This is a genomic window from Streptomyces sp. NPDC058469 (assembly GCF_042721125.1).
Taxonomy (GTDB): Bacteria; Actinomycetota; Actinomycetes; order Streptomycetales; family Streptomycetaceae; genus Streptomyces.
In genome coordinates, this window is sequence record NZ_JBHXME010000086.1 from 1 (window position 1) to 44,808 (window position 44,808).

Here is a 44,808-nt window from a genome sequence, read left to right on the forward strand (position 1 = left end):
TGCCGCCCCCAGGCCCCCGCTGTCGGCCTGGACGGCCTCGTGCTCAAAAGCCGGACGGGCTGATGGTGCCGGGCCGCGCTGACAAGTGACGCCCCTCCCAAGACTTTTCAGCCCGCCATGGACCCTCCAGTCCGCCGCAGACCTTCAGCCCCGCCATGGAACTTTCGGCCCGCCTCAGAACTTTTCAGCCTGGCATGGACCCTTCAGCTCGCCTCAGAACTTTTCAGCCCGGCATGAACCCTTCAGCTCGCCTCAGAACTTTTCAGCCCGGCATGAACCCTCAGCTCGCAACAGAACTTTTCAGCCCGCGATCGATACCGAAGGCTCGCCGGAGGCGACGCCGTCCGCCTCCATCTGTTCGGCGATCTTCATCGCTTCCTCGATGAGGGTCTCCACGATCTTCGACTCGGGGACGGTCTTGATGACCTCGCCCTTGACGAAGATCTGGCCCTTACCGTTGCCGGAGGCGACGCCGAGGTCGGCCTCGCGGGCCTCGCCCGGGCCGTTCACCACGCAGCCCATGACGGCCACGCGCAGCGGGACCTCCATGCCCTCCAGGCCCGCCGTGACCTCCTCGGCCAGCTTGTAGACGTCGACCTGGGCGCGGCCGCAGGAGGGGCAGGAGACGATCTCCAGGCGGCGGGGCCTGAGGTTCAGGGACTCCAGGATCTGGTTGCCGACCTTGACCTCCTCGACCGGCGGGGCGGAGAGGGAGACGCGGATGTCGGCGCCGATGCCCTGGGAGAGGAGGGCGCCGAAGGCCACGGCCGACTTGATCGTGCCCTGGAAGGCCGGGCCCGCCTCGGTGACGCCGAGGTGCAGCGGGTAGTCGCACTGGGCGGCGAGCTGGCGGTACGCCTCGACCATCACGACCGGGTCGTTGTGCTTGACCGAGATCTTGATCTCCCGGAAGTCGTGCTCCTCGAAGAGGGACGCCTCCCACAGGGCGGACTCGGCCAGTGCCTCGGGGGTCGCCTTGCCGTACTTCTTCAGCAGTCGGCTGTCCAGCGAACCCGCGTTCACGCCGATGCGGATCGGGGTGCCGTGGTCCTTCGCGGCCCGCGCGATCTCCTTGACCTTGTCGTCGAACTGCTTGATGTTGCCCGGGTTCACGCGGACCGCGGCGCAGCCGGCCTCGATCGCGGCGAAGACGTACTTCGGCTGGAAGTGGATGTCCGCGATGACCGGGATCTGCGACTTGCGGGCGATGGTCGCGAGGGCGTCGGCGTCGTCCTGTGTGGGGCAGGCCACGCGGACGATCTGGCAGCCGGACGCGGTGAGTTCGGCGATCTGCTGGAGCGTGGCGCCGATGTCCGACGTACGGGTCGTCGTCATGGACTGCACGGACACCGGCGCGTCGCCGCCGACCGCCACGGATCCGACCTGGATCTGCCGGCTCTTGCGGCGCTCGGCGAGCCTGGTCGGAACGGACGGAATGCCGAGAGAAATCGCAGTCATCTGCTGTGCAACCCCAAGTCGTGGATCAAGGCCCCGGTCCCGGAACAACGGGCTCCAGGGTTCGAGATTACGTCAACCGTGCGGGCCCGGGCACATCCCGCCGGTAAACCCACTCAATGGAGGACGGCCCCGCACAAGGAATGCGAGGCCGCCGCGAACCAGGAGTGACTAGGAGATTTTCACCGGGTTAACCACGTCCGCCACGAGCACCAACAAGGTGAAGCAGACGAAGATCCCGGCCACCACATAAGCCACCGGCATCAGCTTCGCCACGTCGAACGGGCCCGGGTCCGGGCGCTTGAGCACCTTCGCCAGGTTCCGTCGCAGCGCCTCCCACAGGGCGCCCGCGACATGCCCGCCGTCGAGCGGGAGCAGCGGGAGCATGTTGAAGAGGAACAGCGAGAGGTTGAAGCCGGCGACCAGCATGAGGGCCATGGCCAGTTGCTGGGTGGGCGGGATGTCCAGGGTGAAGATCTCGCCGCCCACGCGGGCCGCGCCGACCACGCCCATCGGGGAGTCGGCCTGGCGGGGGGCGCCGTCGAAGGCCGCGTTCCACAGGGCCGGGATCTTGCCGGGGAGGGCCGCGATGGAGTCGACGGCCTCGCCCATGCGGTCTCCCATCCAGGTGAGCGAGTCGCCGAAGTCCTGGCGGACGATGCCGGTGGCCGCGCTGAACCCGAGGAAGCCGGCGGTGACGTACTGGCCCTGGACGATCTGGCCGCTGGAGTCCTTCTTGGCGACCTGGTTGCTCGCGATCTTCGCGTGCAGGGTGAGGTCCTGGCCCTTGCGCTCGACGACGATCGGGACCGTCTTGCCGGGGGTGGCGCGGATCAGGTCGGACAGCTTGTTCCAGTCGGTCGTCTTCGCACCGTTGAACGAGACGATCTTGTCGCCCGCCTTCAGGCCCGCTGCCGCCGCCGGGGAGGCCGGGTCCGTCTTCTTGCAGGTGTCACGGTTCTGGCTCTGCGCGATGACGCACTCGGAGACCGAGCTGACCGTGTTGGTCTGCTGCGAGATGCCGAAGCCCATCAGGACGGTGAGGAAGAGCGCCACCGCGAGGATCAGGTTCATGAAGGGGCCCGCGAACATCACGATGACCCGTTTCCAGGGCTTGCGTGTGTAGAACAGGCGGGACTCGTCGCCGGGTTCCAGCTCCTCGAAGGCCGCCGAGCGGGCGTCCTCGATCATGCTGCGCCAGGGCGAGGTGGAGCGGGACTCTATCCTGCCGTCGGGTCCTGGCGGGAACATGCCGATCATGCGGATGTAGCCGCCGAACGGGATGGCCTTGAACCCGTACTCGGTGTCGCCCTTCCGCCGGGACCAGATGGTCGGGCCGAAGCCCACCATGTACTGGGGCACCCGGATGCCGAAGAGCTTCGCCGTGGACAGATGCCCCAGCTCGTGCCAGGCGATCGAGACCAGCAGGCCGACCGCGAAGACGACTATGCCGAGGATCATCATCAGGGCTGTCATGCACGCGCCTCCGCGTTCGCCGTGGTCGTCTGCGCTGTCAGTTCGCGGGCCCGGGCGCGTGCCCAGGTCTCCGCTTCGAGGACGTCCGGCACGGTCAGGGAAGTTCCCGTGGCCGGTGTCCCGTGTTCCTCGACCACCCGTGTCACCGTCTCCATGATTCCGTTGAACGGCAGCGCGCCCGCGCGGAACGCCTCCACGCACTCCTCGTTCGCCGCATTGAACACCGCCGGGGCCGTGCCCGCGAGCTGTCCCACATGGCGGGCCAGGCCGACCGACGGGAACGCGTCGTTGTCGAGCGGGAAGAACTCCCACGTCGACGCCTTGCTCCAGTCGAACGCGGGCGCCGCGTCCGGGACCCGCTCGGGCCAGCCGAGGCCGATGGCGATGGGCCCGCCCATGTCGGGGGGCGTCGCCTGGGCGAGTGTCGAGCCGTCCGTGAATTCCACCATCGAGTGGACATACGACTGCGGGTGCACGACCACCTCAATGCGATCGAAGGGAATGTCGTACAGCAGGTGCGCCTCGATCACTTCGAGCCCCTTGTTCACCAGGGTCGCGGAGTTGATCGTGATCACCGGCCCCATCGCCCAGGTGGGGTGCGCGAGGGCCTCTTCCACGGTCACCCGCCCCAGGTCCGCTTTGCTACGGCCGCGGAAGGGGCCGCCGGACGCGGTGACGACGAGCTTGCGGACATCCGCGCGGGTACCGGCCGCGAGGGCCTGGAAGAGCGCCGCGTGCTCGGAGTCCACCGGGATGATCTGGCCGGGCTTGGCGAGCGCCTTCACCAGCGGGCCGCCGACGATGAGCGACTCCTTGTTGGCGAGCGCGAGGACGCGGCCCGCCTCCAGGGCGGCGAGGGTGGGCGCGAGGCCGATGGACCCGGTGATGCCGTTCAGCACGGTGTGGCAGTCGGAGGCGGCGAGCTGCGTGGCCGCGTCCGGTCCGGCGAGGATCTCGGGGAGCGGCTCCCCCGCGCCGTACCGCGCGGCGAGCGCCTCGCGCAGTGCCGGTACGACGTCCTCGCGGGCGACCCCGACCGCCGACACCCTCAACTGGTACGCCTGCTCGGCGAGAAGCCCGACCCGGCCGCCGTTCGCGGACAGTGCGGTGACCCGGAAACGGTCCGGGTTGCGCAGCACCAGGTCGATGGCCTGGGTGCCGATGGACCCGGTGGACCCGAGGATCACCAGGGCCTTGGGACCGTCGCCCACGACGGGGTCGTAGACGAGATGTGGGTCGGCGAGGGGTGCTGGACTGTCGCTCATCCCTCCATTGTTGCCGCAACGGGTGCCCGGGTGGACAGCGGTTCCCTCGGGCGGGTGGCTTATCAGCTCTCGTCGGTGATTGAAGGGAAATCCCCCTTTGTGAATACGGCGTGAAGGTCTTGTGATAACACTTCAGTCCTACGCCGGTGGACGACCGGCCAGTGGACGACATCCTGGGGGGATTCTCCATGCGGATACGCGCTGCCCTGCCCGCGCTCGCGGGCGCCGCGATACTCACCGGCACCTTGCTCAGCACCCCGGCCGAGGCCGCCGGCGGGGTCACGATCTACCACGTCTGGTTCGACAGCCCGGGTTCGGACCACGGCTCCAACACGAGCCTCAACGCCGAGTGGGTGCAGATCAAGAACACCAGCAGGTCGGCGATCTCACTCAAGGGCTATGTCCTGAAGGACGTCTCGAACCACCGCTACACCTTCAAGAACATCAAGATCGGCGCCGGCAAGTACATCAAGGTGCACACCGGCACGGGCTCGGACACCGCGTCGAACACGTACCAGAACCGCGGCTGGTACGTCTGGAACAACACCAAGGACACGGCGACGCTGACGAAGTCCAACGGCAGCAAGATCGACACCTGTTCGTGGACGACGCGGAATCCGAGCGACAAGTACTGCTGAACGAGGGTCAGTTGACCGGGCGGTGGAGGTTGTCCGCCTTGGACGGGCCCGGGGTCGTGTCGGCGATCCAGGGTCCGTCGCCCGACGGGTCGACGATGCCCTCCTCCAGCCACGTGTACGCGCCGCCCATGACGCCCTTGACCACCTTGTGGTCGATCTCGTCGGTGTTGGTCCACAGCCGGCCGAAGAGTTCCTCGACTCGGATGCGGGACTGTTCGCAGAAGGCGTCGGCGAGTTGGTAGGCCTCGCGGCCGTGATCGCCCTGGGTGCGCAGGAGTTCGGCCCGTACGCAGACCGCGCTCATCGCGAAGAGTTCGGCGCCGATGTCGACGATCCGGCCCAGGAAGCCCTGCTTGGTCTCCATGCGGCCCTGCCAGCGGGACATGGCGTAGAAGGTCGAGCGGGCGAGTTTGCGCGCGCCGCGTTCGACGTAGCGAAGGTGCCGGGAGAGGTCGACGTCGTGGCGGAACTCGCCGTAGGTGCCCGGGAGTTGGCCGCTGCCCGCGACCAGCTTCGGGAGCCACTTGGCGTAGAAGACGCCCGCGTTGGCGCCCGCCTTCGCCTTGTCCTGCAGGGACTTGTCCGGGTCGATGAGGTCGCCGGCGACCTTGAGGTGGGCGTCGACGGCCTCGCGGGCGATCAGGAGGTGCATGATCTCCGTCGAGCCCTCGAAGATGCGGTTGATACGGAGGTCGCGCAGGACCTGTTCGGCGGGGACCGCCCGCTCGCCGCGGGCCGCGAGGGACTCGGCGGTCTCGAAGCCGCGGCCGCCGCGGATCTGGACCAGTTCGTCGGCCATCAGCCAGCCCATCTCGGAGGAGAAGAGCTTGGCCAGCGCGCCCTCGATGCGGATGTCGTTGCGGTCCTCGTCCGCCATCTGCGAGGACAGGTCGAGTACGGCCTCCAGGGCGAAGGTCGTCGCCGCGATGAAGGAGATCTTCGCGCCCACGGCCTCGTGCTCGGCGATCGGCCTGCCCCACTGCTCACGTGCCGCCGACCACTCGCGGGCGATCTTCAGGCACCACTTGCCGGCCGCGACGCAGGACGCGGGCAGCGAGAGGCGGCCGGTGTTGAGGGTGGTGAGCGCGATCTTCAGGCCCGCGCCCTCGGGGCCGATGCGGTTGGCCGCCGGGACCCTGACCTGGTGGAAGCGGGTGACGCCGTTCTCGATGCCGCGCAGGCCCATGAAGGCATTGCGGTTCTCGACGGTGATGCCGGGCGAGTCGGTCTCCACGACGAAGGCTGTGATGCCGCCCTTGTGGCCCTCGCTCTTCGGCACCCTGGCCATCACGACCAGGAGGTCGGCGATCACGCCGTTCGTGGTCCAGAGCTTCACCCCATCGAGGACGTACGCGTCCCCGTCCGGCACCGCGCTGGTCGCGAGCCGCGCCGGGTCGGAGCCGACGTCCGGTTCGGTGAGCAGGAAGGCGCTGATGTCGGTGCGGGCGCAGCGGGGCAGGAACTCCGCCTTCTGCTCGTCCGTGCCGAACAGCTTCAGCGGCTGCGGTACGCCGATCGACTGGTGGGCCGACAGCAGCACGCCGACCGCGGGGCAGGCGGAGCCCGCGAGGGCCAGCGCCTTGTTGTAGTACACCTGGGTGAGGCCGAGGCCGCCGTACTTGGTGTCGATCTTCATGCCGAGGGCGCCGATCTCCTTGAGGCCGCTGATGACCTCGTCGGGGATGCGCGCCTCGCGTTCGATCAGGGCGGCGTCGATCTGCGTCTCGCAGAAGACGCGCAGCTTCGCGAGGAACTCCTCGCCGCGCCGGGCGTCCTCGTCGGCCGGAAGGGGGTGGGGGTGGATCAGGTCGAGGCGGAAACGACCGAGGAACAGTTCCTTGGCGAAGCTGGGCTTGCGCCAGTCCTGTTCCCTGGCCGCTTCCGCCACCTGCCGGGCTTCCCGCTCGGTGACGGTGGGTTTGCTGGATGGAGCGGACATGAGGCTCACCTCGCCGCGAATCGGGCCCTCGGACCATGGCGGTTACCGACGGGTGCTACCCGATCGTATGTACCCGATCCACCGCGAAGCGGCCACCCCTCGCGCGTCCGTTCAGCCGATATCGACGGAGTACGACTTTGTGTCAAGGCGGCCGGAGCCCTTGAAGACCTCGGTGCCGGACTCGATGCCGGAGACGTACTTGTCGTCGCTCAGCAGCTTGCGCCGGACCAGGGCCTGGGTGAAGTCGTCGATGTTCAGGGTGGCCGTGGTGGTGTTGGTCTGCCGGACGAAGGAGTACACGTTCCAGCCGATGTTCCCCTGGTAGATGTCCCACATGGCGCCGTCGAGACTGACGCTGCCGAACTTGGTGCCGAGCGGGCCCGCGCCGCCCTGCCGGTCGAGCCAGATCATGATCTCGTCGGTGGGCTGGTCGGCCCAGTCGGCGGTGTTCTTGGAGTGCAGCCACAGGTCGTACGCGACGTCGAGCGTGCCGGGGTTGCTACTGAGCGAGAAGTCCCAGCCGGTCCTCACGCTCTTCCGGTCACCGACCCGGATCGGCAGCCCGGTGGTCGCCTTGTCGACCTTCCAGCCCCAGTGCCAGCCGAGGACGGTACTCGCGAACGACTTCACATCGGCGTCGGTGCCCTTGCCGTTGTTGGCCCAGCCGAAGGACGTACCCCACGAAATGGTGGACCCCGACCGGGAGTTGTCCCACACGCACTGGCTGCCGGTGGCCTTGTCTCGCCCCCACTGGTTGTTGTTGACGTAGTACTTGCCGAGCGTGACGGTGTCGTCGGCCGTGCACTTCTCGCTCGACTCACCCGCCTGGGCGACGGTGACACCGGCCACGGCCGTGAGCGCGACCGAGGCGGCGGCGAGCACCTTCGCCTTCTTCGAGAGGCGGGGTCTGCGGTGTTGCATGCAGGGGTCCTTCCGGGGGACGGTTCGTCTACGGCCCGTCAGCGGCCGCTACGACCTCTCAGTGGCCGCCGACCCGCCCGGAGGTTGCCTTCCCGGCGCGGGGAATCTCGCCGAGCCGGGGTTTCCCGAACAGTCGAGCCCGGCGTTTCGAGAAAGTGTCGAAGCGCTTCGACAACCTATGGACACCCACACCGCCTGAAGCTAATGTCGAACCACCCTCACTCGCCCTTGTCAGCAACGCGCACTGTCGAAGCGCTTCACAAAGCTTGGAGAGCTGGATGGTCACCCTCGCCGAGGTCGCCCAGCATGCCGGAGTCTCGGCGAGCACGGTGAGCTATGTCCTCAGCGGCAAGCGGTCCATCTCCGGAGCCACCCGGCAGCGGGTCGAGCAGAGCATCCGCGAGCTGGGCTACCACCCGAACGCGGGCGCCCGCGCCCTGGCCAGCAGCAGGTCGAACATCATCGCGCTGATGGTGCCGCTGCGCACGGACATGTACGTGCCGGTGATGATGGAGATCGCCATCGCCGTGGCGACCACCGCCCGCCTGCACGGCTACGACGTGCTGCTGCTCACCGGCGAGGAGGGTCCCGACGCGGTGCGCCGGGTCACCGGCAGCGGACTCGCCGACGCGATGATCCTGATGGACGTCGAACTCGACGACGAGCGGCTGCCGTTACTGCGCGGCACCGACCAGCCGTCCGTGCTGATCGGGCTGCCCGCCGACACCACCGGACTGACCTGCGTGGACCTCGACTTCGGGGCGACCGGCGCGCTGTGCGTCGAGCATCTCGCCAAGCTGGGCCACCAGGACATCGCTGTCATCGGCGAGGCGCCCGCCGTCTACGAGCGGCACACCGGTTTCGCCGAGCGCACCCTCGACGGACTCCGGTCCCGGGCAAGGGAGTTGGGCCTGCGGGTGCTGCACCGTCCGTGCGAGGGCGGGTACGACGCGATGACGATGACCCTGGCCCGGATCTTCGACGAACGCCCCGGCACCACGGGCTTCGTCGTGCAGAACGAGTCGGCGGTCGAGCCGCTGCTCGCCCTGCTGCGCCAGCAGGGCCGGGCCGTGCCGGAGGACGTGTCGGTGGTCGCGGTCTGCCCCGACCAGGTCGCCGTCCAGGCCTCGGTGCGGCTGACGTCCGTCGCCATCCCCGCGCAGGAGATGGGCCGTTACGCCGTGGAGCACCTGGTGGCCAAGCTGGATGGCCGCGGCAGTGACGAAGTCGTGCTGATCGCACCGGAGTTGACGGTGCGGGCGAGTACGGGGCCGGCACCCGCCGCGTCCTGACCCTTCCGACCTCAGAGCACCACCCCTGTGCCGCCGCCAGGGCACCGCCATGTCCGCGCACTCGTCTGCCCGCACACCTCTGTCCGCACTCCTCCGTCTGCTCTCCTCACAGGAGCCCTCTCGTGAATCAGCCTGCCGAAAACCAGATCAGCCAGGGCGCGGGTGCGGTAAGCCTCGCGCAGTCGTCGCCCACCGTCGGCACCTTCCGTGAGCGGGACGGCGCGCTGGAGTGGAGCGGCCGTCAGGAGACCCTGCGGATCGAACCGTGGGGCCCGGACGCGGTACGGGTCAGGGCCCGGCTCGGCGGTCCGCTGCTCGACGGGCTGCCGGGCGCGCTCCTGGACGAGGCGCCGCTCACCGAGGCCACCGTCAAGATCGAGGACGGTCAAGGGACCCTGACCGTGGGCAAGTTGACCGTCGAGGTCGACGCCGATGGCCTGATCCGCTTCCTGCGCACCGACGACTCCACCGAACTTCTGGCCGAGGCCCGCGCCCACTTCTGGTGGCCCGGCTCGCGCCTCTACACGGCGGTCGGCAACGGCCACCACCGCCTGGAGCAGCGCTTCGCCGCGTACGAGGACGAGAAGCTGTACGGCCTCGGCCAGCACCAGCACGGGAAGCTGGACCAGAAGGGCCTGGTACTCGACCTGGTCCAGCGCAACGCCGAGGTCGGCATCCCCGTGCTCGTCTCCAGCCGCGGCTACACCCTGCTGTGGAACAACCCGGCGATCGGCCGCGTGGAACTGGCCGGCAACGGCACGCGCTGGGTTGCCGATTCGGCCCGGCAGATCGACTACTGGATCACCGCGGGCGACCCGGCCGACGGCCAGCGCCGCTACAGCGCGGTGACGGGCCGTACGCCGATGCTGCCCAAGTGGGCGGCGGGCTTCTGGCAGTGCAAGCTGCGCTACCGCACCCAGGCCGAACTCCTCGCCGTGGCACGGGAGTACAAGCGCCGGGAACTGCCCCTCTCCGCCATCGTCTGCGACTTCTTCCACTGGACGCACCTGGGCGACTGGAAGTTCGACCCGGCCGAGTGGCCCGACCCGGCGGCGATGGTCCGTGAACTGGACGAGCTGGGCGTGAAGTTGGTGGTGAGCGTCTGGCCGTCGGTGTCCCCGCTCAGCGAGAACCACGGGGTACTGGAACAGCGCGGCTACCTCATCGGCACCCAGTACGGCCCGATGGCCCACGCCGACTGGCCGGACAAGGGGGTCGCGTCCACGGTCCAGGTGGCCTTCTACGACGCCACGAACCCCGAGGCCCGCGCGTTCCTGTGGTCGAAGATCCGCGACAACTACCTTGTGCCGTACGGCATCACGGCCTTCTGGCTGGACGCCTGCGAGCCCGAGCTGAAGCCCGGCTTCCAGGAGAACCTGCGCTACTGGGCGGGCCCGGGCCTGGAGGTCGGCAACCTCTACCCGGCCGAGAACTCCCGTACGTTCTCCGAGGGGTTGCGTGCCTCGGGCGCCGGGGACGACGAGATCATCACCCTCAACCGCTCGGCATGGGCGGGCAGTCAGCGCCACGGCGCCGCCCTCTGGTCGGGCGACATCGGCACCGACTTCCCGACCCTGCGCCGCCAGATCGCCGCGGGGCTCAACACCGCGCTGTCCGGCATCCCTTGGTGGAACACGGACATCGGCGGCTTCCACGGCGGCGACCCGGACGACCCGGCGTACCAGGAAGTCATGGTCCGCTGGTTCCAGTTCGGCGCGCTGTCCCCGCTGATGCGCCTGCACGGCTTCCGCGACCCGGGCATGCCGCTGGGCCCCGACATGACCGGCGGCCCCAACGAGGTCTGGTCGTACGGCGATCGGGCCCTCCCGATCCTGGAGAAGTACCTGCGGCTGCGCGAGCGCCTGAAGCCGTACGTCCTGGACGTGATGCGCGCCGCGCACGAGGAGGGGCTGCCGGTGATGCGGCCGCTGTTCCTGGAGTTCCCGGCGGATCCGGCGACCTGGTCGGTCGACGACGCGTACCTCTTCGGCCCGCACCTGCTGGTCGCCCCGGTGCTGACAGCGGGCGCCACGGTCCGTACGGCGTACCTCCCGGCGGGCGCGTGGTGGACGGACGCGTGGACGGGCGAGACGTACGAGGGCGGTACGGCGGTCACGGTCGACGCCCCGCTGGACCGGATTCCGCTGTTCCTGCGGGACGGGGCGACGTTGCCGGTCGCGGAGTAGCGGTCCCTGGAGGGGAGGTTGGCCTCCCCTCCAGGCCGTGACGCTTCCGTTGCGCGGAACTGTGGCCTCCGTCACAGCCGTGCCGATCTTGTTCTGCTGGACTCCTCCGATGGTCTTACGCAAGCTCGCCGGCGCGGCGGGCCTGGTCGCTCTCGCCCTGTACCTCTGGGGTCTGCTCAACCTCATGGGCGCGTTGCTGGAGGTAGGGGACGGTGGCACCGACTCCGCTCCCCTGCGGCCCTGTCGCACGGCCAACTGGCAGTACGACGAACGGGTGTTGAGTGTCACCGGCTACTCGGTGGACTTCGTCCCGCTTCGGTTCGTCTGCAAGACGAAGGACGGCGGCAGCTTCGTCTCCGACACGGTCCCCGGATACATCAACCCGGCGGTGGGCGCTCTCGCGCCGGCCGCCCTCGGCTGCTGGGTCGCCGCACTGGTCGTGGCGCCGCCCGGCCCTCGCGGAGTGCGGGGACCGGGCGGCTGAGCGGAGTGCCGTCGTACCGGGTGGGTCAACTACTGGTGACGCTCTCGCTGTTGGTGGTAAAGGCCAGGCCGCCGGACGAGGACGTGATCTCGAAGCCGAACTGCAGGTCCCCGATGGTCACGTTGCCGAACCAGCCCTTGGTGTCCTTGATCCACTTGAGGATCGGCAGGACGTTGACCGTGCCGGAGCTGGAGTTCGAGGTGCGTACGAACGAGAACACGTCGTTGGCGCCGTTGTTGCCCTTGTAGACGGTCCAGGTGTGACCGCCCAGCGTGAGGGTGCCCTGCGAGGTGCCGAGCGGGCCGACGGCGCCGGTCTTGTTCATCCAGAGCATGATCTCGTAGTCGTAGTTGGTGTCCCAGATGTCGTACGACGTGTTGTACGCGCCGGACGACGGGACCGAGACGTTGTAGCTGCTGGACAGCGAACCGAGCGAAGTGATCGACTTGTTGATCACCTTCTTGGCGTTGGGGTAGGCCTTGATGCCACCGGTGTTGGGGTGGTTCGCGTTGACGCCCCAGTTGGTACCGGAGTTGGCCCAGATGCACTGGCTGCCGGCGCCGGAGCCCCAGATGTCGTTGTAGAGCGTGTAGCCGTTCAGGGTCGTGGTGCCCCACTGGTCGCAGGAGCTCCAGACGGCGGCGGAGGCGGGGGCCGAGGCGAGGGCGACGGTGGCGCCGAGCGCGAGGGCGGGGGCGAGAACGGCCGTGATGGCACGGCCCAGCTTGCGTGTTGCCATGGTGTCCCTTCCATGGGTGGGGGGAGGTGCGAGTGGCTACCGCGCCCCCAGGGTGAGGACGCGGTCTTCTCCGGCGACGAGGTCGAGCGGCTCCGTGCCGGAGGAAGTCCGGAGTTCGACGCGGTGGGTACGGGACGGCCTGATCAGCGCCGTGGCGGAATGGGGCGCCCAGCTCAGATCGACCTCCGCCCCGAACCTCGTGCGTACGCCGGTGAGTTGACCGTGCGGATACGCCGCCGGCAGCGCGGGCAGCAGGACCAGCCGGTCCGGGGTGGACTGCACGAGCGCCTCGACGACCACGCCGGGCAGGGCGTGCGCGGCGTCCGCGTTGTAGACGTCGCGGTTCGGGTAGTGCGCGCTCATCAGCGAGGCGTGGAAGAAGTCGCCGTCGAGGACCTGGCCGAGGGCGTGCGCGACCCGTTCACTGTCCCGGAGCCGGGCGGCGACGAGCGCGTGGTGGAGGTGTCCGTGCGCGGAGTCGTTCTCGGCGCCCCGGAGTTGGAGAGCGCGGTGCGCGGCTGCGGCGAGCTGCGGGGTGTCGTACGGGTTGATCTCGTCGAGGGGCCAGACACCGTAGAGGTGACTGAGGTGGCGGTGGTCGTAGGTGTCCTCCAGCCCCGGCCATGCCCATTCGGCGAGGGCACCGTCCGCGTTGACACGGTGCGGCGGGATCCGGTCGGCGAGGGCACGCCAACGGAGGGCCTCCGGGGTGCCCGGGTGGTATGCGGCGGCCGTGTGGAGCGCGTGCCGGGCTGCGGAGAGGTCCATCGCCGCGTTGACCGCGCCCCAACTGGCGTTGGCGTTCGCGGGCCGGTTCTCGGGCGAGTAGGAGGGGACGACGACCAGGTTGCCCTCGGGGTCGCTGCGGGTGAGGAAGTCCTCGTAGAACAGGGCGACTTCGGCAAGTGCGGAGGCGGTACGCGGATCGCGCGCGCCGCGCGTCTCATCGTGGTCGACGAGCGGCTTGAGCAGCCAGTCCGCGCCCGCGGTCCACAGGTGCAGCGGGTACTCACGGCTGAAGTGGTAGGACAGCCCGGACTCCCCGTCGCTGTGCGCGGGCGCGACGACACCCCGGGCGCCGAAGACGGCACGGGCGTTCTCCCGCCAGTCGCCGAGTTGACGGTGGATCAGGGAATCCAGAGCGTCGGTGACTTCGGGGAGGGCGGCACTCACGGCGGAGGCGGTCTGGAGGTTGAGGTTCGCGTCGTTGGTGAACGCCCCTGACCAGGCCGTGTTCCAGTCGCCGGTCCACAGTCCGGTGAGCCGGGGCGGGAGCAGTCCGCTGGAGGAGAGGAGGTGGTACCGACCGGCGGCGAAGAGCCGTTCGAGGAGGGCAGGGCTGCGGGTGCGCTTCAGCAACTCGGTGCCCGGGAGAGCGCGTTCGGCGTCGTCGGCGTGCAGGTCGAGAGTGACACGGGCGTAGGCCGTGCGGTGCGGGGCGAGGTGACGGTCGAGGAGGAAGTCGTAGGAGAGCGGCCCCTCGTCGATCAACTCCCTTAGAGCACGGGTCTCTTCTACGACATCCAGCTCGCCGGTGTGGCGCCGGACTCGGGTGAGGAGGAGGACCTCGGTGGCCCCGGCGATCCGAACTCCGGCTGAGGCGAGCCGCGTTGTACCACCGGTGACCACGGCGAGGGTGACGCCGGTGTACGCGCGGTCGCTGTCGGGGTAGCGGACGCGGAGGGTGAGCAGGGCGCCGTCGGGAGTGAGGAGCGTGCCGTGGCCGACGCCCAACCCTGCTGGCGCACCCGGGAGTTGGTGGTCCTGGGCGAGGTCGAGGGTGAGTTCGGGGGCCGTGATGTGCTGGACGATGACGTCGTCGGCGCGGGAGACGAAGACGCGGCTGCGCCAGTCTGTGTGAGTGTCGGTGCCCTCGCGGGTGGCGGCGGCCTCGCCGGTGGTGAAGTCGACGGAACGCCGATAGTCGCCTCCTGCCGTGCCGGACGGCCTGCGCAGCCGTATCTGGAACGCCGGATGGAAGGGCTGCACCCACTGGAGCGGGCGGCCGTCCGTGAAATCCTCGGCGGCGGCGAGGTCACCGGCGAGCAACCGGGCCTGGAGTCCGGGGAGTTCGGCGGCGAGGCGTGGGGGCCTGGCGTGTTCGGCGCCGTTCGGGCGGACGAGGGTGTGGTGGGTGACGATGACGCGGTCGTCGTTCGGATCACCGAACACGAGGACGCCGTGGTGGCCGTTGCCGCTGAGGTAGGCGTCTTCCCAGCGGGTGGCGGGGAGGAGTTCCCAGGTGCCGTGCACGGGTCCGCCGGTCGCGGGTTCGGCGTTCATGGTCGCAGCACCGCCACCCCATAGCGACCGAGGGTGACCTCGCCCTCGACGGTCGCGTCGGTGAGCAAGTCACGGTGGATGCCCGGGAGTTCGACGGTTACCGGGTCTCGGCCGTGGTTGAGCAGGAACAGCGACTCTCCACGTCGTACCGCCTCGACGCCCAACGGGAGCCCGGCGAGCACAGGACGGGCGCCCGCGTTGGCGGCGATACGGGCGAGCAGGCCGCGCAGCGCGTGCGGCTCGGGAAGCGTCGAGACGTACCAGGATCTTCCCGTGCGCAGGACGGCGGGGAAGCCGTCCAACTCCCCGCCCTTGTAGGCAATTACCTCGTCGACGTTGTCGCCCTCGGGCTCGATCTCCTCCGACCAGAGCGTCCCGCGAAATCCCTCGCACTCGACCGTCTCCCCCGCGTCCAGCGGCCACCATTCGTGCAGCGTGCGGATGCCGAACAGTTCGCGGAGACGGGCGTCCATGCCGCCGGGGCGTACCCGGTCGTCCTCGTCGGCGATGCCGGTGAGGAAGCCGGATACGAGGGTGCCGCCGCCCTGGACGTACGCGAGAAGGTTGTCGATCGCGGTGTCCGTGAGGAGGTAGAGCTGGGGAACGACCACCAACTTGTAGGCGGACAGGTCGTGTTCGGGGTGAGCGAAGTCGGTGGTGAGGTGGGACTCCCAGAGGGCACGGTGCCAGGCGCGGAGGACTTCCGGGTAGTCGACCTCGGTGGAGAGACGGCCGTCCTGCGCGCCGGCCCACCAGGCGTTCCAGTCGTGGACGATCGCGACGTCGGCCGTGATGTGAGTGTCCGTCACCTCGTGGCCGATGCGGGAGAGTTCGGCGCCGAGCTGCTTCACTTCCTGGAAGGTGCGGCCCCGCTCGCCCGCGTGGCTGAGCATCCCGGAGTGGAACTTCTCGGCGCCCTGCCGGGATTGACGCCACTGGAAGTAGCAGACGGCGTCGGCTCCCCGGGCCACGGCCTGGAGGGACCAGAGCCGGTTGAGGCCGCGTGGCTTCGGGTGGTTCACGCCGCGCCAGTTGACCGGTCCGGCGGCCTGCTCCATGAGCATCCAAGGGCCGCCGCCCGCCTGGGAGCGCGTCAAGTCCTGGACGAGCGCGGCACTTTGGGCTCCGAGGGGGTCCCGGGGGTCGGGATACAGATCGACCGAGACGACGTCCTCCTCCTCGGACCAGCGCCAGCCGTCCTGCCCCACCCACAACGGCATGAAGTTGGTGGTGACCGGGATGTGCGGGGTGTGCCGGCGGACGATGTCCCGCTCGGCGGTGTAGCACTCCAGGAGCATGTCGGAGGTGAAGCGCCGGAAGTCGAGCGCGTGGGTGGGGTTGTTGAGGTAGTGGGCGTGACGCGGGGGCAGAATGCCGTCCCAGGTGTCGTAGCCCTGGCTCCAAAAGGCCGTACCCCAGGCCGAGTTGAGGGAATCGAGCGTGCCGTACTTCGCGCGCAGCCAGCCGCGGAAGGCGACGGCGGCCTCGTCGCCGTAGTCGAAGGTGCAGTACTCGTTGTTGATGTGCCACATCGTGAGGGCGGGGTGGCCGCCGTAACGGGCGGCCAGGGCCTCGGTGATGGCGGCGGCGTGACTCCGGTAGACGGCGCTGGAGTGCGAGAAGTGCTGCCGTCCGCCCCACCATTCGATACGGCCGTCCGCGTCGCGGGGCAGCGTCTCCGGGTGGAGGCGGCCGAGCCACGGGGGCGGGGAGGAGGTCGGGGTGGCGAGGACGACGCCGATGCCGCCTGCCTGCATCAGGTCCATCAGCCGGTCGAGCCAGCCGAACTCCCGTGCCCCCGGCTCGGGTTCGAGCCTGGCCCAGGAGAAGACGCCGAGGGTGACGGAGTTGACGCCGGCGTCCTTCATCAGCCGGACGTCCTCGTGCCAGGTCTCCTCGGGCCACTGCTCGGGGTTGTAGTCACCGCCGAAGAGGATGCGCCCGCGCGTGGCGTCACCGAGTTGAGGCATCAGATCTGCTCCCCGTACTGGATGCCGCGCCCGTTGGTGGCGAGGTACACACGCCCGTGGACGCGCGGGTCACCGGCGATGGCCTGCCCGGTCCAACCCCACTGATGCTGGTCGTCGTTGATGCGCGTCCAGGTCTTGGCCTCGTCGTCGGAGCGGTAGACGGCGGTGATGGTCTCGGTGGAGCCGACTTGATAGATCGCCGGGTAGTCGGCGCCGGGGGCGGGTCTGCCGAAGCCGAGGGTGTAGGAGGCCCAGCAACTGGCGACCTTCGAGAAGCTCGTGCCGCCGTCGAGGGACCGGTAGAGCCCGTTCCACTTGACGCTCAACCACAGGTCACCGGACCGCCCCGGCGCCGCGGCCAGCTGGAACTGACTGTCGCCGGAGGGCAGCCCATCCGCACGCGCAGTGAACGAGACGCCACTGTCAGTGCTGGCGTATAGCGTTCCTGTGTCGGTGTCGTATGCGTAGAAGAGCGTCGGGTCGGCCGGGTCGGCGACCGGCGTGGCGCCCTTCGGGAAGGAGGAGACCTCGGACCAGGTCGCGCCGTTGTCCGCCGAGCGGTGGGCTGCGTACTTCGTGCCGTCCCAGTGCACGAAGGACCACAGCAGCGTACCGCCGTCGGCGCTGGTGGCGATCGGCCCCGGTGAGTCCCCGGCGATGTCGGGCTGGGCAGCGAAGGGCGCCCAGCTCCGCCCGCCGTCGCGGGAGTACGCGCCGTTGCCGTTGTCGCCGAAGCCCGTGCGGACGACGTACGACGGCCTGCCCGCGGCCTGCGCGATTCCCGTCGCCGACCCGAACACGGGGTTCGTCGCCATGCCGCGCGACGGAGACGCCGTGAGCCGCTCGTGGTACATCACGCCGATGTCCCGCGAGGCGCTGATCAGGTGCGCCTCCCCGACCGGGGGCGAGATCAGCTGGATCACGGACGTCTCCTCCAGGCCACGGATCCGCGGCGCCCAGTGGGTGAGGTCACGGGTGCCGTAGAGCGTGGCGCCGGTGCCGTAGACGACGTGCTTCGAGTCGTACGGGTCGACGGCCACGGCCTGGATCCACCAGCCGAACTTCGGCTGGTCCGCACCCCACTTGAGGAAAGGAGTCTCGGACACGTCGAAGACAGCGGTGTCCTTGAGGGACGTCCAGGTACGGCCGCCGTCGGTGGTCCGGTACAGGGTGTCGACGGCCGCCCAGCGGTTGTTGGTGGAGACGACGACGGTGCCGGCGCGACGGGCATCGACGGCGACTCCGCCGTAGCCGAAGGTGTCACTGGACCCTCCCCCGCTCTCGGCTTCGCTCGAGCGGGCGGTGCCCCCAGTCGTGGTCCCGCCCGGCTTCACCGGCGTGACCTCGCTCCAAGTCCCGCTGGCGACGGCCAACTTGTGCACACTGCCAGCGGACTGGCCGTTGGGCCCGGGGGCGTCGGCGTACGTCACGTACAGCTCGCGGGCGCGGGTGTCGTACGCGGCGCGGATCGGGACCTTGGCGGAGGTGCCGGTGGGCTGCGCGGGGACGGCGGTCCAGGAGGTGCCGTCGGTGGTGCGGTAGAGGTTGACGGCGGTAGCGGTCCCGTCGCCGTCACCCCACCCGGCGTAGACGGCACGACCGACGGCGACGAGGAAGGTGACGCCTTGCCCGGAGGCGCCGGCGGTCGCTGGGAAACCGGTCGCAGCTGCCCAAGTGGCGCCACGGTCGGTCGACTTGAGCAGCCCGTCGTGCCGGGTGCCGAGCCACAGGGTGTCACTCTCACGCGGGTCGACAAGCAACCGCTCCCCCGCGCCACGTCCGTCCTCGTTGCCGCCGAGCTTCACGGCGAGGTCGGTGCGGGTCCAGGTCGTGCCCCGGTCGTCGGAGCGGAGTACGGCACCGTTGCCGGCCCAGGACTGGGCGTAGGCACCGACGGCGAGGTACAGCCGTTCCGGGTGCGCGGGGTCGACGGCGAGTGCCTCCACGCCGAGGAGGTTCCAGTCGTCCCACCCGAGTTGATCGGTGAGCGGGGTCCAGCGCGCGACCCGGTCGTCCCAGCGGTAGGCACCACCGATGTCGGTACGGGCGTAGGCGAGACCCCGGACGGAGGGGTGGAAGAGAACACCGGTGACGAATCCGGTTCCGCCGATTGCGGCATTGCGCCAGCGATAGGAGGGGGCTTCCGCTGCCTGCGCTCTCGTCGTGAGGAGCGGCACGCTGGTGAGCGCGGCGACGGCTGCGGTGCCCGCGAGAACGACACGCCGACTCATATTGGACGCGCGCATGACATACCTCGCTCTACGAAGAAACGGTCAGGGGATTTCCTTAAGGGGCGCGGGGCTGTATCGATTTGCGGCTCCGCCGCGTGGGCGCGACCAGCCCCCACGCACTCGCAGACAACAAGCAACCAATTCAGCCCTTGACGGCGCCCGTGAGCATCCCCTTCTTGAAATGCCGTTGCACAAACGGCGAAAGCACAGCCACCGGCAACAACGCCATCACCATGACCGCCATCTGCACGGCAAGCCCCGACAGTTCCCCGGTCTTGATCGCCTGACCGAGCCCCACGGGAGCCTCCTGCTTCTGCACCAGCTGGATCATGACGTTCTGCAACGGCATCATGTCCTGGTCATTGAGATACAACGACGCGTTGAACCAGGCGCTCCAATACCCCACGGCGTAGAACAACGTGATGACAGCCAGCACCGCACGCGACAACGGCATGACGATCACCCACAGAATCCGGAAGTCACCGGCGCCGTCGATCCGCGCGCTGTCGATGAGTTCCTGCGAGATCCCCATGAAGAACCCGCGCAGCACAAGGATGTTGAAGACGCTCAGCGCGCTGGGCAGGATCAACGCGAGATAGCTGTCAGTCAGGCCGAGCGACTGGACGAGCAAATACGTCGGAATGAGCCCGGCGCTGAAGAACATCGTCGCCAGCATCATCATCAGGATCCACCGGTGCCCGAGCGACCCGATCCGTGAGAGGCCGTAGGCACACAGCACGGACACCGCCATGGAGAACGCCGTGCCGACGACGGTGATGAGGACGCTGATGACTGCCGCGCGGGTGACCTGGCCGCCGCTGAGGAGTTCCTTGTAGGCGACGAAGGTGATGCCCTTGGGCACCATGACGAGGCCGCCGGCCTGGTCGATGGTCTTGCGTGAGGAGAGGCTGGTGACGAGGACGATCCACAGCGGGAAGAGGATGGCGAGGCAGGCGAGCGTGAGGACGAGCCCCTTGCCCGCGAGACCGACCCTGCCGGGTTCCTCCTCCCAGGTCGGCCGGGGCGGCGCGGCCCAACGGCCTGCCTGCCGTGGGGAGTTGGCGGACCGGGTGGGCTTGACGGGTTTGTCGATGACCGCGGTCATTTCTTGTACACCCCCTGCTCACCCATGAGGTGGGCCACTTTGTTCGCGGCGAGGACCAGTCCGAGACTGATCACGCCCTTGACGAGTCCGGCGGCGGCCGCGTAGCCGAAGTCCTGGTTGCGGACGCCGTTCCACCAGACGAAGGTGTCGAGGACCTCCGCCGCTCCCGGTCCCACGGCGTCGCGTTGGAGCAGGATCTGCTCGAAGCCGACGGTCAGCGCGTCACCGACGCGGAGTACGAGCAGCAGCGCGATCACCGGCCGCAGTGCGGGGAGCGTGACGTGCCACATGCGGCGCCAGCGACCGGCGCCGTCCATCGCGGCGGCCTCGTAGAGGTCGGGGCTGACGGAGGACAGGGCCGCGAGGAAGACGATGATCCCCCAGCCGGCGTCCTTCCACACGCTCTGCGCGGTGATCAGGAACTTGAACGTGTTGGGGTCGGTCATGATGTCGAGGCCGTCGTAGCCGTGTTGCCGCAGGAGTTGCGAGAACAGCCCGGCCCCGCCCAGCAGTTGCTGGAAGACGGCGATGACCAGCACCCAGGAGAAGAAGTGCGGGAGGTAGAGGATCGCTTGTGAGAGCGCCCTGACCCGGGGCCTGACCACGCTGTTGATGAGCAGCGCGAGCAGGATCGGGATCGGGAAGAACAGGATCAGCTGGAGGAAGAACAGGACGAGCGTGTTCTGTACGGCGCTCCAGAAGGCGGAGTCCGCGAAGATCTGCTGGAAGTTCTCCAGGCCGACCCAGGGACTGTGCAGCATCGAGACGATGCCGTTGTCACTGACGTAGGGGTCGTAGTCCTCGAAGGCGACGATGTTGCCGAGGATCGGCAGGTAGTTGAAGACCAGGATGAGCAGGACGGCCGGCAGGGTCATCAGGAGCAGGACGCGGTCGCGTCTGAACCTGAGCCGCCAACTCACCTTCGTCTTGGGGTGGTTCCGGGGGGAGCCGGTGGCGCCGCCGGACGCCACCGGGGTCTTTCCCGTCGTGTCGGCCTCGGTCCTGCTCCGAGGCACCGTGCTGTGGGACACGGCCGTTCTCCTTGCCTCGGTACCCGGTCAGCTCGCCGCCGAGCCGTTGTCGTCGAGCAACTTCTGGTACCAGGCGCGGAGTTGGTCGCCGCCCTTGCTCTTCCAGTCGGAGACTGCCTGCTGCATGTCGCTGATCTTCTTGCGGCCGCGGGCGATGTCGTCCTCCAACTGCTCGAAGTCGTTGGAGAGGTTGGTGTAGCGGCTGGGCTCGGTGATCTGCTGGCCGTAGAACGTCGACTTCTTTGTGAAGGCGCCCATCCGCTGCTGCCACTCGACCTGCGCCTTGGCGACCTCGGGGAAGTCGGGGTGGGCGATCGTCGCGGCGGGGCTGGCGACCATCACGTAGGCGTTGATGACCTCGTTGTTGCCCTGGTCGGTCTTGGTGGGGACACCGTTCTTGACGGTGTAATGGGTGCCCTCCACGCCGTAGTTGGTGAGCATGTACTCCTTGGTGCCGTACGGCGCGGCGGTGACGTTGGCGACGGCCAGCGCGTCATGGATGGCGGACTCGGAGGCCTTCTTGCTGATGAAGGCGAAGATGCCGGCCGGTTCACCGGCCCAGAGGGTCGGGTCGCCGCCCGCGTGGCCGAAGATGTCCATGCCCCAGATCTTGTAGTCCGGGTTCTGCGTGGCCTGTTCGGCGGTGCGGCTCCACCACTGCGAGATGTCCTGGTTGTAGATGAGGAACTCGCCGGCGGCGAACTTGGGGCCCGGGTCAGTGGCCGCGCTCTTGCCCAACTTGGCGTCGGGGTGCACGTATCCGGCGGCGAACAGCTTGCGGGTCCACTCCAGCGCTTCGAGGTACTCCGGAGTCTCGATGCGGTTGACCAGCTTGCCGTCGACGAGGTTCCAGCCGAGCGACTTCTCGCTGCCGGAGAGCACGCCCCAGGCGTTGAAGGCGGTCCACTTCATGTCCAGGCAGGCCCAGCGCTTGGCCTTGGCGTTGGTGATCTCCTTGGCCAGGGCCATGAACTCGTCGGCGGAGGTGGGGACTTCGTACCCCTCCTTGTCGAAGATGTCCTTGCGGTAGAGCGGCACGATGTTGGGGACGTACGAGGACGGCATCGGCAGTCCGCGCAGCTTGCCGCCGAAGATGCAGCGCTGCCAGGCGTCGGTGGGGATCGCCGCGAGGTTCGGGTAGTCCTTGACCTTGTCGCCGGAGAGGTAGGGGCCGAGGTCGGCGAACTTGCCGATGATGGCGCTGGGTATCTTGCCGCCCATGTTCCAGCTGGGGACGACCACGATGTCGGGGATGTCGCTGGAGGCGAGGACCGCGCCGAGCTTCTGGTCGTAGGTGTTGCCGTCCTGGTTCTGCCAGGCGACGTCGACGCCGATGAGGCTGTTCATCGCCTTGTAGTAGGCGTTGTCGCTCTTGGGCGGGGAGCCCCAGAACGGCGACATGATCGAGACCTTGCCGCCCTTGCCGAGCTTCTTCGACACCGACGTCTTCAGCGTGGCGAGGTCCAGCTTGCTGGTGAAGCCGACCGCCGAGCCGTTCTTGGAGGCGATGTCCGGGGTCACCACATTGCCGGCGACGAACGCCGGCAGCAGCTTCTTGACGCCCTTGCCCTCCGAACTGCCCCCGCCCGAACCGCTGTCCGAGGCCCCGCAGGCGGAGAGCAGTGGTACCCCTCCCGCCACCGCTGCGGCGACGACCGCCGTGGAGGCGAGAAAACTTCTCCGGCTGGGAGCGGAGGCGGCGGAGGCATTCGGCGTCATTGCGTCAACCCTTCATGGCGCACCAGGACACCCGGCGGTGGAGCCGTCGGCTGCGGTGTCTTGAGTGGAACAGAGCACTTAGTCGAAGCGCTTCGATGTTGCTGCGAGGTTAAGTGAACACCCAAGGGTGCACAAGGGTCGCTCCCAAGATTCCTCGGAGGTGCAGGGCATGACCTGTCCGTATGTGCTGCTTGAAATAACGGTGAAGGCGTCTTGACACCTGACGCGCATCGAATCAGCATCGAAGCGCTTCGAAAGAGCCGCGCCGCTCCATCGCAAGGGGAACCCCACGTGACCGCACAAACGCCGCCTACGCCGCCTTTCCGCGATCCGCACCTGCCGTTCGCGAAGCGCATCGACGACCTGCTGGCGCGGCTCACGCCCGACGAGAAGGTCGGGTTTCTGCACCAGTACGCCCCCGCCGTGGAGCGCCTGGGCGTCGCCGCGTTCCGCACCGGCCAGGAGGCCCTGCACGGCGTCGCGTGGATGGGCCCGGCGACGGTCTTCCCGCAGGCGGTGGGCCTGGGCGCGACCTGGAACGAGGATCTCGTACGACGGGTCGGCGACGCGGTGTCCAAGGAGACCCGCGCGATGCGCGCCCGCGACGACCGCGTCGGCCTCAACGTGTGGTCCCCGACGGTGAATCTGCTGCGCCACCCGCTGTGGGGCCGTAACGAGGAGGGCTACTCGGAGGACCCGAAGCTGACCTCGGCGATCGCCACCGCGTACACGCGCGGCCTGCGCGGCGACCACTCGACGTACTGGCGCACGGCGCCCGTCCTCAAGCACTGGCTGGCGCACAACAACGAGACGGGCCGCGACATCTCGTCGTCCTCGGTCCGCCCGCGCGTACTGCACGAGTACGACCTGCGCGCGTTCCGCGAGACGGTCGAGGCGGGCGCGGTGGCGGGCGTGATGCCCGCGTACAACCTGGTCAACGGCCGCCCCAACCACGTCTCGCCCTATCTCCGCGAGCATCTGCGCACCTGGACCGACGAGGACCTGCTGGTCTGCTCGGACGCGGGCGCGCCCTCCAACCTGGTCGACTCCGAGCACTACTTCGACACCCACGAGGAGGCCACCGCGGCCTCGCTGCTGTCCGGCGTGGACAGCTTCACCGACCACGGCACGGACGGTTCGACGATCGTGGCGCGGGTCCAAGGCGCCCTGGCGCAGGGCCTGTTGACGGAGACGGACATCGACGCGGCGGTCCGCCGTCAGCTCTCGGTCCGGTTCCGGCTCGGCGAGTTCGACCCGGCGCACGACCCGCACGCCGACATCAAGGACTTCGACACCCCGGCGCACCGGGTCCTCGCCCAAGAAGCCGCCGAACAGGCAGTCGTCCTCCTCAAGAACGACGGCGACCTGCTGCCCCTCGCCCACGACACCCGCATCGCCGTCGTCGGTCTGCTCGCGGACGAGTGCAAACTCGACTGGTACAGCGGCACGTTGATCCACCGCTCCACTCCGCTGGAGGGTCTGTACGAGCGGTTCGGCGCCGAGCGCGTCGAGTTCGCGGAGGGCGTGGACCGCGTCCGGCTGAAGACCTCCCAAGGCACCTTCCTGCACGTCCCGTTGGCGGACGTGCCCGACGAAGTACGCGGCGCCGAGGGCGCGTTGGACCCGGCCCTCCTCGCGGGCCGCACCGACCTGCCGCCGCTCACCACCGACCCCACCGGCACCGAGCTCGCCCTCGTCGACTGGGGCGAGGGCGTCCTCACCCTCCGCGCGCCCGCCGGCCGTTACCTCTCGGTCGCCGACGACGGCTACGTACGCGCCTCCGCCGACCAGCCCGGAGGCTGGGTCGTCCAGGAGACATTCCGCCTGGAACCCCACGAGAACGGTCACCTCCTGCTGCACGTCGGTACGGGTCGCCACGTCTCTGTCGCCGCCGACGGCGTGAAGGTTGCCGAGGAAGGCGCGGAAGTCTTCGAGCTGGTGGTCGCCGAACGCGGCGAGGACGCGGTGGCGCGCGTCGCCGAGGCCGCGGACGTGGTACTCGTCGTCGCGGGCAACGACCCGCACATCAACGGCCGCGAGACCGAGGACCGTACGACACTGAGCCTCCCCGCCCACCAGGAGCGCCTGCTGCGCGCGGCCCGCGCCGCGAACCCGAACACGGTCCTGGCCCTGGTCTCCGCATACCCGTACACGGTCGACCCGGCCGACCTCCCCGCGATCCTGTGGTCCGCCCACGGCGGCCAGGCGGCGGGCACGGCCCTGGCCCGCGTCCTCGCCGGCGACGTCTCCCCCGCCGGCCGCCTCCCCCAGACCTGGTACGCCGCCGACACCGACCTGCCCAACCTCCTCGACTACGACGTGATCGGCGGCCGTCAGACGTACCTCTACTTCGAGGGCACCCCTCTCTTCCCCTTCGGCCACGGCCTGTCGTACGCGTCCTTCGTGTACGGCGGCCTGACGGCACGGGTCGAACTCGACGCGGTGCACGTGCAGTTCACGGTCACCAACACGGGCGACGTGACGGCTGACGAGGTCGCGCAGCTGTACACACGCGCCACCGACCCGTCGGTTCCCCGCCCGCGCCGCGAACTGACCGCACACCGCCGCGTGACCCTCGCGCCGGGCGAGGCAGCGGTACTGTCCTTCGAAGTCCCGCTGTCCGCCTTCGAGTTCTGGGATGTGAAGCGGGGCGGTTGGCGCCTGGAGCCCGGCCCGTACGACCTCCTCCTCGGCGCCTCCAGCGAGGACATCCGCCTGCGGACGACGGTGACGCTCACCGGGGAACCCGCCGCACCCCGCCCCCTCCTCCAACACGGCCTGGACGCGGCCGACTTCGACGAGCAGTCGGGCGGCGAGATCGTCGACCGTACGAAGGTGGCGGGCGATGCGGTGACGCCGGTGGGGGGCGGTACGGCCGAACTGACTTACCGGCACTGCGACTTCGGCACCGGTGTCACGGAGGTGACCGTGGAGGTGGCGGGCGAGGGAGTCGTAGAACTGTCCCTGGACGGCGGCCCCGCGCTCACCCAACTCGCCCTGCCCGCGCCGACTTCGGGCCCGTACGACTACACCACGCTCGGCGCCGGGATCGTCGCCGAGGGCCTGCACGATGTGCACCTGAAGCTGCGCGGGCCGTTGCGGCTCGCGCACGTCGGCTTCTCCGGCTGAGGGTCCGGAGGAGTCGATGCAGAGAAGGGGCCCGGCACCGGAAGGCATCGGTGCCGGGCCCCTTCGGGGAGGCTATATGAAAATGGATTCCATTAGCTAGAGACGTTGGGTGAGGGAACGGTCAGAGCGCGAGGCCCGTGAGCACCAGCACCCGCTCGTAGGTGTAGTCGTCCATCGCGAACTTGACGCCCTCGCGGCCGACGCCGGACTGCTTGGCGCCGCCGTAGGGCATCTGGTCGGCGCGGTAGGACGGGACGTCGCCGATCACGACACCGCCGACCTCAAGGGCGCGGTGGGCGCGGAAGGCGACCTGCACGTCGTGGGTGAACACCCCTGCCTGGAGGCCGTACTTGGAGTCGTTGGCGGCGGCGAAGGCGGCGGCCTCGCCGTCCACCTTCGTCACGGTCAGCACTGGTCCGAAGACCTCCTCGCAGGAGATCGTCGTGTCGGCCGGTACGTCGGTCAGGACGGTCGGCGCGTAGGAGGCGCCGTCGCGCTTCCCGCCGGTGAGGAGAGTGGCGCCCGCCTCGACGGCCTCCTGCACCCACGACTCGACACGCTGCGCCGCGGCCTCGCTGACCAGCGGCCCGACGTCGGTCTTGTCATCGCTCGGGTCGCCGGTGGCCTGGGCCTCGACGGCGGCGACTATGCGCGGGAGCAGCCGGTCGTAGACGGCCGCGTCCGCGATGACCCGCTGCACGGAGATGCAGGACTGGCCGCCCTGGTAGTTGGAGAAGGTGGCGATGCGGGTCGCGGCCCAGTCGAGGTCGGCGTCGGAGGCGTAGTCCCCGAGGACCACGGCCGCGCCGTTGCCGCCCAGCTCCAGGGTGCAGTGCTTGCGCGGCACCGAGTCCATGATCGCGTAGCCGACCTTCTCCGAACCGGTGAAGGAGATCACCGGCAGCCGCTCGTCCTGGACGAGGGCGGGCATGTGGTCGTTGGCGACCGGCAGGACGCTCCACGCGCCGGCGGGCAGCTCGGTCTCGGCGAGCAGGTCGCCGATGATCAGTCCGGAGAGCGGGGTGGCCGGGGCCGGCTTGAGGATGATCGGCACGCCGGCCGCGATCGCGGGGGCGATCTTGTGGGCGCACAGGTTCAGCGGGAAGTTGAAGGGCGCGATGCCGAGGACGACGCCCTTCGGGAAGCGCCGGGTGAGGGCGAGCCGGCCCTGGCCGCCGGCGTCGGTGTCGAGGCGCTGGGCCTCGCCGCCGTTGAACCGCCGGGCCTCCTCCGCCGCGAACCGGAACACGGACACCGCGCGGCCGACTTCACCACGCGCCCACTTGATCGGCTTGCCGTTCTCGGCGGAGATGAGCTGCGCGATCTCCTCGGTGCGCTCGACGAGACGCCGGCTGACGTGGTCGAGGGCGGCGGCGCGGACATGGGCGGGGGTCGCGGCGAACTCGTCCCGTACGGCGTACGCGGCGGCCACCGCCTCCTCGACCTGGGCGTCGGTCGGCACGCTGACCTTGCCGACGAGCCGTCCGTCCCAGGGTGAGGTGACGTCGAAGGTGTCCTCGCCGGTGGCCTGGCGGCCGGCGAGCCAGAAGGCGTGGGTGACTGCCACAGTTTCGTTGGGCATTGCGTGTGCCGGCCCTTCCGCGTTGGGGGTGGTGCTGAACTTGCTCAGTGATCTGAACTTGCTCGCTGATCCGAGCTTTCCTGCTCAACGGTAGGTGCGGGGAAGCGAGGGTGCGTTTGTCCGAGCCGTAGCAGTACCGAGCGGGGACACTCCACTTCGGCAGATGCCGCCTACTCCGCTGCGGCCGTCGCCTTCAGCGCGAGCCACAACTCCATCCGTACGTCCGGATCGTCCAGTGACCGCCCGAGGATCTCCTCGACGCGCCGCATCCGGTACCGCAAGGTGTGCCGGTGCACCCCGAGGTCGGCGGCCGCCGCGTCCCACTGGCCGTGCCGGGACAGCCACGCCCGCAGCGAGGCGACGAGATCCCCGCGCCCGGTGGCATCGTGCTCGGACAGCGGCCGTAGCAACCCGTCCGCGAACGCGCGCACCGCGTCGTCGGCGAGCAACGGCAGCACGGATCCGGCGGCCAGTTGCTCGTGCTCGACGAGCACGCGCCCGCGCCGCCGGGCCACGGACAACGCCTGCTCGGCCTGCTTGTAGGCGGCCGCCGCTGCGATGGGCCCGGCCGGTGCGGAGAGACCGACGACGAGTTCCTGCTCCTCGCCGCCGCTCCCGCCCTGTTCCCGCCCGCTCGTGGCGCGCTCGCCCTCCAGCGTCGCCGCGTAGTCCCCGCACGCCTCGACCGCGGCGCCGTCGTCCACGGCCAGCACCACCAGCCGTTCCGGCCCTTCCGGTACGACGAGCACGGCCTCGCCTGACCGTGCGGCCGCCGACTCGACGACCTCGGCGAGCCCGTCCAGGGGGTCACCGTCCGCCGACTCCCCCACGATGATCCGGAACGGCGCGTCGAGGAGCCCGCCGTACAGATCCCCCGCGACCGCCCGCGCGTGGTCCGGCTGCCCGGCGAGCAGCATCCGCAGCACGGCCGCGCCGATCCGCTCCTGGGCGGCCTGCAGGGACCGCGAGCGTTCCGTGGTGAGGGTCAGGAGCGCGATCGCCGAATGCACGGCGTACCGCTCCGCCGTCCCGAGCGCCGATGCCGTCCCTACGGCGAGCGCGGCGCGCGGGCGGCGGCCGGTGCCGAGGGTGTGCAGTTCGACGCGGTCCTCGTTGTCCGGCCCTCCCACCACGGACGAAGCCGGCGCGGGCCGGTCCCGCAACCGCTCCACGTCCGCCGTGAGCCGGGCGGCGCGGCGGCCCGCCCACTCCGGTGCGGTGGCGACGACGGCGCCGGACGCGTCGTAGAGCGCGGCCCATCCGTCGACCTGCGCGGCGAGCGCGGTGAGGAGCCCCTCGGGGCCGTCGGTGAGGGCCTGCTTGGTGAGCTCGCGCTGTGCGGCGAAGCCGGCGGTGACGGAGCGGTACTGGTCGGCGGCGATCGCGGCGGAGACGGCCTTGCTGATCGCGATGAAGGGGGTGCGCCGGGGTACTTCGAGCAGCGGCAGCCCCTCTTCCCCGGCGGTGTCGACCAGCACCTTCGGAATCTCGTCGTAGTTGACCCCGACGGCGAACCCCAGCCCGACGACCCCGGCCCCCACCAGCCGCTTCACATACCGCCGCATGGCCTTCGGATCGTCCGCGTCCAGCTTGAGGGCGGTGGTCAGCAGCAGCTCCCCGCCCTCCATGTACGGCACCGGGTCCGCCAGCTCGCTGACATGCGCCCAGCGGACGGGCACGTCCAGCCTGTTCTCGCCGGCGCGCACGGTGAGCTTGAGCGCGGAGTGGTGGACCAGCGAGGCGAGCGTGGGGGGCATGGGGCCTTCAGGTGGAGGAAGAACTGGCGATCACGTCGATCTTTTGGCCGTCGCGTATGAACTGCCTGTGCCGATTCTGCCTCACCGTATGGTCGCCACGTACCTGTATGTCCAGATGGCCCGTTCAGAGGGCGGGGCCGCGGAGATCCACCAGCGACGGCGGAGTGTGCTTGCCCTCCACCGTCGTGAGGGACAGCACCGCGTGCCCCGGCGGCACCTCGTGCGCGAGTTGGGACGCGGACCACCGCTCCCGCTCGACCTGCCGTACGGTCACGGCCTCCGTCGTCACCGCCCGGCCCGTCACCAGCTTGCGCAGGGCATGAATGGCCCGGGTCATCGGCTGGTCCGCGAAGACGGTGTGCTGGGCCACGTCCCGGGTCTCCACCCACTCCGTGCCCCAGGCGTGCGCGAAGCGGCTGCCGTCCCAGGTCGTGACTCCCGAGAAGGCCATGCGGCAGCCGACCGCACCGTGCAGCGGTCCGTGCAGCGCCTCGGGGACGTCGCCGAGCGTGCGCAGTGCGAGGAGCACGCCCGCGTTCTGGGAGCGCAGACGCTGCATGCGCCGTACCGACTCGGTGGTCACCGTCCCGGTGGCGTCGTCGAGGACGAGACAGGCGAAGTGACCGCGGCCGGTGTCGTGCACGACATGCTCGAACTGGGCCAGGATCAGCCGGGTGATCAGCCGGGAGGCCTCCTCGTGCCCGTGGGCCGGCACGTCGATGCGGACCCGCAGGGGGTGATGGGCGACGGCCCGCAGTGAGAACGGCCGGACGGCCGCGTCACCGGTGCCGAAGAACTCGGCGAACACGGGCCGGTCCAGCAGCGCGAGCCGGTCGGCGAGCACCGGGCCCGGGTCGGCGGCACCGCCGCTCTGACGGGCCCGGGCGTCGAGATCGCGGCGCAGGCCCGCGTGCTCCGGCGCCGACAGTGCCTGGCGCAGGGCGGCGAGCGCCGACGGTTCGCCCTCCAGGAGTTCTCGCAACACGGGCAGGGACGGGAAGGTGCCGTACACCGCCCGATACGGCCCGAGCAGCTGGGCGAGCGCGGTCGCGGCCCGCTGGGCGCCGACGGTGTCGAGGTCTCCGACCAGTCCCTCGGCGAGGAACCCGGCGGCCGCGTCGGGGTCGGCGGAGTCGGCGTAGGGATCCAAGTCGTAGACGGAGGTGGGGTCCCCGATCCGCACCACGACGTCGTACGCCGAGTCCGGGCCGAGCGGGGTGCCGGCCGCGCAGACCGCCACGACGGCACACTGTCCGGTCAGCGCCCGCAGGGCGAGGGACTCGACGACCGGGGCGACCACATGCCTGGTCTTGCCTGAGCCGGAGGGCCCCACGACGAGGAGCGAGGTGCCGAGTGCGTCGGGGCCGAGTGCCGTGCCCGCGCCGCGGTAGGCCGACGGGGTACGCTCACCGGCCGTCCACTGTCCGATGCGCACCTGCCCGTCCAGCAGATCGTGCCGTGCGGCACGGCCGGGCAGGTCCCGGGCTCCGGATGGATGGACCCAGGCCGCCGCCCCCTTGCGCAGCACCGTCTCGCTGAAGGCGGCCAACTGGGCTTCCCTTCGGGCGGTTTCCCACGCGTGCCCGACCCGGGCGCAGTCCACGTCGTTCATACGGCCCGTGAGCACCTCGGCGGTGAGGAGCTCCGCCGCTTCGTACTGGCCCGCCTCCCGCAGCGCGGGCCACTGCGCGGGCGGAAGAGCGGCGGGCGCCGGCCGGGCTTCACCCTCCCCCGTACGACTGCGCGCGGCGAGTCGTTCCTTCGCGAGCGCCCACCAGCCTCCGAGCCGGGCGAAGGGCCACAGGACCAGCGCGGTGATGATTGCGTACAACGTGTCCGTGAAGAGCACCGACTGGAAGAGATCAGGGCTACCGGCGATCAGGACGACAAGGGAGAACAGCGGGTCCTGGACCGGGAGGGGTTCCCAGCCGACACCGGGAAACGCGGAGGGGAACACGAAGCTGAGCGCGATGAGACCACCGACGAGTGCCAGTAGGGCGCGAGCGGGCTGGGGGCGACCGCCGACGACATGGCGGGACACCTCGAGCCAGCCGCCCAGTTTGACGACGGCATAGACGAGCAGGGCGAAGAAGACACCGTCGTAGACGCCGATGGCGTCCGCGCCCTGGTTCCCCTTGGGGGACACGGTGCCGGCCCACCACCAGTCGCTCGGGGTGAACAGCTTGAGCAGGGCCCATTGGTACGGAACGGCACCGTGGCGCCAGAAGGACCACACGATCAGCGCCACCACGAGGGGGACCAGCAGACCGAGGATCGCGACCGGGGAGAGCCGCGCCGATGCCCGGTCGGCCTTGGGCGGACGGTATCCGTAGCGCCAGATGCCGGGTGCGGCGGCCGGCCGGGGCTCGTTCAGCCAGTCGGCGACGGCCGGGGCGGAGCGCGGCGGCTGCTCGGGGGCGGGCGTCGCACCCGGCATCCGCGCAGGCCGCGGCGGCATGGCCGGTACCTCCGGCGGCCGCGCCGGACGCGGCACAGGATTGGCCTGTGTGTGTCGCGCGTCCTGCGTCCCGTCGCTGTCCATCGCTCTTGCCCCCTGACCAGCCGTTCCGTCCACCGTCAGCGAGTCAATCTAACGCGCCTGGAAGGGGAGTTCACCGTTTACGCGGCCGGGCCCGTACCGATCCTCGCCATACCGGCACTGTCCACGGCGGACAACCGGCGTCGCCGACACCGCCCACATGGAGCATGCCCACCCCCGGCCACCCGCCCTAGCCTGCGAGAAAGGAAGAAAGCAGAAAAGCGTCCGCACCACCCCAGGAGCCCCTCATGACCGCAATTCCGCAGGAGCGCCGCGTTCTCACCGCCATCCCCGGCCCGAAGTCGCAGGAGCTGCAGGCCCGCCGTACCGCCGCGGTCGCGGCCGGTGTGGGCTCCGTGCTGCCCGTGTTCACCGCACGCGCGGGCGGCGGGATCGTCGAGGACGTCGACGGGAACCGGTTCATCGACTTCGGTTCCGGCATCGCCGTGACCTCCGTCGGCGCCTCCGCCGAGGCCGTCGTCCGCCGTGCCGCCGCGCAGCTCGCCGACTTCACCCACACCTGTTTCATGGTCACGCCGTACGAGGGGTACGTGGAGGTCGCGGAGGCGCTGGCCGAGCTGACCCCGGGTGACCACGCCAAGAAGTCCGCGCTGTTCAACTCCGGCGCCGAGGCCGTCGAGAACGCCGTGAAGATCGCGCGGGCGTACACCAAGCGGCAGGCCGTCGTCGTGTTCGACCACGGGTACCACGGCCGGACCAACCTCACCATGGCGCTGACCTCGAAGAACATGCCGTACAAGAACGGGTTCGGGCCCTTCGCGCCCGAGGTCTACCGCGTTCCGGTCGCCTACGGCTACCGCTGGCCGACCGGTCCGGACAACGCCGGTGCCGAGGCCTCCGCGCAGGCCATCGACATGATCAACAAGCAGATCGGCGCCGACAACGTCGCCGCGATCATCATCGAGCCGGTACTCGGCGAGGGCGGCTTCATCGAGCCGGCGAAGGGGTTCCTGCCCGCGCTCAGCGAGTTCGCCAAGGCCAACGGGATCGTCTTCGTCGCCGACGAGATCCAGTCCGGCTTCTGCCGTACGGGCCAGTGGTTCGCGTGCGAGGACGAGGGTGTCGTCCCGGACCTGATCACCACCGCGAAGGGCATCGCCGGCGGTCTGCCGCTCGCCGCCGTCACCGGCCGCGCCGAGATCATGGACGCCGCGCACGCCGGTGGGCTCGGTGGTACCTACGGCGGCAACCCCGTCGCCTGCGCCGGTGCGCTCGGCGCGATCGAGACCATGAAGGAACTGGACCTCAACGCCAAGGCCAAGAACATCGAGGCCGTGATGAAGGTCCGGCTCGGCGCCATGGCGGAGAAGTTCGACATCATCGGCGACGTGCGCGGGCGCGGCGCGATGATCGCCATCGAGCTCGTCAAGGACCGTACGACCAAGGAGCCGAACCCGGAGGCGACCGCCGCGCTCGCCAAGGCCTGCCACCAGGAGGGGCTGCTGGTCCTGACCTGTGGCACCTACGGCAACGTGCTGCGCTTCCTGCCCCCGCTGGTCATCGGGGAGGACCTGCTGAGCGAGGGGCTCGACATCATCGAGCAGGCGTTCGCACGTATCTGAGCCACCCCCGCCCGTACCTCCCGGCCACACACAACTCCCAGCTCCCGCACAGGAGTTGAGCCTCATGCACCTCAACCGCCCCACCCGTTCCATCCACAGCTGTTCCGGGGCCGGGGTGGCGGGCGTCAGGCCGTGTGAAGAAGGTGTGCGGGGTGCATGACGGGACGCGATTCCGCCTGTCGCACCCGCAGCCGCTGCCGTAGGTTCTACCCAGATGAGAGATACACCCCGCCCACAGGGGACTGTGGGCGACTTCAGGCCGGGGCCTCCCCAGCTTCGACCTGGTCGTGCCCTCGCGCACACAACAGGAGCCTCTGGCTCCGAATCTCCTCACCGATCGGACAGTCGCCCGCCCCAAACCCCCCGGGGCGGCCGACCATCCGATCCGGACGGCCGGCCCGGAACTACCCCCCCTGTTCCGGGCCGGCCGACCTCCTTTTTCTGGCTGTTTCTCGCCCTTCCCGCGCTCCTCTTCGCGCTGATCACCTGGCAGGTCGCCGCCGAGGGCCCCCTCCTCCGCCTGGACGCCCGCCTCAGCCGCGCACTCGTCCACCCGGACCGCTTCTCCGAACTCCTCGCCGACCTCGGCAACGTCCAGGTCGCCGTCCCGGTTCTCGTCGTAGCCCTCGTCTGCGTCGCCTGGCGCGGTCGTGCCACAGGTACGGACCGCTGGTGGCTGCCACCCCTCGCGGCGGCCGTGCTGATGGCCCTGGTCCCGGCGATCGTCGTCCCCCTCAAGGAACTGATCGCCCGCGGCGGCACCCCGGCGGTCCCGCCCGGCACCGGCTACTACCCCTCGGGCCACACGGCCACCGCGATGATCGCGTACGGCTCCGCGACGATGCTCCTCCTCCCCTGGCTCCGGACGACGTACGCCCGCCGTGAACTGGTCATCGCCTGCGCCCTGTTCGTCGTCGGCGTCAGCTTCGGCCTGGTCCGGCGCGGCTGGCACTGGCCACTGGACGTCGTGGCCAGCTGGTGCCTCTGCACGGTGCTGCTCGCGTCGCTCTGGCTCTTCCTCGGCCGCTTTCGGAGCGGCCCTCAGCCGAAGTAGCCGTCGAACGTCTTCTGGAACTCCCAGTTCGAGTACCGGTCCCAGTTGATCGACCAGGTCATCAGGCCGCGCAGCGTGGGCCAGGTCCCGTGGGTCGTGTACGAGCCGCAGTTGGTCTTCTTCGTCAGGCAGTCCAGGGTCTTGGTGATCTCGGCCGGGGCGACATAGCCGTTGCCCGCGTTGACCGACGCCGGCATGCCGATGGCGATCTGGTCGGGGCGCAGGGCCGGGAACACGTTGGCCGTGTCGCCCGCCACCGGGAAGCCCGTGAGCAGCATGTCCGTCATCGCGATGTGGAAATCGGCGCCGCCCATGGTGTGGTACTGGTTGTCGAGGCCCATGATCGGGCCCGAGTTGTAGTCCTGGACGTGGAGCAGGGTGAGGTCGTCGCGCAGGGCGTAGATGACGGGCAGATACGCCCCGCACCTCGGGTCCTGGCCGCCGAACTTGCCGGTGCCGTAGAACTGGTAGCCCATCTGCACGAAGAAGGTCTCGGGCGCCATGCTCAGCACGAACTTCGCGCCGTACTTGGCCTTCAGGGTCTTCAGGGCCGCAATCAGGTTGACGACCACGGGAGTTGTCGGGCTCTTGAAGTTCGTGTCGCTCGCGTCCAGCGACAGCGAGTGGCCCTCGAAGTCGATGTCGAGGCCGTCGAGGCCGTAGGTGTCGATGATGTTCGAGACCGAGGAGACGAAGGTGTCGCGGGCCGCCGTCGTGGTCAGTTGGACCTGGCCGTTGGCGCCGCCGATGGAGATCAGCACCTTCTTGCCGGCCGCCTGCTTGGCCTTGATCGCCGCCTTGAAGTCGGCGTCGCTCTCCACGTTCGCGCACTCGCTGGCCGGGCAGCGGTTGAAGCGGATGTCGCCCGAGGTGGCGGAGGTGGGCTCGCCGAAGGCCAGGTCGATGACGTCCCAGCTGTCGGGTACGTCGGCCAGGCGCGTGTAGCCGGAGCCGTTGGCGAAGCTCGCGTGGAGGTAGCCGACCAGCGCGTGGGTGGGCAGGCCGCTGCCGGTGCCCGAGCCGGTGGACGTCGTCGCGGTGACCGCCGTCGACTTCGCGGACTCGCCCGCGTCGTTCACCGCGGTGACCTGGAAGCTGTACGCCGTCGCGGCCGACAGTCCGCTCACGGTGGCCGAAGTGCCGCTCGCCGTCTGGACTTTCACCCCGTCACGGTAGATGGCGTAGCTCGTCGCGCCGGTGACGGCGGACCAGGAGAGAGCGACGGAGGAGGACGTCACGGTGCCTACGGTGAGGCCCGTCGGGGTGGCGGGCGGCTGCCCTACGTCCACTGCCGGGCCGGTGAGGGAGATGTCGTCGGCGTAGTAGGCGCCGGTGGCGTACCAGCCGTGCGTGTAGATCGTGACCTTGGTGGTGGACGGGCCGGTACGGAAGCCGGTCGTCAACTGCTGCCAGTCGGGGGCCGATTGGGTCCAGGTGGAGACGTCGGTGGTGCCGGTGCCGCTCGCGCCGAGGTAGACGTAGCTGCCGCGGACGTAACCGGCGAGCGAGTACTGCGAGTCCGGTTTCACGGTCACCGTCTGCGCGCACTGGGCGTAGTCGTTGCCGGCCGGGGTCGCCTGCAACGCCGAACTGCCGCCGTGCACGGGCGACTTGACCGTCGTACCGCTGTTAGCGGAACAGGACCAACTGTCGAGGCCCGCTTCGAAGCCTCCGTTCTTCGCCAGGTCCGCGTCGGCCGCACGGGCGGCCGACGAGAGCGCGGTGATGCCGGACACGGCAAGGGCCGCGACCGCGAACACGGCGAGGACAGGTCTGGAGCGATCCACAAGTGCCTCCGGGCATGGGGGAATTGGAGGGTGGAGCGCGCCCAATTTGGTCCAGACCAATTAGCTTGTCAAGACCTCACTCAGTTACCCGCCCTCCCCTTCCGTGGCCAGTCCCGCCGCCGCCTCGTGCATGGCGAGTTCGAGGAGTGCGGGGTCGGTGAGGGTGCCGGAGCCGTCCGGTGGTACCAGCCAGCGGACTCCGCCGGTCGACCGGCCGGGGTACGGCACGACGATCCAGGTGCCGAGTCCGGCCGAACGGACCCCGGTGCCCAGCCAGCGGGCCGCGGTGCCGGGCGGTACGAGGAAGCCCATCCGTGCGTCGCCGAAGTCGACGAGTACCGGGCCCAGTTGATCGATGACCCTGGTGAGCACATCGAGCGTGGGATAGCCGAGCTCACCCGGCAGGATGAGTACGTCCCAGGCCTTGCCGGCGGGCAGCAGCGCGACCCCGAGGGGGTTGCGCTCCCATTCCCAGCGGCAGGCCTCCGGATCCGGAGCTACGGATGCCAGCCACTCGACGGCCGTCTTCGCCCCAGTCATGAGGAGACCTCCCTTTCTCATGTCGACGCTGGTCGCGTCACAGGAGAGAGGGAGGTCTCCGCCAGGCATTACGCGGGTTCCGGCACCTCGAAGGAGTGAACTGGATCACACCGAGGGAGAAGCACGGCTCAGCTGTCGAAGCCGAGTCCCAGCTTGTCCATCGTCTTCAGCCACAGGTTGCGCCGGCCGCCGTGCGAATCGGCGTGCGCCAGCGACCACTTGGTGAGCGCGATGCCCGTCCAGGCGAAGGGCTCGGGCGGGAAGGGCAGCGGCTTCTTGCGGACCATCTCCAGTTCCGTGCGCTCGGTCCGCTCCCCCGCGAGCAGGTCCAGCATCACGTCCGCGCCGAAGCGGGTCGCACCGACTCCGAGCCCGGTGAAGCCCGCCGCGTACGCGACCTTGCCCTGGTGGGCGGTGCCGAAGAACGCCGAGAAGCGCGAGCAGGTGTCGATCGCGCCGCCCCACGCGTGCGTGAAGCCCAGCCCCTCCAGCTGCGGGAAGCAGGTGAAGAAGTGCTCGGCGAGCTTGGCGTACGTCTCCGGCCGGTCGTCGTACTCGGCGCGCACCCGGCCGCCGTAGGGATAGATCGCGTCGTAACCGCCCCACAGGACGCGGTTGTCGGCCGACAGCCGGAAGTAGTGGAACTGGTTCGCCGAATCGCCCAGCCCCTGGCGGTTCTTCCAGCCGATCGACGCCAACTGGTCGGCGCTGAGCGGCTCGGTCATCAGGGCGTAGTCGTAGACCGGGACGGTGTACGAGCGGACGCGCTTGACCAGGTTCGGGAAGATGTTGGTGCCGAGCGCGACCCGGCGGGCGCGGACCGAGCCGTAGGGGGTGCGTACGGCCATGCCGGCGCCGTGCGGCTTGAGGGCGAGGGCGGGGGTGTGTTCGTAGACGCGGACGCCGAGTTGGAGGCAGGCTCGCTTCAACCCCCAGGCCAGCTTGGCCGGGTTGAGCATGGCGACGCCGCTACGGTCGTACAGGCCGGCCAGGAAGGTCGGTGAGTCGACTTGTTCCCTGAGCGCTTCGGCGTCCAGGAACTCGGCGCCGTCGGCGAGGCCCTTGCTCTTCAACTCGGCGTGCCAGTCGTGGAGTTCCTCGGCCTGGTGCGGCTGCGTGGCGACATCGATCTCGCCGGTGCGCTCGAACTCGCAGTCCAGGGAGTAGCGGGCGACCGCGCTCTCGATCTCGTCGAGGTTGCGGGCGCCCAGCTCCTCCAGTCGGTGGATCTCGTCCGGCCAGCGGGTGAGGCCGTTGGACAGGCCGTGGGTGAGCGAGGCGGCGCAGAAACCGCCGTTGCGGCCCGAGGCGGCCCAGCCCACCTCGCGGCCCTCCACCAGCACCACGTCCCGCTGCGGGTCGCGCTCCTTGGCGATGAGCGCGGTCCACAGTCCGCTGTAACCGCCGCCGACGACCAGCAGGTCGCAGGTCTCGCCGCCGGTGAGCGCGGGTTCGGGGTGGGGCTTGCCCGGGTCGTCCAGCCAGTACGGGACCGGCCGGGCTTCGGAAAGGGACTTGGTCCAGTCGTTGCTGCGGCTCATGGCGCTCGGGGCCATGATTTCAACTCCCTACAGGGTTCACAGGGTTATTGCGATGGCGCTGGTTATGCCTTCACCTTGTTGCGGCGGTTGGTGATCGCCATCGAGACGAGCACCAACAATACGGCGACGAGGAACATGGCCGTACCGATGACATTGATCTGAACGGGTGTGCCGCGCTGTGCCGAACCCCAGACGAACATGGGGAAGGTGACGGTCGAACCCGCGTTGAAATTGGTGATGATGAAGTCGTCGAAGGAGAGCGCGAAGGAAAGCAGCGCGCCCGCGGCGATTCCGGGGGCCGCGATGGGCAGGGTGACGCGCAGGAAGGTCTGCACCGGGCCGGCGTAGAGGTCCTGGGCGGCCTGTTCCAGGCGTGGGTCCATCGACATCACGCGGGCCTTGACGGCGGTGACGACGAAGCTGAGGCAGAACATGATGTGGGCGATCAGGATCGTGTAAAAGCCAAGCTGGGCACCCATGTTGAGGAACAGGGTGAGCAGCGAGGCGGCCATGACGACCTCGGGCATCGCCATCGGCAGGAAGATCAGCGAGTTGATCGCGCCGCGTGCGCGGAAGCGGTAGCGGACGAGCGCGAAGGCGATCATCGTGCCGAGCAGCGTGGCGCCGATGGTCGCCCAGACGGCGATCTGGAGGCTGATGGAGAGCGAGCCGCACATGTCGGCGACACCGCACGGCTGCTTCCAGGCGTCCAGCGAGAACTGCTGCCACTCGTAATTGAAGCGCCCCTTCGGCTTGTTGAAGGAGAACACCGTGACGACGACGTTCGGAAGGAGGAGATATCCGAGGGTCAACAGGCCCGCGATGACTACGAGATGGCGCTTGAACCAGCGTACGACGGCCATTTAAACCAGATCCTCCGTCCCGGACTTGCGGATGTAGATGGTCACCATGGCGAGGATGGCGGCCATGAGGATGAAGGAGAGTGCCGCCGCCGTCGGGTAATCCAGAATGCGCAGGAACTGCGTCTGGATGACGTTTCCGATCATGCGGGTGTCGGTGGAGCCGAGGAGTTCGGCGTTGACGTAGTCACCGGCCGCCGGGATGAAGGTCAGCAGGGTGCCGGAGACGACGCCGGGCATCGACAGCGGGAAGGTGACCTTGCGGAAGGTGGTGAACGGCTTGGCGTACAGGTCGCCGGCCGCCTCGTGCAGCCGTCCGTCGATGCGTTCCAGCGAGGTGTAGAGCGGAAGCACCATGAACGGCAGGAAGTTGTACGTCAGTCCGCACACCACGGCGAGTGGTGTGGCGAGGACGCGGTCGCCGGAGGTCCAGCCGAGCCAGTTGGTGACGTCCAGGACGTGCAGCGTGTTGAGGACGCTGACGACCGGGCCGCTGTCCGCGAGGATCGTCTTCCAGGCGAGCGTGCGGATCAGGAAGCTGGTGAAGAACGGCGCGATCACCAGGATCATGATCAGGTTCCGCCAGCGTCCCGCGCGGAAGGCGATGAGGTACGCCAGCGGGTAGCCGAGGAGCAGACAGAGGATGGTCGCGGCGGCGGCGTAGAGGACCGAGCGCAGGAACTGCGGCCAGTACTCGGACAGCGCGTCCCAGTAGGTCACGAAGTGCCAGGTGACCTTGTAGCCGTCCTCCAGGGAGCCCGTCTGGATGGACGTGGAGCCCTGGTAGATCATCGGCAGCGCGAAGAAGACGATCAGCCAGAGAATGCCGGGCAGCAGCAGCCAGTACGGCGTCCAGCGGCCCCTCTTCTTGCGCGGCTTCTCCTCCGGCGCGGGCGCCAGGGGCGGCGCCTCGGTGACAGCGGCCATCAGGCGGCCTCCTCCTCGACGTCGACACCGGCGTCGATGTCCTGGGCCGCGTCGAGACCGAAGGTGTGGGCCGGGTTCCAGTGCAGGACGACGTCAGCGCCGGGCCTCAGCCGGGTGTCGCGGTCGATGTTCTGGGCGTAGACCTCGAACTCGGGGCAGACCGGGCTGTCGATGACGTACTGCGTGGAGACGCCGATGAAGCTGGAGTCGGCGATCTTGCCGTTGATGCGGTTGCGGCCGGCGGGGATCTCGCCGGCGTCGTCGGCGTGCGTGAGGGTGATCTTCTCGGGGCGGACGCCGACCAGGACCTTGCCGCCGGTCGTCGTCGGCGCCGAGCAGCGCGCCTCGGGCAGGACGAGCTTGCCGCCGCCCGCCTTGAGGATGATCTCGTCGCCGCTCTTGGAGTCGACCTCGGCCTCGATGAGGTTGGAGGTGCCGAGGAAGTTGGCGACGAAGGTGGTGTTCGGGTTCTCGTAGAGGTCGGCGGGCGAGCCGAGCTGCTCGACGCGGCCCGCGTTCATCACGGCGACCGTGTCGGCCATGGTCATGGCCTCCTCCTGGTCGTGCGTGACGTGGACGAAGGTGATGCCGACCTCGGTCTGGATGCGCTTGAGCTCCAGCTGCATCTGGCGGCGCAGCTTGAGGTCGAGGGCGCCGAGGGGCTCGTCCAGCAGGAGCACCTTCGGGGTGTTGATCAGAGCGCGGGCCACCGCGACACGCTGCTGCTGGCCGCCGGAGAGCTGGTGCGGCTTCTTGCGTGCCTGCTCGCCGAGTTGGACCAGGTCGAGCATGTCGACGACCTGCTGCTTCACCGACTTGATGCCGCGCCGGCGCAGACCGAAGGCGACGTTCTCGAAGATGTCGAGGTGCGGGAAGAGGGCGTACGACTGGAAGACGGTGTTCACCGGCCGCTTGTACGGCGGGAGATGGCCGACCTCCTGGTCGCCGAGGAACACGGTGCCGGAGGAAGGTTCCTCCAGTCCCGCGATCATGCGCAGGGTGGTGGTCTTGCCGCAGCCGGAGGCACCGAGGAGCGCGAAGAAGGAGCCCTGGGGCACGGTCAGGTCGAGCGGGTGTACGGCGGTGAAGGAGCCGTAGGTCTTGCTGATACCGGAGAGGCGGACGTCGCCGCTGTTGTCCGTCGTGTTCATCGTCGTCACGCCCCTGTGAGCTTTGCGAACTTCTGCTGGTATGCCGTCTCTTCCTTCGAGCTCAGTGAGCGGAAGGCGTGGGACTTGGCCGCCATGGCCTTGTCGGGAAGGATCAGCGGGTTGTTCGCCGCCGACTTGTCGATCTTGGCGAGGTAGGGCTTCACGTCCGCGACCGGGCTGACGTAGTTGACGTAGGCGGCGAGTTCGGCGGCCGGTTCGGGCTCGTAGTAGTAGTCGATCAGCCGCTCGGCGTTCGTCTTGTGGCGTGCCTTGTTGGGGATCAGCATGTTGTCGGTCGACGTCATGTAGCCGCTGTCGGGGATCACATAGCCGACGTCCGGGTTGTCCGACTGGAGCTGCACGATGTCCCCGCCCCAGGCGACGCACGCGGCGAAGTCGCCCTTGGTGAGGTCGGACGTGTAGTCGTTGCCCGTGAAGCGGCGGATCTGGCCCTTGTCGACGGCCTTCTGGAGACGGGCGATGACCGCGTCGTAGTCGTCGGTCGTGAACTTCGCCGGGTCCTTGCCCATGTCGAGCATGGTCATGCCGACGGAGTCGCGCATCTCGGTGAGGAAGCCGACGCGGCCCTTGAGCTTGGGGTTGTCGAGCAGGTCGGAGATCGACTTCACCTCGACGCCGTCGAGCGCCTTCTTGTTGTAGGCGATGACGGTCGAGATGCCCTGCCACACGTACGAGTACGCCCGGCCCGGGTCCCAGTCGGGGCTGCGGAACTGGTCCGAGAGGTTGGCGTACGCGTGCGGGAGGTTGGACGCGTCCAGTTTCTGGACGTAGCCCAGACGGATCATGCGGGCGGCCAGCCAGTCGGTGAGGACGATCAGGTCGCGGCCGGTGGACTGGCCGGCGGCGAGCTGCGGCTGGATCTTGCCGAAGAACTCGTCGTTGTCGTTGATGTCCTCGGTGTACTTGACCTTGATGCCGGTCCGCTTGGTGAACGCGTCCAGCGTCGGACGGTGCTTGCCGCTCTCGTCCGTGTCGATGTACTCGGGCCAGTTGGAGAAGTCGATCTCCTTCTCCTTGGCCGAGTGGTCGTCGGCGGACACGCCGCCCTGCGTCTTGCCTGCCGCGGGGATCCCGCAGCCGCTCAGGGCCCCGAGTCCGCCGACCGCGAGCGCGCCGCCCGCGGAGGCGCGCAGCACCGAACGGCGGGTCATCGCGGACCGGCTCTTACGGAAGCTGCGCCGCACGGCGGCCACTTCGGCCGGGGTCAGGCGGTCGGGCTCGTACTGCTTCATGCGCGTGCTGCCCTTTCGGGAGGAGACGGCCGCGGCTCGGGCGGCCGTCAGTTCTGCTATCGGTCCCCGAAGATCGTGCGGTGCCAGTCCTTCCTGGCCACTGCGGTGTTGTCGAACATGACGTGCTTGATCTGGGTGTACTCCTCGAACGAGTAGGCGGACATGTCCTTGCCGAAGCCGGACGCCTTGTAGCCGCCGTGGGGCATCTCGCTGATGATCGGGATGTGGTCGTTGATCCACACACAGCCCGCCTTGATCTCGCGGGTCGCACGGTTGGCCCGGTAGACGTCCCGGCTCCACGCGGAGGCGGCCAGGCCGTACGGGGTGTCGTTGGCGAGCGCGATGCCTTCGTCGTCGGTGTCGAAGGGCAGGACGACGAGGACCGGTCCGAACAGCTCGGACTGCACGATCTCGCTGTCCTGCGCGGCGTCCGCGACCAGGGTGGGGCGATAGTACGCGCCGTTCTTGAGATCTCCCTGAGGAGCCTCGCCGCCGGTCACCACGCGCGCGTAGCCACGCGCCCGGTCGACGAACCCGGCGACTCGGTCGCGCTGGACGTGCGAGATCAGCGGCCCGAGGTCGGTGCCCGGGGCGAAGGGATCGCCGACCCGGACGCTCGCCATGAGGGCGGCGGTCTTCTGGACGAACGCGTCGTAGAGGGGCCTTTGCACGTACGCGCGCGTGGCGGCCGTGCAGTCCTGCCCGGTGTTGATGAGCGAACCGGCGACGGCTCCGTTGACGGCGGCTTCGAGGTCGGCGTCGTCGAAGACCACGAAGGGCGCCTTGCCGCCGAGCTCCAGGTGCAGGCGCTTGACGGTGGCGGTCGCGATCTCGGCGACGCGCTTTCCTACGGCGGTGGACCCGGTGAAGGACGTCATGACCACGTCGGGATGCCCGACGAGATGCTCACCGGCGACCTTCCCCGTGCCGGTGATGATGTTGATGACCCCGTCCGGGATGCCGGCCTCGGTGGCGGCCTGCGCGAACATCAGCGAGGTGAGCGGGGTCAGTTCGGCGGGCTTCAGGACGATCGTGTTGCCCGCGGCGATCGCCGGGAGGATCTTCCAGGCGGCCATCTGGAGGGGATAGTTCCAGGGCGCGATGGAGCCGACGACACCGATGGGTTCACGGCGTACATACGACGTGTGGTCGCCGGAGTACTCCCCCGCGGACTGTCCCTGCAGATGCCGTGCGGCACCGGCGAAGAAGGACGTGTTGTCGATCGTCCCGGGGACGTCGAACTCGCGGGTCAGCTTGAGGGGCTTGCCGCACTGGAGGGACTCGGCGCGGGCGAAGTCGTCCGCGCGCTCGGCGAGCACGGCGGCGAAACGGTGCAGCGCGTCGGAGCGCTCGCCGGGCGTGGCGCCCGACCAGCCCGGGAACGCGGCGCGCGCGGCTGCCACGGCGGCGTCCACGTCGGCGGTACCGGCCAGCTCGTACGTGTAGACGTCCTCGCCGGTGGCGGGGTCGACGACGGCATGGGTGTGGCCCGAGGTGCCCTTGGTCAGGCGGCCCGCGATGAACTGCGCGCCGTCCGCGAAGTACTCCTGTGCGGGGAATCGTTCCGGGGTGACGCTACCCGGGTTGTGCATGTCGCTCTCCTCCGCCTTCGCCCCGCTTCGTCCGCTGGCGGGTGGCGTAGCTCCAGCTCGATTTGAATGCCGATCCTGACAGAGCAAAGGGACTCCAACAAGTGATTCCGTTGTTGCCTTTTGGTTACGCGACGGAATCTGTCGACCAGGTGTCGAGTCCGTATGGAAAAGGGAGGACGGAGTGTCAGTGGTGCCTGCAAGACTCGCGTGTATGGACAGGATCACGGGGAAGCTCGCGGCGGGGGCCGCGGAAAGGATCGATTCGCGGGAAGCCCTGATCAGGGAAGTGCGCGCGGGGACCAGGGTCAAGTACCTGCACTTCTGGGGCCACCGGCCACGCCCGGACGGACAGGTGAGCGCGAGCTGTCTGAGCCAGTGGTGGCCGTCGCCGTTCACGGTGGACGGGGTGACGTATGCGACCGCCGAGCACTGGATGATGGCGGGCAAGGCGCGGCTGTTCGACGACGCGGAGGCGCTCGCGCGGGTGCTGGCGGCGGGGCATCCGTCCCAGGCCAAGACGGCGGGGCGGCTGGTGCGCGGCTTCGACGAGGAGATCTGGGCGCGGGAGCGGTTCGGGATCGTCGTCGAGGGGAGCGTCCACAAATTCGCGGCGGATGAGGAACTGCGGGCGTTTCTGCTGGGCACGGGCGAGCGAAGCGAGATGGGCGTCCCCCCGGCCGAAGGCTGGGGGAGGGTGCTGGTGGAGGCGAGTCCGGTGGACCGGGTGTGGCGTATCGGGCTGGCCGCGGATGACGCGGCCGCGGAGGATCGAGCGCGGT

General features: G+C 69.3%; 31 protein-coding genes. 8 read left to right on the plus strand and 23 right to left on the minus strand.

Going from position 1 to position 44,808, the window contains the following annotated elements; genetic code table 11:
• Positions 1-300 precede the first annotated feature (300 nt).
• From ispG to dxr, 3 genes are all read right to left on the minus strand, one after another.
• Entirely contained in the window at positions 301-1,458 is a 1,158-nt protein-coding gene (gene ispG / locus ACFWP5_RS30735; protein ID WP_384163637.1) for a flavodoxin-dependent (E)-4-hydroxy-3-methylbut-2-enyl-diphosphate synthase, read from the minus strand.
• Between the two features lie 168 nt (positions 1,459-1,626).
• Positions 1,627-2,919 carry a M50 family metallopeptidase gene (locus ACFWP5_RS30740; protein WP_384163724.1) on the minus strand — a complete coding sequence of 431 codons (1,293 nt, stop codon included), beginning with the start codon at positions 2,917-2,919 and terminating at the stop codon, positions 1,627-1,629.
• 8 nt (positions 2,920-2,927) lie between these two features.
• Entirely contained in the window at positions 2,928-4,196 is a 1,269-nt protein-coding gene (dxr, locus tag ACFWP5_RS30745; protein WP_384163640.1) for a 1-deoxy-D-xylulose-5-phosphate reductoisomerase, read from the minus strand.
• 188 nt (positions 4,197-4,384) lie between these two features.
• On the opposite strand from dxr, the gene ACFWP5_RS30750 reads away from it, so the two are divergent.
• The gene (locus tag ACFWP5_RS30750; protein ID WP_384163643.1) at positions 4,385-4,834 is read left to right on the plus strand and encodes a lamin tail domain-containing protein; all 450 of its coding nucleotides are present in this window, start codon (positions 4,385-4,387) and stop codon (positions 4,832-4,834) included.
• A gap of 7 nt (positions 4,835-4,841) precedes the next feature.
• Here ACFWP5_RS30750 and ACFWP5_RS30755 read toward each other — a convergent pair whose 3' ends face one another.
• Positions 4,842-6,773: an acyl-CoA dehydrogenase family protein gene (locus ACFWP5_RS30755; protein WP_384163646.1), complete on the minus strand. Its 1,932-nt coding sequence runs from the start codon at positions 6,771-6,773 to the stop codon at positions 4,842-4,844.
• A gap of 111 nt (positions 6,774-6,884) precedes the next feature.
• A complete protein-coding gene (locus ACFWP5_RS30760; RefSeq protein WP_384163649.1) occupies positions 6,885-7,694 on the minus strand; it encodes an endo-1,4-beta-glucanase in 810 nt (269 codons plus the stop codon).
• A gap of 278 nt (positions 7,695-7,972) precedes the next feature.
• Here ACFWP5_RS30760 and ACFWP5_RS30765 point away from each other — a divergent pair, with 278 nt between their 5' ends.
• From ACFWP5_RS30765 to ACFWP5_RS30775, 3 genes are all read left to right on the plus strand, one after another.
• Entirely contained in the window at positions 7,973-8,986 is a 1,014-nt protein-coding gene (locus ACFWP5_RS30765) for a LacI family DNA-binding transcriptional regulator (protein WP_384163652.1), read from the plus strand.
• A gap of 122 nt (positions 8,987-9,108) precedes the next feature.
• A complete protein-coding gene (locus tag ACFWP5_RS30770; protein ID WP_384163655.1) occupies positions 9,109-11,172 on the plus strand; it encodes a TIM-barrel domain-containing protein in 2,064 nt (687 codons plus the stop codon).
• A 109-nt stretch (positions 11,173-11,281) separates the two neighbouring features.
• The gene (locus ACFWP5_RS30775; RefSeq protein ID WP_384163658.1) at positions 11,282-11,656 is read left to right on the plus strand and encodes a hypothetical protein; all 375 of its coding nucleotides are present in this window, start codon (positions 11,282-11,284) and stop codon (positions 11,654-11,656) included.
• A gap of 25 nt (positions 11,657-11,681) precedes the next feature.
• Here the strand turns inward: ACFWP5_RS30775 and ACFWP5_RS30780 are convergent, their stop codons facing one another.
• The 7 genes from ACFWP5_RS30780 to ACFWP5_RS30810 form a co-directional block, all read right to left on the minus strand.
• A complete protein-coding gene (locus tag ACFWP5_RS30780; RefSeq protein ID WP_384163661.1) occupies positions 11,682-12,395 on the minus strand; it encodes a hypothetical protein in 714 nt (237 codons plus the stop codon).
• Between the two features lie 36 nt (positions 12,396-12,431).
• Positions 12,432-14,678: a glycoside hydrolase N-terminal domain-containing protein gene (locus tag ACFWP5_RS30785; RefSeq protein ID WP_384163664.1), complete on the minus strand. Its 2,247-nt coding sequence runs from the start codon at positions 14,676-14,678 to the stop codon at positions 12,432-12,434.
• Positions 14,675-16,648, minus strand: a complete 1,974-nt coding sequence (locus ACFWP5_RS30790; protein ID WP_384163667.1) for a beta-galactosidase — start codon at positions 16,646-16,648, stop codon at positions 14,675-14,677. The genes ACFWP5_RS30785 and ACFWP5_RS30790 overlap by 4 nt, the downstream gene beginning before the upstream one ends.
• Positions 16,648-18,894, minus strand: coding sequence for a 1,4-beta-glucanase (locus ACFWP5_RS30795; RefSeq protein ID WP_384163671.1), 2,247 nt, complete (start codon positions 18,892-18,894; stop codon positions 16,648-16,650). The genes ACFWP5_RS30790 and ACFWP5_RS30795 overlap by 1 nt, the downstream gene beginning before the upstream one ends.
• A 127-nt stretch (positions 18,895-19,021) precedes the next feature.
• Complete coding sequence (locus tag ACFWP5_RS30800; protein WP_384163674.1) at positions 19,022-19,984, minus strand: carbohydrate ABC transporter permease; 963 nt, start codon at positions 19,982-19,984, stop codon at positions 19,022-19,024.
• Positions 19,981-21,015, minus strand: coding sequence for an ABC transporter permease (locus tag ACFWP5_RS30805; protein ID WP_384163677.1), 1,035 nt, complete (start codon positions 21,013-21,015; stop codon positions 19,981-19,983). Before ACFWP5_RS30805 ends, ACFWP5_RS30800 begins: the two co-directional genes overlap by 4 nt.
• A gap of 27 nt (positions 21,016-21,042) precedes the next feature.
• The gene (locus tag ACFWP5_RS30810; RefSeq protein ID WP_384163680.1) at positions 21,043-22,734 is read right to left on the minus strand and encodes an extracellular solute-binding protein; all 1,692 of its coding nucleotides are present in this window, start codon (positions 22,732-22,734) and stop codon (positions 21,043-21,045) included.
• Between the two features lie 291 nt (positions 22,735-23,025).
• On the opposite strand from ACFWP5_RS30810, the gene ACFWP5_RS30815 reads away from it, so the two are divergent.
• Entirely contained in the window at positions 23,026-25,863 is a 2,838-nt protein-coding gene (locus ACFWP5_RS30815) for a glycoside hydrolase family 3 C-terminal domain-containing protein (protein ID WP_384163683.1), read from the plus strand.
• A gap of 121 nt (positions 25,864-25,984) precedes the next feature.
• On the opposite strand, the gene ACFWP5_RS30820 is transcribed toward ACFWP5_RS30815, so the two are convergent.
• From ACFWP5_RS30820 to ACFWP5_RS30830, 3 genes are all read right to left on the minus strand, one after another.
• Positions 25,985-27,430 carry an aldehyde dehydrogenase family protein gene (locus tag ACFWP5_RS30820; RefSeq protein ID WP_384163727.1) on the minus strand — a complete coding sequence of 482 codons (1,446 nt, stop codon included), beginning with the start codon at positions 27,428-27,430 and terminating at the stop codon, positions 25,985-25,987.
• A 185-nt stretch (positions 27,431-27,615) separates the two neighbouring features.
• Positions 27,616-29,202, minus strand: coding sequence for a PucR family transcriptional regulator (locus ACFWP5_RS30825; RefSeq protein ID WP_384163686.1), 1,587 nt, complete (start codon positions 29,200-29,202; stop codon positions 27,616-27,618).
• A gap of 124 nt (positions 29,203-29,326) precedes the next feature.
• Positions 29,327-31,744 carry an ATP/GTP-binding protein gene (locus ACFWP5_RS30830; RefSeq protein WP_384163689.1) on the minus strand — a complete coding sequence of 806 codons (2,418 nt, stop codon included), beginning with the start codon at positions 31,742-31,744 and terminating at the stop codon, positions 29,327-29,329.
• Between the two features lie 245 nt (positions 31,745-31,989).
• Here ACFWP5_RS30830 and gabT point away from each other — a divergent pair, with 245 nt between their 5' ends.
• Positions 31,990-33,324 (plus strand): 4-aminobutyrate--2-oxoglutarate transaminase, encoded by a 1,335-nt coding sequence (gabT, locus tag ACFWP5_RS30835; protein ID WP_384163692.1) that lies wholly within the window; start codon positions 31,990-31,992, stop codon positions 33,322-33,324.
• A gap of 214 nt (positions 33,325-33,538) precedes the next feature.
• Positions 33,539-34,378: a phosphatase PAP2 family protein gene (locus tag ACFWP5_RS30840; protein WP_384163695.1), complete on the plus strand. Its 840-nt coding sequence runs from the start codon at positions 33,539-33,541 to the stop codon at positions 34,376-34,378.
• Here the strand turns inward: ACFWP5_RS30840 and ACFWP5_RS30845 are convergent.
• From ACFWP5_RS30845 to ACFWP5_RS30880, 8 genes are all read right to left on the minus strand, one after another.
• Positions 34,366-36,165 (minus strand): chitinase, encoded by a 1,800-nt coding sequence (locus tag ACFWP5_RS30845; protein ID WP_384163698.1) that lies wholly within the window; start codon positions 36,163-36,165, stop codon positions 34,366-34,368. The two genes, ACFWP5_RS30840 and ACFWP5_RS30845, sit on opposite strands and share 13 nt — an antisense overlap.
• Positions 36,166-36,249: 84 nt before the next feature.
• Complete coding sequence (locus ACFWP5_RS30850; RefSeq protein ID WP_384163701.1) at positions 36,250-36,705, minus strand: hypothetical protein; 456 nt, start codon at positions 36,703-36,705, stop codon at positions 36,250-36,252.
• A gap of 128 nt (positions 36,706-36,833) precedes the next feature.
• Complete coding sequence (locus tag ACFWP5_RS30855) at positions 36,834-38,261, minus strand: NAD(P)/FAD-dependent oxidoreductase (RefSeq protein WP_384163704.1); 1,428 nt, start codon at positions 38,259-38,261, stop codon at positions 36,834-36,836.
• Between the two features lie 47 nt (positions 38,262-38,308).
• Positions 38,309-39,109, minus strand: a complete 801-nt coding sequence (locus ACFWP5_RS30860) for an ABC transporter permease (RefSeq protein ID WP_384163707.1) — start codon at positions 39,107-39,109, stop codon at positions 38,309-38,311.
• Positions 39,110-40,033: an ABC transporter permease gene (locus tag ACFWP5_RS30865; RefSeq protein WP_384163710.1), complete on the minus strand. Its 924-nt coding sequence runs from the start codon at positions 40,031-40,033 to the stop codon at positions 39,110-39,112.
• The gene (locus ACFWP5_RS30870) at positions 40,033-41,193 is read right to left on the minus strand and encodes an ABC transporter ATP-binding protein (RefSeq protein ID WP_384163713.1); all 1,161 of its coding nucleotides are present in this window, start codon (positions 41,191-41,193) and stop codon (positions 40,033-40,035) included. The genes ACFWP5_RS30865 and ACFWP5_RS30870 overlap by 1 nt, the downstream gene beginning before the upstream one ends.
• The gene (locus ACFWP5_RS30875) at positions 41,190-42,437 is read right to left on the minus strand and encodes a PotD/PotF family extracellular solute-binding protein (RefSeq protein WP_384163716.1); all 1,248 of its coding nucleotides are present in this window, start codon (positions 42,435-42,437) and stop codon (positions 41,190-41,192) included. Before ACFWP5_RS30875 ends, ACFWP5_RS30870 begins: the two co-directional genes overlap by 4 nt.
• A gap of 56 nt (positions 42,438-42,493) precedes the next feature.
• Entirely contained in the window at positions 42,494-44,029 is a 1,536-nt protein-coding gene (locus ACFWP5_RS30880) for a gamma-aminobutyraldehyde dehydrogenase (protein WP_384163719.1), read from the minus strand.
• 211 nt (positions 44,030-44,240) lie between these two features.
• On the opposite strand from ACFWP5_RS30880, the gene ACFWP5_RS30885 reads away from it, so the two are divergent.
• Positions 44,241-44,808: NADAR family protein (locus tag ACFWP5_RS30885; RefSeq protein WP_384163721.1), on the plus strand; the 568-nt coding region annotated here is incomplete at its 3' end.

What these genes read in the sequence shown, in the direction of transcription:
- ispG (WP_384163637.1), bottom strand. Translation starts at nt 1,458, where the DNA reads ATGACTGCGATTTCTCTCGGCATTCCGTCCGTTCCGACCAGGCTCGCC.
- ACFWP5_RS30740 (WP_384163724.1), bottom strand. Translation starts at nt 2,919, where the DNA reads ATGATGATCCTCGGCATAGTCGTCTTCGCGGTCGGCCTGCTGGTCTCG.
- dxr (WP_384163640.1), bottom strand. Translation starts at nt 4,196, where the DNA reads ATGAGCGACAGTCCAGCACCCCTCGCCGACCCACATCTCGTCTACGAC.
- ACFWP5_RS30750 (WP_384163643.1), top strand. Translation starts at nt 4,385, where the DNA reads ATGCGGATACGCGCTGCCCTGCCCGCGCTCGCGGGCGCCGCGATACTC.
- ACFWP5_RS30755 (WP_384163646.1), bottom strand. Translation starts at nt 6,773, where the DNA reads ATGTCCGCTCCATCCAGCAAACCCACCGTCACCGAGCGGGAAGCCCGG.
- ACFWP5_RS30760 (WP_384163649.1), bottom strand. Translation starts at nt 7,694, where the DNA reads ATGCAACACCGCAGACCCCGCCTCTCGAAGAAGGCGAAGGTGCTCGCC.
- ACFWP5_RS30765 (WP_384163652.1), top strand. Translation starts at nt 7,973, where the DNA reads ATGGTCACCCTCGCCGAGGTCGCCCAGCATGCCGGAGTCTCGGCGAGC.
- ACFWP5_RS30775 (WP_384163658.1), top strand. Translation starts at nt 11,282, where the DNA reads ATGGTCTTACGCAAGCTCGCCGGCGCGGCGGGCCTGGTCGCTCTCGCC.
- ACFWP5_RS30780 (WP_384163661.1), bottom strand. Translation starts at nt 12,395, where the DNA reads ATGGCAACACGCAAGCTGGGCCGTGCCATCACGGCCGTTCTCGCCCCC.
- ACFWP5_RS30785 (WP_384163664.1), bottom strand. Translation starts at nt 14,678, where the DNA reads ATGAACGCCGAACCCGCGACCGGCGGACCCGTGCACGGCACCTGGGAA.
- ACFWP5_RS30790 (WP_384163667.1), bottom strand. Translation starts at nt 16,648, where the DNA reads ATGCCTCAACTCGGTGACGCCACGCGCGGGCGCATCCTCTTCGGCGGT.
- ACFWP5_RS30795 (WP_384163671.1), bottom strand. Translation starts at nt 18,894, where the DNA reads ATGCGCGCGTCCAATATGAGTCGGCGTGTCGTTCTCGCGGGCACCGCA.
- ACFWP5_RS30800 (WP_384163674.1), bottom strand. Translation starts at nt 19,984, where the DNA reads ATGACCGCGGTCATCGACAAACCCGTCAAGCCCACCCGGTCCGCCAAC.
- ACFWP5_RS30810 (WP_384163680.1), bottom strand. Translation starts at nt 22,734, where the DNA reads ATGACGCCGAATGCCTCCGCCGCCTCCGCTCCCAGCCGGAGAAGTTTT.
- ACFWP5_RS30825 (WP_384163686.1), bottom strand. Translation starts at nt 29,202, where the DNA reads ATGCCCCCCACGCTCGCCTCGCTGGTCCACCACTCCGCGCTCAAGCTC.
- ACFWP5_RS30830 (WP_384163689.1), bottom strand. Translation starts at nt 31,744, where the DNA reads ATGGACAGCGACGGGACGCAGGACGCGCGACACACACAGGCCAATCCT.
- gabT (WP_384163692.1), top strand. Translation starts at nt 31,990, where the DNA reads ATGACCGCAATTCCGCAGGAGCGCCGCGTTCTCACCGCCATCCCCGGC.
- ACFWP5_RS30840 (WP_384163695.1), top strand. Translation starts at nt 33,539, where the DNA reads ATGAGAGATACACCCCGCCCACAGGGGACTGTGGGCGACTTCAGGCCG.
- ACFWP5_RS30850 (WP_384163701.1), bottom strand. Translation starts at nt 36,705, where the DNA reads ATGACTGGGGCGAAGACGGCCGTCGAGTGGCTGGCATCCGTAGCTCCG.
- ACFWP5_RS30855 (WP_384163704.1), bottom strand. Translation starts at nt 38,261, where the DNA reads ATGGCCCCGAGCGCCATGAGCCGCAGCAACGACTGGACCAAGTCCCTT.
- ACFWP5_RS30860 (WP_384163707.1), bottom strand. Translation starts at nt 39,109, where the DNA reads ATGGCCGTCGTACGCTGGTTCAAGCGCCATCTCGTAGTCATCGCGGGC.
- ACFWP5_RS30865 (WP_384163710.1), bottom strand. Translation starts at nt 40,033, where the DNA reads ATGGCCGCTGTCACCGAGGCGCCGCCCCTGGCGCCCGCGCCGGAGGAG.
- ACFWP5_RS30875 (WP_384163716.1), bottom strand. Translation starts at nt 42,437, where the DNA reads ATGAAGCAGTACGAGCCCGACCGCCTGACCCCGGCCGAAGTGGCCGCC.
- ACFWP5_RS30880 (WP_384163719.1), bottom strand. Translation starts at nt 44,029, where the DNA reads ATGCACAACCCGGGTAGCGTCACCCCGGAACGATTCCCCGCACAGGAG.